Genomic DNA, 54,861 nt, shown 5'->3' with positions numbered 1-54,861 from the left:
CTGTCATTACCTAAGTGTGAAAAAAGTGAGGTATATGAATTTGCTGGGAATGCAGCTAAGCGGTGTAAAGAGGCCAAAAGGTTTTGTATATGCTTTTACTACTTATTGGGATAGAAAAATTAATGAAAACCAGCGCTTAAAAGTCTCTTATTCTTTAGACGATTATTCTTTAACTAATATTGGCTTGATGTATACAAGAACTTTTAATAAATTTAATGTTTATCTGGCTGCCAATAATTTGCTGGCTTTCCCTAATTTGGCCAAAGCTCACAGTGCTTCCCTGCAATTGGGGATGCAGCTTATTTTTAATGATTAATAATATTTAAATGAAAAGAATAATTTTTATAATCACTTTTTTTATTGGTTCTATTCCAATGCTTGCGCAAGATCTTGATCAATATAAATATGTTATAGTTCCTGAAGAGTTTGAGTTTTCTAAAGAAAAAAATCAATTTCAATTAAACGCACTCACTAAATTTCTCTTTGATAAATATGGATTTGAAACATTGATGAAAAGTGAAGAAAAACCAGCCGATCTTCAGGAGAATTATTGCCTGGGGCTCAATACCAAAGTAAAAGATAATTCGGGTTTATTTGTGACTAAACTGGTGATTCAGTTAGAAGACTGCAGAGGTAATATTGTTTTTGAAACCAAAGAGGGGCGAAGCAGGGAAAAAGATTATAAAGCAGCCCATCACGAAGCTTTGCGGAATGCTTTTAGTGATATTGAAGCATTAAATTACAGCTATAATCAGGGTGAAGTTGCAGCGACTGCACCTGCTAATGATAAGAAGCCGAAAGCTGCCGAAAAAGCTGAAGTAGCACAAAGCAAGCCTGAAACCAGAGCTCCCGAAGCTCCTGAAGACGCTCAAACACCTGCAACAGCTCCCGCCGAAGTAGTGGTTGAAAACCCTATGATAGATAATGATTCAGCAAAGGAATCGGAATTTGAAAAAGATAATATTTCTTATTTTCTTGAAAAATCAGATTCAGGGTATTCATTTTTTCAGGAAAATTCCCAGGAACCTTTTGCTGTTTTAGCCAAATCTGGTGAGAAAAATAGCTTTATCTACAAATCCCTCACCCGGCAAGGCGTAGCCTATTTTGACGAGGGAGGCAATTTGGTAGTCGAGTATTTAAATGCCGAAAATAAATCGGTTAAGCTTGTTTATAAAGCTTCAGCCAATCAATAATTATACTTGGTTTTCCAGCGTTTCTTAAGAAATTCTCTTTGAGCATTTTCCCGCGGATTGTTCCCGGGATCATAAAACTTTGTATTTTTTATTTCATCTGGCAAAAACTCTGCTTCTACAAAATTATTCTCGTGGTTGTGAGCATATTTGTAATCTTTTCCATAGCCAATATCTTTCATGAGTTTGGTTGGAGCATTCCTAATAGAAAGTGGCACCGATAAATTTCCTGTTTTTTTTACTGCGCTTTGTGCCTGGTTAATTGCCATATAGGCCGCGTTACTTTTTGGGGAAGTTGCCAAGTAGGTAACGCATTGGCTCAATACAATTCGGGCTTCAGGAAAACCAATGGTAATTACTGCCTGAAACGTGTTATTAGCTATAACCAGGGCGGTAGGATTGGCATTTCCGATATCTTCACTGGCTAAAATTAGTAATCTGCGGGCAATAAATTTTACATCTTCACCACCTTCAATCATCCGGGCGAGCCAGTAAACAGCCGCGTTGGGATCGCTCCCGCGAATAGATTTAATAAATGCCGAAATAATGTCGTAATGCTGTTCACCGGTTTTATCGTAAAGCACTGTGTTTTGCTGAACCCTATTAAAAACCATATCGTTGGTAATTTCCAGGTTTCCTTCAGAAGAAGTAACGAGAAGTTCAAAAATATTGAGAAGCTTTCGGGCATCACCGCCACTTAATCTAAGTAAAGCTTCGGTTTCCTTTAATTTTATATTTTTGGCCGCAATAATTTTATCTTCCCGCATCGCTCTTTCCAAAAGTGCTACCAGATCTTCTTTGGTAAAAGGTTTTAAAATATAAACCTGGCAACGGGAAAGTAGGGCAGAGATCACCTCAAAACTCGGATTTTCAGTAGTTGCACCAATTAAAGTAACCCAACCTTTTTCTACTGCGCCTAACAGAGAATCCTGTTGAGATTTGCTAAAACGATGAATCTCGTCAATAAATAGAATAGGATTTTTTGTGGTGAATAAACCATCGCTTTTTTTAGCTTTTTCTATCACTTCCCTAACATCTTTCACGCCACTGCTAATTGCGCTCAGTGTAAAGAAAGGCCTGTCTGAAGTAGTGGCTATAATATTGGCTAAAGTGGTTTTGCCAACGCCCGGCGGCCCCCAAAAAATCATGGAAGGAATAATGCCTTGTTGAATTTGCTGCCTCAGTGCTCCCTTTGGCCCAATAAGGTGCTGCTGACTTAAATAATCGTCTAAAGTTTGTGGCCGTAATCGTTCTGCTAATGGTTTACTCATCTGACAAAATTAGTAAATTGAATAACACTTTGTCATCTATTAACAAATGGATTCTTTTTTGTAATATTAAAAGAAACTAATTCTTTTGAAACAGTCCAGTCCTTTTGTTTTTACTACCGGTGTTTTGGGATATCCCATCCTGTTTGTGCTGCTTATATGGATAGTTTTCTGGTTTGAGATTCGCTTCGGAATTAGTTTTAACAGTTTTGGTGTACGGCCGGGAGAAGTTAAAGGTTTACGTGGAATTTTATTCTCACCATTTATCCATGGCGATATAAAGCACCTTTTCAATAATACCATCCCGCTTTTTGTGCTTTCCATGTCACTTTTCTATTTCTACAGAAAAATAAGCTGGCCGGTTTTAATTATTGGTTTGCTGCTTACCGGAATTCTTACCTGGAGCATTGGACGGCCTGCGAACCATATTGGCGCGAGTGGAATAATATATATGCTTGCCGCTTTTTTATTTTTTAAAGGTATTTTTTCTAAATACTATAGGTTAGTTGCTCTTTCTCTAATCGTAGTTTTTCTTTATGGCGGAATGCTATGGTATGTTACTCCTATAAATCCTGAAATTTCCTGGGAAGGTCATTTATCGGGATTAATCTCGGGTTTTGTGTTATCGGTTTTTTATCGGAAGAATACTATTAAAAGTCCTAAATACGAATGGGAAAAACCTGAATACAGCGAGAAGGAAGATCTATTTATGCAGCATTTTGATGAAAATGGGAATTTCATTGAACGGCGCTTTGAAACGAAGGAAGAGGAAGAGGCTTACCAACCTCCCGAAGTAAATTCGGGACAGGTTCCGAAAGGGGAGCAATATATTGCAAATGAAAATGATGATAGAGATAAAATTACTTATCGCTATTTTTATAAGAAATCCGAATCCAGGAAAGAGTAAGGGAAAACCTTTTTGAATAACTAAGGAGTTTGTCTTTGTCTTATCGCTTCATACAAAAATACACCACAGGCAACCGATACATTCAATGATTCTATTTTGCCAAACATTGGCAGTTTTGCCTTTTTATCTACGCTTTTTAATATAGAATTTGAAACTCCTTTAGCTTCATTTCCCATAATAATTCCTGAGGCCTGCTTAAAATCTACATCGTAAATTGTGTCTTCTGTTTTTTCGGTAGCAGCTACCAATTGCACACCTGAAGATTGTAAATAAAAAACAGCATCTTTAATGTGATTTACTTTTACAATAGGAAGGTTGAATACCCCACCAGCTGAAGTTTTAACGGTATCGGCATTTAAAGGCGCACCTCCTTTTTCAGGAATAATTATAGCATCAACTCCTGTGCATTCTGCGGTTCTAATAATTGCCCCAAAATTACGGACATCGGTAATTTGGTCTAGCAATAGAAAAAGGGGAGTGGTTTTTTCTGCAAGAATTTTTTCAATTGTTTCTTCGAGGTTCCCAAATTTAATTGGGGAGATAGTCGCTACCACACCCTGGTGATTTCCTTTGGAAAGCTTATAAAGTTTTTCTTCTGGAACAAATGAAATATTATAGCTGCCCTTTTGAAGAAGGTGATTCAATTCTTGAAATAAAGGTCCTGAGAGGCCTTTTTGAATATATACCTTATCAATGCTTTTTCCTCCCTGAATAGCTTCTATAACAGCCCTAATTCCAAAAATACGTGTAGTTTCTTCCATAGGGCAAAGGTATGCTTTGTTAGGAAATTTAAATAAAGTTAAAGCATAAAAAAAGCCACCCAATCTGGGTGGCTTAGTAGTCAATATTAAAAGAATGGGAAATTAATCCTCGTCTTCAGAATCGTCTTCTTCTTCAAGAACTGTGATTTCACCTTCAGCACCTTCGGTTAAATCACCGCGTGTAGCTGCAAATTGGTAGAAAATAACATCTCCAACTTCAAGATTAAGACCACTGTAATCAAAATCACTCATGCTTACAGATCCTTCGGCAGTGTCAAGATCAAGATCTTCAATTATCATATATTCAGCATCTTCTCCGTTTTTCACCCAAAGATTTACTTCATCTATAGGTGCAGAAGTAGTGCTAACACTATATTCTAATTCAACATCATCCAACTTATTGATTGGAGCTGCTTCTGGATTATCACCTCCAAGAGCTACGGCTTCTACTACACTGATGGTGGCAGGATCATCAGATACGTTACCATTGGAAAGACTGGCACGAACCCTTACTGAATAAGTAGAGTCTACGGCAAATGATCCAAGATCAGCAGCATTGAAAGTTGCCATGTCTCCAGAAATATCGGCGGTAGTCAACGTACTTCCATCCTCAATTATTTCTACTGATTCTACGGTAACACCTTCGTCGGTAAACAATTCAATACTTAAATCCTGATCATAATCAAAAATTGTAAGGCTTCGGGTTTGTAGGTAGGCATAACCACCTACATCCCTTGGATCTTCTCTATATCCGTTATCATCTGGTTCACAAGACGATAAACCAACTACTGCAATTAGGCAGAAGCTTATATATTTCAAAATGTTTTTCATTTTATATTTTTTAAAGTTATTGTTCAAAATTACCAATTACTCTTCATCCCAGAATAAAGGAGTTTGTTGATCATCTCCACCAATAGCATCTGAAGCAGCGCTCCAGTTTGCGTTGTTTAGGTTTTGCTCGTTAACTGGATAAGTATAGCGCAATGGCACTTCATTTCCAGTATCCTCTGGAAGGTTGAATGAAGGAGCATCAAATCTTCTCCATACATTCCATCCCTGGAAAGGATTATCATACATCGCTAACCAGAACTGAGTTGCAAATTGTTCCTCAGAACCATCGTAGGCTACATCACCACTTGCAAGGTAATCTTCAATTTCTCCTTCAGGAATATCCCAGTATTCCATAGAAGCAGTTATTGCAGCTTCGTAGTGCTCTTCAGCAGTACCCCCAACAGAAAAATCATTTTGAGCAGCATCTGCAAGAAGGAATCTAACCTCTGCATAATCCATTAAAATTCCAGGATGAGTAGGTTCTCTAAACGCATCACCTACGTGAGTATAATTCTGAAACGAATTACTTCCACCATAAGTACCACCTATGTATTCACCGCTTGATAAATTATCATCAAGGTAAGCCGAGCGTCTAGGATCTTCTAATTCATTAAGAATATCAACTGCAGTATTAGCTGAAACATAATCTGAACGGCCACTCTGAACTAAATCTTCCCAAAGGGGGTTAGTGTTTGGTGGGGCTGATTGGAATTCTAAAGTGGCATTATCTGCATTGCTAGCAAAAACTCCATCAGTATAAGCATCCTCTGCTGTAGTTTTCGCAAGCGAAGGATTTACATCTGAAATTTGCATAGCTAACCTTAATTGCACAGAATTTGCAAACTTTTCCCATTTAGCCATATCTCCTCCGTAAAGTATATCCGCACCAGCAAATCCCTGGCCGGCACTTAAATTTCCACTGGCGGCACCTATTCTTGAAATTAGATCTTCGTAAATAGTTGCTGCATCATCATAAGCGGGAGAAATGTTATCTGCTCCTCCTAAAGCTTCTGAATAAGGAATATCACCAAAGGTGTCTACCAATACTTGCCAGGTGTATACTTCTAATACTTCAATTTGTGCAATTCTGGCTGTTCTTTCACCTTCACTAAGCGTTTCATCTTCCTGTACTTTTGCTTTAGCATCTTCCAGGTTGAAAATTACCCATCTATATAATCTATTCCAGTGATTTTGTGGAATTCCACGATTAGTTAAATCGTAGTTAGGTTCATCTAAGTAAGTCGTAGAGGTCCAATACTGCGCTACAAATCTGAAGATGTTAAGGTTCACATTAGGACTTGCCATTTGTCTGCTTAAATCTTTTGTAGCACTAGTGAACAAGAAATCTGCGGCTACATCCGTCGGATTTTTTGGATCTTTGTTGAGATCTTCATATTGCTCATCAGTTTGGCAAGACCAAAGTGTTGCTAGAGCAATAAATGTTAATATATATTTTTTCATTTTAATATTTATTAAAAGTTAAGTTTAAGACTTGCACCTATTTCTCTAAATGTAGGGTATGCACCAGATTGGTATCCCTGAACGTTACCGGCACTAAGTCCTGATTCTGGATCTGAATATGGAATGTTCTTATGAATAATCCATAGGTTTCTACCAATTAATGAAACAGAAGCTCTTGTAAATGGCAATCTGTCTATCATTTCTTCTCCAAAAGCATAAGTTAGGTTAGCCTCTCTAAGTTTTACGAAAGAAGCATCATAAACGTGACCGGCATTCGCATCTCTTGCATAACCATAAGGGTTTGCATAAGTAGAGAAGTCTGCTCTTGTACTGTTTGGTTCTCCATTTTCATTAACTCCTGGTAGCACAATACCTCCACCATTAGCTAATGTATTTCTCATTGGATTACCTAAATCATTGGTTCCAACTGATTGATCATAAACACCTGTTGCTTGACCATACCAGGTATCAAGAGAGAAAATATCTCCCCCTTTTTGTACATCAATAAGGAAGCCTAAGCTAAGGTTTTTATATTGGAAAGTGTTTTGTACACCTCCGGTCCATTCTGGCAAAATATTACCAATGATCTCGTTAGAGTTTGGAGTTGTTAAGTAATAGCCATTAGATCCAACAACTTTATTGCCACTGTCATCATAGATATAGTCTGTACCTCTTATGGTACCATAAGGCTCTCCTGGGGTCGCGTTAATAGAAACTCCACCTTGTAATCCAGCTAACTGAAGGTTATCAATTCCCTGTGCAAGGTTTAATACCTCACTACGGTTTCTTGCCCAGTTAATATTCATGTTCCAGTTAAAGTCTTCAGTCCTAATAGGGTTTAAGCGTAAAGAAGCTTCAAAACCTTTATTCTCAACTGTCCCTGCATTAAAGAATACAGAAGTAAATCCAGATGCCATTGATACCGGTACCGGTGTAACTTGATCTTCAGTTTGAGAGTTGTAGTAAGAAAGATCAAAACCTATTCTTCTATCTAAGAAATTAGCTTCAAGTCCAACTTCGTAAGATTTAGTTCTTTCCGGTTTTAGGTTGGCATTGTTTAATGTAGCTTGATTTCCAGCAACACCTGCTCCAGCAAATGGTGTACTTAATACATACGTATTTAGAACACTATAAGGGGCTGCATCATTACCTACTTCTGCATAATTTGCTCTTATTTTTGCAAAGCTTAACCAGTCTGCCTCTACAACATTAGAAAGTAATACGCTAGTAGAGATAGATGGGTAGTAAAAAGTATTATTGTCTGCAGGAAGGGTAGAAGATCGGTCTCTTCTTATAGTACCTTCAACATAATAAGTGTCTAAATAACCTAAACTCGCTCTTGCGTAAATACCATCAATCATTCTTGTGGCATCATATTCATTTGGTGGGTTAATTGGATCCACACTATTGCTTAATGCAAAAAAGTCTGGAGCGTTAAGACCACCATTAGTGGAAGCTCTAATAGAACTGTTATCATTTCTTCTTAGGTTCCAACCTAAATTACCATCCAGGTTTAAATCATCAATGATATCAGTATTGAAATTTAAAATTAAGTCATAGTTATATTCTGCAGCTCTACCATTGTAACGGGAGTATCCAGAAACACCAACACTACCTACATTTCTTCTTTCTTCCTGTAGTTCATCAAAAGTATCAAATGAAAAACGTCCAACTACACTAAATACATCGTTGATTTCGTAGTTAAGGTTAAAGTTACCAAAATACCTGTTACGGGTATCTGTTTGGAAATTTTCGTAACGTGTCCAATATGGGTTATCAGAATATATTGGAGTTCTGTTAAGTGGACTGTTAGGGTTCCAGGTGATATTCTGTCCTGTTTCAAGGTAAGCATCTCTTTGTGCGTAAACATCTACGTTTGCCTGGTTCCACTGGCGAAAAGATTGCATTGGGTTTTCTGAATCGTAACCTGTACCATATCTACCTTTACCGTCTGTTTTGGTGTAAGTAATATTGGCACCTGCGCTAAATTTATCAGTAAATTCGTGTGTTCCACTAAATTTAATAGTGTTTCTTTTAATTCTACTGTTTGGTAGATTTCCCTGGTTGTTTAGGTTAGTAACACCTAATCTAAAGGTACTGGTTTCGCTTCCTCCATCTAAGGCTACAGAGTTTATAGCAGTATAACCTCTTTCCCAAATATCATTTGGAGTATTTTGAGCTGCCTGCCATGGGGTAGCTTGCTGATAAGTGCTTAATTGTGGGTAAATGGAATTCCATTGGTGAATTAATTGACCATCAAAAGGAGCACCAAACGAAGCATCTTCAGTAAATGGCGTAAATGGAATATTAGGATCAAAACCATCAGGAAGATCTAAATTTCCATAAGTGTTGAAAAATGGAGTGTCATAAAATGGGCCATATCCCGCACCATATTGGTCCTGGTAAACAGGAAGGGTATTATCATCTACTGAAGTAGTCATAAAAGTGGAATTGATAGAGATACCAATTCCTTGTTTTTTAGAACCTTTTTTAGTTTCAATAATAATTGCTCCGTTTGCAGCTCTTGCTCCGTAAAGTGCAGTTGCAGCAGCACCCTTTAAAACGTTGATAGACTCAATGTCGTTAGGGTTAATGTCTGATGCAGCGTTACCATAATCATAACCACCACGTCCAGCTTGCTGATCGGCAGTGTTAGGAGTGTCATTACTAATAGGAGTACCATCTATTACAAAAAGTGCCTGGTTGTTTCCTGTTAATGAAGCATTACCACGAATTACAATATTCGTAGATCCCCCCATAGTACCAGAACTTTTAATAGAAAGTCCAGCTACTTTACCAGATAGTGAGTTCATAAAGTTTTGGGTTGGTACATCAGAAACTTCAGCACCTTGAACCTCCTGAGTTGCATAACCAAGAGATTTCTTTTCACGTTGAATACCTAAAGCGGTAACAACAACTTCATCTAATTGGGCAGAATCTGTGCTTAATGTCACATCTATAGTGTCATTGTTTGCTACAGTATATTCTGCGGTTTCCATTCCAACGAAAGAATAAACCAAAACATCTCCTTGTGTGGCAGGAATGGAATAATTTCCGTCAAAATCGGTTTGGGTACCTGTATTGGTTCCCTTGATTAAAACGGTTACACCTGGAAGGGGTAGCCCGTCTTCATCGACTACCGTACCGGTAATCGTTCGTTCTTGTGCAAAAGTAATTTGCACAGCTAACACTAATAATAGTGTTAGAATACTACTAAACTTTGTTCTCATTTTTAAATTTGTTTGAATTAGCCAAGGCCAAAAGTGCTAATAAATGGTTAATAAAACAAACTTTTAATTTTAAATATCAGGTAGTTATTTAAATAAATGTTAATAATTGTATATAGATTGGTTAGAGTCAGGCGTTAAAGTGGTATTGGTGAAATGTTAAAATGTTAGAATATTATTGAATTTTGCTATTAAAATGTAGTTAAAGTCCAAAATATTCCTTTTTGAGTAAGATGAGCTTGTTTTTTAATCAGCTTATTTTTATTGATCTATACCTATTAATATATATGTTGTTAAAAGGTGTGTTCTGTCTTCCAGATTATCCTTCTGAAAATTAATTCATTATAGTTTGATTAATTTGTTTTTATTTCTACATTTGCAAACCCTAAAAAACAGGGGATTAAATTTATTAATAATTAGGTAAAAGAAATTATGCCAACAATTTCACAATTAGTACGAAAAGGAAGAGCCCAGATAACCAAGAAGAGTAAATCGGCTGCTTTAGATTCGTGTCCTCAAAGAAGAGGAGTGTGCACACGTGTGTATACTACTACACCTAAGAAACCAAACTCAGCTATGCGTAAAGTAGCAAGGGTGAGGTTGACAAACGGAAAAGAAGTTAACGCTTATATTCCAGGTGAGGGTCACAATCTACAAGAGCACTCGATAGTATTGGTTAGAGGTGGAAGGGTAAAAGATTTGCCAGGTGTTAGATATCACATTGTTCGCGGTGCATTAGATACTGCGGGTGTTGAAGGAAGAAGCCAGCGTAGATCTAAATACGGAGCAAAACGCCCTAAGAAGTAATTAAAAACTTTTAATGTAAAGAAATGAGAAGAAGACAGGCCAAAAAAAGACCGCTTTTACCAGATCCAAAATTTAACGATCAACTTGTTACACGTTTTGTGAACATGATGATGTGGGATGGTAAGAAATCGGTAGCCTTTAAAATTTTCTATGATTCTATCGCAATTATAGAAGAGAAGAAACAAGACGAAGAAAAAACCGGTTTGGAAATTTGGAAAGATGCTCTTTCTAATGTTATGCCTCACGTTGAAGTTAGAAGTAGGCGAGTTGGGGGTGCAACATTTCAAATCCCAATGCAAATAAGACCAGATAGAAAAGTAGCAACCGCTATGAAATGGTTAATTTCATTTGCGCGAAAGAGAAATGAGAAAACTATGGCGCAGAAATTAGCTTCTGAAGTTCTTGCTGCTGCTAAAGAAGAAGGTGCTGCAGTTAAGAAAAGAGTTGATACTCATAAAATGGCTGAAGCTAATAAAGCATTCTCTCACTTTAGATTCTAAAATAAAATGGCACAAAGAGATTTAAAATTTACTAGAAATATTGGAATTGCAGCTCATATTGATGCAGGTAAAACTACAACAACAGAGCGTATCCTTTATTATACAGGAATAAGCCACAAAATAGGAGAGGTGCATGATGGTGCCGCTACTATGGACTGGATGGAACAGGAGCAGGAAAGAGGTATTACAATTACTTCTGCTGCTACGCATTGTAAGTGGATGTATAGAGATCAGGAATTTACGGTAAATATTATCGATACTCCTGGTCACGTTGATTTTACCGTAGAGGTAGAGCGTTCTTTACGTGTTCTTGATGGTGTGGTTGCATTGTTCAGTGCTGTAGATGGTGTTGAGCCACAATCTGAAACCGTTTGGAGACAGGCTGATAAATATAAAGTACCACGTTTAGGATTTGTAAATAAAATGGACCGTCAGGGAGCTGACTTCTTTAATGTGTGTAAGCAGGTTAGAGAAATGCTAGGTGGAAACCCAGTACCATTACAAGTTCCAATCGGTGACGAAATAGACTTTAAAGGAGTTGTTGATCTTATTTCCAAAAAAGCAATTATTTGGAATGATGAGGATCACGGGATGACCTATGAGACTATAGATATTCCTGAAGAACTTATGGATGATGTGAATAAATACCGAACTGAGCTTGTAGAAGCTGTAGCTGAGTATGATGAAGCATTAATGGAAAAGTTCTTTGAAGATGAAGATTCAATTACTGAAGACGAAATTATTGCTGCGCTTAGAGCTGCAACCATAGATATGTCTATTATACCTATGATGTGTGGTTCTGCCTTTAAAAATAAAGGTGTTCAGGCAATGCTTGATGCAGTAATGAGGTATATGCCTTCTCCAGTAGATGTTGAAGCCATTGTAGGAACAAATCCTGAAACTAATGAAGATGAAAGCAGAAAGCCACACGTTGACTCTCCTTTCTCTGCATTAGCATTTAAAATTGCTACCGATCCTTTTGTTGGTCGTTTGGCATTCTTCCGTGTTTACTCGGGAGCTTTAGATGCAGGATCTTATGTATTGAACAATAGATCAGGTAAAAAAGAGCGTATTTCTCGTATTTACCAGATGCACTCTAATAAGCAGGAGCCTATTAATAGAATTGAAGCTGGTGATATTGGTGCAGCTGTTGGTTTTAAAGACATTAAAACCGGTGATACGCTAACTGATGAGAAACACCCAATCGTTCTTGAATCTATGACTTTCCCAGAGCCAGTAATTGGTATTGCGGTAGAGCCTAAGACGAAAGCCGATGTTGATAAAATGGGTATGGCTTTAGCTAAACTAGCTGAAGAAGATCCAACTTTCCAGGTTAAAACTGATGAAATTTCAGGACAAACTATTATCTCTGGAATGGGAGAGCTTCATATTGAAATTCTTGTAGATCGTTTAAAGAGAGAATTTAAAGTTGAAGTTAACGAAGGTCAGCCACAGGTTGAGTATAAAGAAACAGTAACTAAAACTGCAGAGCATAGAGAGGTTTATAAAAAGCAATCTGGTGGTCGTGGTAAATTTGCTGATATTGTTTTTGAAATGGGACCTGTAGACGAAGACTTTGAAGGAAAAGGACTTCAGTTTGTAGACCAAATTAAAGGTGGACGTATTCCTAAAGAATTTGTTCCTTCGGTAGAAAAAGGATTTAAAGAAGCTATGAAAAACGGGCCAATGGCTGGTTTCCAAATGGATACTTTAAAAGTGATCCTTAAGGATGGATCTTTCCACCCTGTAGATTCCGATCAACTTTCTTTCGAATTGGCTGCAAAAATGGGTTACAAAGCCGCTGCTAAAAAAGCCGGTGCTGTAGTTCTTGAGCCAATTATGAAAATAGAAGTAGTAACTCCAGAAGAAAACATGGGTGATATTGTTGGTGACTTGAACCGTAGAAGAGGTCAGGTAAGCAGCATGTCAGACAGGTCTGGTGCTAAGATTATTAAAGCAGAAGTGCCTTTAGCTGAAATGTTTGGATATGTAACAACATTAAGAACATTATCTTCTGGTAGAGCAACTTCAACTATGGAATTTTCTCACTATGCTGAAACTCCTTCTAATATTTCAGAAGAAGTTATTAAAGCGGCAAAGGGTACAAACGAATAATATTAGGAAAATGAGTCAGAAAATAAGAATAAAACTAAAATCCTACGATCATAACCTGGTAGATAAATCTGCAGAGAAGATCGTGAAGACTGTAAAAACTACAGGTGCGGTGGTAACAGGACCAATTCCTTTGCCTACTCACAAAAAACTTTTTACTGTTTTACGTTCTCCTCACGTAAACAAGAAAGCAAGAGAGCAATTTCAATTAAGCTCTTATAAAAGGCTTCTTGATATCTACAGTTCTTCTTCAAAAACCATTGATGCGTTAATGAAGTTGGAGCTGCCTAGTGGAGTTGAAGTAGAGATTAAGGTGTGATGAAACTTGGTTTTCCGGTTTTTCCGGCAAACCTTAGTTGAATACATCCCGAACTTGTTTCGGGATCTCTTGAGTAAAACTCAAGTTTACATGTCCCGAGCAGTTGGCGAGGGAAAAACGGAAGAAAGATACATTCAGGGCGAAAGTATTTTTCTGCCCTGAATTTTTTTAAATAAATAAGTAATAATCAATAATTAATTATGTCTGGGTTAATAGGAAAAAAAATAGGCATGACCAGTATTTTTGACGAGAACGGGAAAAACATTCCGTGTACCGTAATAGAAGCAGGTCCATGCGTAGTTACCCAAGTCAGAACCAAAGAGGTTGACGGGTATGAGGCACTTCAAGTTGGTTTCGATGACAAAAAGACTGCAAATAAAGCTGCTGAAGGGCACGCTAAAAAAGCAGGAAGCGTTGCAAAACGTAAAGTCGTTGAATTCCAGGGCTATGAAGCAGATTATAAATTAGGTGATGCTATCACGGTAGAGCACTTTAACGAGGGGGAATTTGTAGATATTGCAGGTACTTCTAAAGGTAAAGGCTTTCAGGGTGTTGTAAAAAGACACAACTTTGGTGGTGTGGGTCAGGCGACTCACGGTCAGCATAACCGATTAAGAGCTCCGGGTTCTATTGGTGCAGCGTCTTACCCTGCACGGGTTTTCAAAGGAATGAAAATGGCCGGTAGAATGGGTGGAGAGAGAGTAAAAGTAGAAAACCTGAGAGTTTTAAAAGTGGTGGCAGATAAAAACCTTTTAGTAGTAAAAGGATGTGTGCCAGGTCACAAAAACTCATACGTAATCATTAGCAAGTAATGGAAGTAGCAGTTTTAGATGTAAAAGGAAAAGAAACAGGCAGAAAAGCAAAGCTTTCTGACGCTGTTTTCGCTATAGAGCCAAACGATCACGCAGTTTATCTAGATGTTAAACAATATTTAGCTAATCAGCGCCAGGGAACCCACAAAGCTAAAGAAAGAGCTGAGATTGCTGGGAGTACCCGTAAGATCAAAAAACAAAAAGGTACCGGTACTGCACGTGCAGGTAGCATTAAGTCACCAATTTTTAAAGGCGGTGGACGTGTTTTTGGACCAAGACCAAGAAACTACGGTTTTAAATTGAACAAAAATTTAAAACGTTTGGCAAGGAAATCGGCTTTATCAATAAAAGCAAAAGGAGAATCAATTTTTGTAGTTGAAGACTTTTCTTTTGATGCGCCGAAGACAAAAAGTATGATAGATGTTTTGAAAGCCCTTGGTATTCAGGACAAAAAATCGCTTATAGTGTTGGGTGACTCAAATAAAAACGTATATTTGTCGTCACGTAATTTAAAAGGACTTGAGGTTGTAAATTCCTCAGAATTAAGTACTTACGGAATTCTTAATGCTAAGAATATCGTGTTGCTTGAGGGTTCTTTAGAAGGAATTGAGTCGAATTTAAGTAAATAAGCCTTATGAGTATCTTGATAAAACCAATTATTACAGAAAAAGCCACCGGAGATAGCGAGTTGAATAACCGTTTTTCTTTTGTGGTAGACAATAAGGCGAATAAGATTGAAATTAAGAATGCAGTAGAAGCTGCTTACGGAGTTTCAGTTGAAAAAGTTCGTACTATAAATGTTCGTCCAGATCGCAAAACCAGATATACAAAATCTGGTATGATCACTGGTAAAACCAAAGCTTTCAAAAAAGCATTGGTACAGGTGACGGAAGGTGAAACTATTGATTTATACAGTAATCTTTAAGATTAAAAAATGTCAGTTAGAAAATTAAAACCAATCACCCCTGGTCAGCGTTTTAGAGTAGTTAATGGTTTTGACGCCATTACTACTGATAAGCCGGAGAAGAGTTTAATAGCTCCGTTAAAAAAATCAGGTGGGAGAAACAGTCAGGGAAAAATGACTATCCGCTACAAAGGTGGAGGTCATAAAAGACGTTACAGAATTGTAGACTTTAAGCGCGACAAGCATGGAATTCCTGCTACTGTTGCGAGTATAGAATACGATCCAAACAGAACTGCCTTTATCGCGTTGTTGAATTACCAGGATGGTGAAAAACGATACGTTATTGCTCAAAATGGGTTACAGGTAGGTCAAAATATTGTATCAAGCACAGATTCGGCTGCTCCAGAAATTGGAAATGCAATGCCGTTATCTAGTATTCCGCTTGGTACTGTAGTTTCTTGTATAGAGTTAAGAGCCGGTCAGGGTGCTGTAATGGCAAGAAGTGCTGGAGCTTTTGCTCAATTATTAGCAAGAGAAGGAAAATACGCAACCGTAAAACTACCTTCAGGAGAAATTAGAAGAGTGTTGTCTACTTGTATGGCTACAATTGGAGCTGTATCAAATAGTGATCACCAACTTCAGGTTTCTGGTAAAGCTGGTAGAAAACGTTGGTTGGGTATTAGACCAAGAACAAGACCTGTAGCTATGAACCCTGTAGATCACCCAATGGGTGGTGGGGAAGGAAGAGCTTCCGGTGGTCACCCACGTTCTAGAAAAGGTTTACCTGCTAAAGGTTTCAAAACCCGTTCAAGAACAAAAGCGAGTAATAAATATATTGTAGAACGTAGAAAGAAATAATAAGATATGGCACGTTCATTAAAAAAAGGACCTTACGTTCACTATAAATTAGATAAGAAGGTTGCTCAAAATGTTGAATCTGGAAAAAAAGCCGTGATCAAAACCTGGTCTAGAGCTTCAATGATTACTCCAGATTTCGTAGGGCAAACTATCGCTGTTCATAACGGGAAACAATTTGTACCTGTATATGTGACAGAGAACATGGTAGGGCATAAATTAGGAGAATTTTCACCAACACGTTCTTTTAGAGGACATTCTGGTGCAAAAAATAAAGGTAAAAGATAATTGAAGCTATGGGAGTTCGTAAAAGAGAAAGAGCAGAGCAAATAAAAGAAGCCAAAAAACAGGTAGCTTTTGCAAAGTTGAATAACTGCCCTACTTCGCCTAGAAAAATGCGCTTAGTTGCGGATTTAGTAAGAGGAGAGAAAGTAGAAAAAGCGCTTCAAATATTAAAATTCAGTTCAAAAGAAGCTTCTGGACGTTTAGAGAAATTATTGCTTTCTGCAATAGCCAACTGGCAATCTAAAAACGAAGATGCAAGTATTGAAGATGCTGAATTGTTTGTAAAAGAAATCCGTGTAGATGGAGGAGCGATGCTTAAGAGGCTGCGTCCTGCACCACAGGGTCGCGCACATAGAATTAGAAAGAGATCCAACCACGTTACTTTGGTGCTTGGAGAAAACAATAATACACAAAGCTAAGTAGAGTATGGGACAAAAAACAAATCCAATCGGGAATCGCCTCGGTATCGTAAGAGGATGGGAATCCAACTGGTATGGAGGAAATGACTACGGCGACAAATTAGCCGAAGACGATAAGATTAGAAAGTACATCCATGCTCGTCTTTCTAAAGCGAGTGTATCCAGGGTAATTATTGAGCGTACGCTTAAGCTTGTAACCGTTACTATCACCACTGCCAGACCGGGTATTATTATTGGTAAAGGCGGCCAGGAGGTAGACAAGCTTAAAGAAGAACTTAAGAAAATTACCGACAAGGAAGTTCAAATTAACATCTTTGAGATTAAGAGGCCAGAACTTGATGCGCATTTAGTAGCATCTAGTGTTGCAAGACAAATTGAAAATCGTATTTCTTACCGTCGTGCAATTAAAATGGCTATCGCGGCTGCTATGAGAATGAATGCTGAAGGAATCAAAATTCAGATTTCCGGACGTTTAAATGGTGCTGAAATGGCACGTTCAGAAGCATACAAAGATGGTAGAATTCCTCTGTCTACTTTTAGGGCCGATATTGACTATGCTTTAGTTGAAGCTCACACTACTTATGGTAGGTTGGGTGTTAAGGTATGGATCATGAAAGGCGAAGTTTATGGTAAAAGAGATCTTTCTCCACTTGTTGGAATGTCCAAGAAACAAGGAGGAAAACCTGGAGCCGGGCGAGGTGGTAACAAATCACGTCGTAGAAAGTAATTTTTTAAAGTAAAGAAAAATGTTACAACCTAAAAGAACAAAATACCGTAAACAGCAGAAGGGCCGTATGAAAGGCAACGCCGGAAGAGGGCATAGACTCTCTAATGGTACCTTTGGAATTAAATCTATGGATTCTAGTTTCATTACTGCCCGTCAAATAGAAGCTGCACGTATTGCTGCTACCCGATATATGAAAAGGGAAGGTTCTATCTGGATTAAAATATTTCCAGACAAGCCTATCACTAAGAAACCTCTAGAGGTACGTATGGGTAAAGGTAAAGGTGCTGTAGAATATTGGGCTGCTGTTGTAAAACCAGGAAGAATTATGTTTGAAATTGGTGGAGTACCAATGGATGTTGCTAAAGAAGCTTTAAGGCTTGCGGCACAGAAACTTCCGGTAAGAACCAAATTTATTGTAGCTAGAGATTATCAAGCTTAATATTATAAAGTTATGAAACAATCAGAAGTAAAAGAACTGTCTGTGGCAGAATTACAAGAAGAGCTTGGGAAATCTAGAAAAGCATATTCAGATTTGAAAATGGCTCACGCAGTTTCGCCATTAGAGAACCCAATACAGCTTAGAGCTGTACGAAGAACTATAGCGAGACTTGCTACAGAGTTAACTAAAAGAGAACAACAATAAGTGTTATTCTGCTGAAAGATGGAAAAAAGAAATTTAAGAAAAGAGCGTATAGGCGTTGTTACAAGTAATAAAATGCAGAAATCTATAGTGGTTTCTGAAGTTAAGAAAGTAAAACACCCTATGTATGGAAAATTCGTTTTAAAAACGAAAAAATACGTAGCGCACGACGAAACAAACGACTGCAACGAAGGGGATACTGTAAGGATCATGGAAACAAGACCTTTAAGTAAATCTAAATGTTGGAGATTAGTAGAAATAATTGAAAGAGCGAAGTAATGGTACAACAAGAGTCTAGACTAAGAGTAGCAGACAATACCGGGGCAAAAGAAGTTTTGACCATACGTGTATTGGGCGGTACAAAGAAAAGATACGCTTCTGTTGGGGACAAAATAGTTGTCAGCGTTAAAGAAGCTACACCTAACGGAAATATCAAAAAAGGTGCAGTTTCAACAGCAGTTGTTGTTCGTACCAAGAAAGAAGTACGCAGAGCAGACGGGTCTTATATCCGTTTTGATGATAATGCCTGTGTATTATTAAATCCAACCGGAGAAATGCGCGGAACTCGTGTATTTGGACCGGTTGCGAGAGAACTTCGTGATAAGCAATTCATGAAAATTGTATCATTGGCACCAGAGGTGCTTTAATACATTAACAAGATGAGAAAGCTTAAAATAAAAACTGGAGATACTGTAAGAGTTATTGCTGGAGACCACAAAGGTCAGGAAGGTAAAGTTCAAAAAGTTCTCATAGAAAAGAATAAAGCCATCGTGGAAGGTGTTAACACTATCTCAAAACATGAGAAACCAAGTGCATCTAACCCACAAGGTGGTATTGTAAAGAAAGAAGCTCCTATTCATATTTCTAACCTTTCTTTGTTAGACAAAGATGGTAACACTACCAGAGTTGGATATAAAGAAGAGGATGGAAAGAAAGTAAGATTTTCCAAAAAATCTAATGAAGTAATTTAGTTATGGCATACGTACCAAGACTTAGAGCAGAATATGCAGAGCGAGTAAAGCCTGCATTAAAAGAAGAATTTAGCTATGCTAACGTAATGGAGATCCCAAAACTTGAAAAAATAGTTTTGAGCCGTGGCGTTGGTGCAGCTGTAGCAGATAAAAAGCTAATTGACCATGCTGTAGATGAACTTTCTACAATTACCGGTCAAAAAGCGGTGCAAACCATTTCTAAAAAGGATGTTGCTTCATTCAAACTTCGTAAAGGTATGCCTATTGGGGCAAAAGTTACTTTGCGAGGATACAGAATGTACGAATTCTTAGATCGTTTAATCACATCAGCACTTCCACGTGTTCGTGACTTTAACGGGATTAAGGCTAATGGTTTTGATGGTAGAGGAAACTATAATTTAGGAATTACTGAGCAAATCATCTTTCCGGAGATTGATATTGATAAAGTAAACCGAATTAATGGTATGGATATTACCTTCGTGACCACTGCCAAGACCGATAAGGAAGCAAAATCGTTGTTAACCGAACTAGGATTACCTTTTAAAAAGAATTAATTATGGCTAAAGAATCAATGAAAGCCCGTGAGGTGAAGAGACAAAAAATGGTAAAAAAGTATGCTGAAAAACGCGAGGCTTTAAAAGAAGCTGGCGATTGGGAAGCACTACAAAAATTACCAAAAAATTCTTCTCCTGTACGTTTGCATAACCGTTGTAAGCTAACTGGTAGGCCAAAAGGTTATATGAGACAGTTTGGTCTTTCTCGTGTAATGTTTAGAGAAATGGCTAATAAGGGATTAATTCCTGGGGTTAGAAAAGCTAGTTGGTAAAATTATAAATTGGTTGCAGGTTCTCCCGAGTGACGGGACGAAAACCACATCCGCAAATTAAGATAGATGAATACAGATCCTATTGCAGATTATTTGACAAGAGTTAGGAACGCTGTGGCTGCAAACCACAGGGTGGTAGAAATACCAGCTTCTAACCTTAAAAAGGAGATTACAAAAATATTATTCGATCAGGGATATATTCTTAGTTACAAGTTTGATGATGCTAGTGCCCAGGGAACAATTAAAATTGCCCTTAAGTACGACAAGATCACAAAAGAACCTGTAATTAAAGATATCCAGAGAATAAGTAAACCTGGTTTACGTAAGTATGCCGGCGCTAACGAATTGCCACGTATCTTAAACGGTCTTGGTATCGCTATAGTTTCTACTTCTCACGGTGTAATGACCGGGAAGCAGGCTAAAGCCGAGAAAGTTGGTGGTGAAGTATTGTGTTACGTTTACTAATACTTAAAAGACTAAAGAAATGTCAAGAATAGGTAAAAGCCCAATTACAATTCCAGAAGGTGTAAATGTAGACCTTAAAGATGGCGTTGTAACGGTAAAAGGAAAATTAGGAGAACTTAAGCAGGAAGTTAGCGACATTGATGTGAAAATTGAAGATGGCGTAATTACTTTTGAACGTTCTTCAGAGAAAAGTGATCAGAAAGCAAAACACGGTCTTTATCGTGCTTTGATAAACAATATGATTGAAGGAGTAACTAACGGATATACAAAATCTTTAGAATTGGTTGGAGTTGGATATAGAGCTTCTAACCAGGGACAAAAATTAGATTTAGCCGTTGGGTTTTCCCATAATATTGTAATAGATTTGGCACCGGAAGTTAAAGTAGAAGCAATTTCTGAGAAAGGGAAAAACCCAATCGTGAAATTAACTTCTTACGATAAACAACTTGTGGGCCAGGTAGCTGCTAAAATACGCTCCTTTAGAGCACCAGAGCCTTATAAAGGTAAAGGTATTAAGTATGTTGGAGAACAATTACGTAGAAAAGCAGGTAAATCAGCTTAATAAAGTTTAGATATGGCAGTTTCAAAACAAGATAGACGAAATAAGATAAGAAAGCGTGTTCGTAAGTCAATTACGGGTACCGCTAGCCGTCCAAGATTATCTGTATTTAGAAGTAATAAAGAAATTTATGCTCAAATTATAGATGACGTAGAAGGAAAAACACTAGCTGCAGCCTCTTCAAGAGATAAGGGCGTATCAGTAGAAGGTGATAAATCCAAACAAGCAGAATTGGTTGGTAAAGCCCTTGCTGAAAAAGCTTTGAAAGCCGGTGTAGAAACCATTTCTTTTGACAGAGGTGGTTACCTGTATCACGGAAGAGTTAAATCATTAGCAGAAGGTGCTCGAGAAGGAGGACTAAAATTCTAGAAAATTATGTATCAAGATTATAAAAACGTAGAACATGTAAAACCGGGCGGACTTGAATTAAAAGACCGTTTGGTAGGAGTACAACGTGTGACCAAAGTAACCAAAGGTGGTAGAGCTTTTGGATTTTCTGCTATTGTTGTAGTAGGAGATGAGAATGGTGTTGTAGGGCAAGGTTTAGGTAAATCTAAAGAAGTTGCCGATGCTATCTCTAAAGCTGTGGAAGATGCAAAGAAGAATTTAGTGCGTATTCCTTTACATAAAGGAAGCCTTCCTCATGAGCAAAAAGGTAAGTATGGTGGAGCAAGAGTTCTTTTGCTACCTGCTGCAACTGGTACCGGGATTATAGCCGGTGGTGCAATTCGTGCCGTACTGGAAGCTGTTGGTGTACACGACGTACTTTCTAAAAACCAGGGTTCTTCAAACCCACACAACGTGGTAAAAGCTACTTTTGATGCGCTACTTCAATTAAGAAGTGCGGATACTGTTGCTAAACAACGTGGTATTTCATTAGAAAAGGTTTTTAAAGGATAAATCAAGGAGAAAGATGGGAAAGATAAAAGTTACAAAAGTAAAGAGTGCAATTAACCGATCTAAAAACCAGAAACTGGTTTTAGAGTCTCTTGGTCTTAAGAAAATTGGCCAAACGGTAGAGCACAACGATACGCCAAACATCCTTGGTATGGTAAATAAAGTTAAACATTTAGTTTCCATTGAGGAAACAAAATAATAAATTCACATGGAATTAAATAACTTAAAACCTGCAAAAGGTTCAGTTAAGAGTAACAACAAGCGTGTTGGCCGTGGAGAAGGATCAGGTAAAGGTGGTACTGCCACCCGTGGTCACAAAGGGGCTAAATCTCGTTCTGGTTACTCCAAGAAGATTGGTTTTGAAGGAGGGCAGATGCCACTTCAACGTCGTGTTCCAAAATTTGGTTTCACTAACAGAAATCGTGTAGCATACCAGGGTGTTAACCTTGATACCTTACAGCGTTTGGTTGATGAAGGTAAAATTAAAGATACTGTAGATGTTGATACTTTGATCGAAAACGGTCTTGTGAGTAAAAACAAACCAGTAAAGATATTAGGTAGAGGTGAATTAAAGGCAAAGTTGAAAATATCTGTTCATAAATTTACAGCCACAGCTAAAGAAGCTATAGAAGCTGCTGGAGGTGAAGTTGTTACTTTATAATAGATAGCCAAATGAAATTCATCAATACTATTAAAAATATTTGGAAGATCGAGGAGCTAAAAAATAGAATTTTAGTAACCCTCGGTCTGTTATTAGTTTATCGTTTTGGAGCGCAAGTTGTGCTTCCCGGGATAGATGCTTCGCAGCTATCTAACCTGGCATCCCAAACAGATGGAGGTCTTTTAGGCCTCTTAAACGCATTTACAGGTGGAGCTTTTTCTAATGCTTCTGTATTTGCATTGGGAATTATGCCATATATCTCGGCTTCTATTGTAGTGCAGCTAATGGGTATTGCTATACCTTACCTGCAAAAACTGCAAAAAGAAGGTGAAAGTGGTAGACGTAAGATCAATCAGATCACCCGTTGGTTAACTATTGCAATTACATTAGTACAGGGACCCGGTTATATCTATAACCTTTTTGCTACACTTCCGCAGCAAGCCTTTTTATTAGGTGATACTGTTACGTTTGTAGCTTCTGCAGTAGTAATTCTTACTACAGGTACCATTTTCGCAATGTGGCTGGGTGAAAAGATAACCGACAAAGGTATTGGTAATGGTATTTCGCTATTAATTATGGTAGGTATTATTGCTACCTTACCACAAGCATTTATTCAGGAATTCGCTTCCAGGGTATTTGAATCTAACGGTGGCCTTATTATGATTCTTATTGAATTGGTAATTTGGTTTGCTATTATTCTTGCTTCGGTAATGTTGGTGATGGCAGTGCGCCAAATCCCGGTGCAATATGCCAGAAGAACCGCCTCTGGAGGTTACGAGAAAAACGTATTTGGATCAAGACAGTACATTCCACTTAAGCTTAATGCTTCAGGTGTAATGCCAATTATATTTGCGCAGGCAATTATGTTTATCCCAGCTGCTGTAGCAGGATTATCAGATTCTGATGCTGCACAAGGGGTTACCGCTGCCTTTAGCGATATATTTGGGTTTTGGTATAATGTAGTTTTTGCACTATTAATTATTGTGTTTACTTACTTCTATACCGCGATTACTGTACCTACCAATAAGATGGCTGATGATCTAAAACGAAGTGGAGGATTTATTCCGGGCATTCGTCCTGGTACTGAAACCGCTGAGTTTTTAGATAGAATTATGTCTCAAATTACCTTGCCAGGATCTATTTTCCTTGCGCTTATTGCTGTGTTCCCAGCGATTGTGGTGCAACTCTTAGGTGTGCAACAAGGATGGGCATTGTTTTTTGGAGGAACCTCGCTTTTAATTATGGTTGGAGTTGCAATAGATACTATGCAACAAGTAAACTCTTACTTGCTGAATAGACATTACGACGGATTAATGAAAACAGGTAAAAACAGAAAAGCAGTAGCTTAATTATGGCAAAACAACCGGCAATAGAACAAGACGGAACAATTATAGAAGCATTATCTAATGCAATGTTTCGTGTAGAATTGGAAAATGGTCACGTTGTGACAGCTCATATCTCTGGGAAGATGCGTATGCACTACATTAAATTGTTACCTGGAGATAAAGTAAAACTGGAAATGAGCCCTTACGATTTAAGTAAGGCTCGTATAACATACAGATACTAAAAGTAATTTGAGCTATTTATAAAATTTTCAGTACTTTTGCAACCTGAAAAAAATATGAATGCTGAAATCCTGATTTTGAGCCTATTTCAAAATCAGTGAATTGAAAAAAACTAAAGAGATGAAAGTTAGAGCATCAGTAAAAAAAAGAAGTGCCGACTGCAAAATTGTACGCAGAAAAGGGCGCCTTTACGTAATTAACAAAAAGAATCCTAGATTTAAACAAAGACAAGGCTAATTATGGCAAGAATTGCAGGGGTAGATATACCTAAACAAAAGCGAGGAGTTATAGCATTGACCTATATCTTCGGAATTGGTAGAAGCAGGGCTCAAAAGATCCTTAGCCAGGCCAAAGTAGATGAAAGCAAAAAAGTTTCAGATTGGGACGATGAAGAAATTGGTCGTATTCGTGAAGCTGTTGGTGAATTTACAATCGAAGGAGAATTACGTACAGAAGTTCAAATGAGTATTAAGCGTCTAATGGATATTGGATGCTATAGAGGTATTCGCCACAGAAGTGGTTTGCCACTTAGAGGTCAAAGAACCAAAAATAACTCAAGAACCAGAAAAGGTAGAAGAAAAACAGTTGCTAACAAGAAGAAAGCAACTAAATAGTAAGTAATATGGCAAAGAAGACAGTTCAAAAAAAGCGTAAAGTAACCGTGGAGTCCGTAGGGCAAGCACACGTTACGGCTTCTTTCAATAACATTATTGTTTCCCTAACCAATAAAAAGGGAGACGTTATTGCTTGGTCATCTGCAGGAAAAATGGGTTTTAGAGGTTCTAAAAAGAATACTCCTTATGCTGCCCAGTTAGCTGCAGAAGACGCGTCTAAAGTAGCTCACGAAGCTGGTTTGCGCAAAGTTAAAGTTTACGTTAAAGGGCCGGGGAATGGTAGAGAATCTGCTATTCGTTCGCTTCATAACAACGGGATTGAGGTAACAGAAATTATTGATGTTACTCCATTACCACACAATGGATGTCGTCCTCCTAAGAGACGTAGAGTTTAATAAATAGTATAATAATAAGAGAGGAGTTAAGATTATCGAAGGACAGAGACCTTAATTCATAATCCCTTTCTTCTAAAATTTAAATTAATGGCAAGATATACTGGTCCAAAGACTAAAATAGCCCGTAAATTCGGTGAAGCTATTTTTGGAGACGATAAATCTTTTGAAAAAAGAAATTATCCTCCGGGACAACACGGTAACAACCGTCGTCGCGGAAAGAAATCTGAATATGCTATCCAGTTAATGGAAAAGCAAAAAGCAAAATATACTTACGGTATCCTTGAGCGTCAGTTTAGCAATATGTTTAAGAAAGCTACTAGAGCACAGGGAATTACTGGTGAAGTTCTACTTCAACTTTGTGAATCACGTCTTGATAACGTAGTTTATAGAATGGGTATTGCCCCAACTAGAAGCGCAGCAAGACAATTTGTATCTCACAGGCACATTACGGTAAATGGCGAGTTGGTGAATATACCTTCTTACCAATTGAAACCTGGTGATGTAGTAAGTGTTCGTGAAAAATCAAAATCTTTACAGGCTATTCAGGATTCACTAGCTAACAATAGCAGTGTTTACGAATGGATTACCTGGAATAACGAAACAAAACAAGGAACTTTTGTTTCAGTACCCGGACGTATTCAGATTCCGGAAAACATAAATGAACAATTCATCGTCGAATTATATTCGAAATAATAATTCACAGAAGTCGTAATATGGCAATACTAAATTTTCAGAAGCCCGATAAAGTTATAATGATTGATTCAACCGATTTCGAAGGGAAATTTGAATTTCGCCCTTTGGAGCCCGGCTATGGATTAACCGTTGGTAACGCTTTAAGGAGAGTGCTTTTATCTTCGTTAGAAGGTTATGCAATCACTTCAATTCGTATAGAAGGCGTAGATCACGAATTCTCCGCTATTCCTGGAGTTGTCGAAGACGTAACAGAAATTATCCTGAATCTTAAACAAGTTAGGTTCAAAAGGCAAATTGATGAAATAGATAACGAAGCCGTTACCATTTCTGTATCTGGAGAAGAACAAATTACTGCCGGTCACTTTCAAAAATTCATTTCAGGCTTTCAGGTACTAAACCCAGATCAGGTTATTTGTACTGCAGATAAGAAAGTTAACCTGAATATGGAAATGACCATAGAGAAAGGTAGAGGTTATGTTCCGGCCGAAGAAAACAAAAAAGCCAACGCACCTCTTGGAACTATATTTACAGATTCTATTTATACACCAATAAAGAACGTAAAGTATAGCATTGAAAACTATCGTGTAGAACAAAAAACCGATTATGAAAAATTGGTTTTTGAAATCGTAAGCGATGGCTCTATACATCCAAAAGATGCACTTACTGAAGCTGCAAAAACACTTATCCACCACTTTATGCTATTCTCTGACGAGCGTATTACGCTTGAAGCTGATGAGATAGCACAAACTGAAACTTATGATGAAGAATCTCTTCACATGAGACAGTTGTTAAAAACTAAGTTGGTAGATATGGATCTTTCAGTAAGAGCTTTAAATTGCTTAAAAGCGGCTGAAGTTGATACTCTAGGAGACCTTGTTTCATACAACAAAAACGACTTGATGAAGTTTAGAAACTTCGGAAAGAAATCTTTGACAGAGCTTGAAGAACTGGTAAGTAACAAAGGACTTAACTTTGGTATGGACCTTTCAAAATACAAATTAGATAAGGACTAATATATAAGTAGTTTTCCATAAAAGCCGGCAACAGATCGCGCTTTGGGAAAATGAATTAAGAACAAAACAATGAGACACGGAAAGAAAACAAACCATTTAGGTAGAAAGACCGCTCACAGGAAGTCTATGCTAGCCAATATGGCCTGCTCTCTTATAGAGCACAAGAGAATCAATACCACCGTAGCTAAAGCAAAAGCTTTAAAAGTTTTTGTAGAGCCTTTGGTAACTAAGTCTAAAGAAGATACAACCCATAACCGTAGGTTAGTATTTAGTAAACTTCGCCAAAAGGAAGCTGTAGCCGAATTGTTTCGTGAGGTAGCTCCTAAAGTTGGTGACCGCCCGGGTGGATACACAAGGGTAATTAAATTAGGTAACCGTCTTGGAGATAATGCCGATATGGCCCTTATTGAGTTAGTTGATTACAACGAAACTTATAAACTTGGTAAAACAGAGAAGAAGAAATCTACACGTAGAGCGGGTAGAAAGAAATCTACTGAAGCTACTCCAAATGCTCCAAAGGCAGAAGGAAAAACAGAAGAGAAATCTTCAGAAAATAAAGAAGACAAAAAAGAGGAATAGAAATGAATCTTTTAAAGTTCTAATTTTTAAAAAGGATAAACTCTCAGGGTTTATCCTTTTTTTATATATTAAAGTGAAATAGTCATTTCCGCGAAGGCGGAAATCTAAAGATTAAAAAAATTTCCGTAGCTGCGGAAATCCCAGCAACACAACAAATAAAGCAAAATGAAATATCAAACCCGAAAAAAAGCGATTATCCTACTGGAAGACGGTACTATCTTTCACGGTAAGGCTGTTGGAGACAAAGATGGTAAAGCCGTAGGTGAAGTTTGTTTTAACACCGGTATGACCGGTTACCAGGAGATCTTTACAGATCCTTCCTATTATGGCCAACTTATGGTTACCACCAATGCCCACATTGGGAATTATGGAACTCTAGCTGAAGAAAGTGAATCTGATAAAGCTAAGATCTCCGGACTTATCTGTAAGAATTTTAGTTATACCCATTCCCGCCCGGCTGCAGACAAATCACTTCAGGAATTTTTAGATGATAGTAATCTTTTCGCAATTTCCGATGTAGATACACGAGCCCTTGTAACTTATATTCGGGAAAATGGTGCAATGAATGCAATTATTTCTACTGATGTTGATAATATTGAAGGCCTAAAAAAAGAACTTGCTGAAGTTCCTGATATGAATGGTTTGGAATTAGCTTCTAAAGTTTCAACTAAAGAACCTTATTATTTCGGGAATGAAAATGCAACTTATAAAATCGCTGCGCTTGATGTTGGCATAAAAAAGAATATTCTTCGCAATTTTGATCAACGTGATGTGTATGTAAAAGTGTTTCCATACAATGCTACTTACGAAGAAATGAGTGAATGGAATCCAGATGGTTATTTTCTTTCTAACGGTCCCGGAGATCCCGCCCCTTTAGATAGTGCTATTAATCTTACAAAAACGATTATAGAAAAAGATCATCCGTTGTTTGGTATTTGTTTGGGGCACCAGATAATCGCCATTGCAAATGGAATTAAAACCTATAAAATGCATCACGGTCACCGCGGGATAAACCACCCGGTTAAAAACCTTAAAACAGGAAAAGGAGAAATCACTTCTCAAAACCACGGTTTCTCGGTAGATAAAGCAGAAACTGAAGCAAATAATGAAGTGGAAATCACTCATATTTGCTTAAACGACGATACTGTTGGTGGAATCGCGATGAAAAATAAAAACTGTTTCTCGGTACAATACCACCCGGAAGCAAGTCCGGGGCCTCATGATGCCAGTTACCTTTTTGATGAATTTATGGATCGAATAAAGAGAGTGAAAGCTTAAATATTTTTTATAAAATTTGAATAAAAAGCCCAAAATTTAAAGATTTTGGGCTTTTCTTTTCTTAAAAGTGAATTTATTCTAAATTGCGATCTCATTCATCAAAAAATCATCAATGAAAAAATTATTACTACTCAGCTTTTTTCTCTTCTCATTTCTATTCATTAATGCACAAGATCAGGCTTCGGTTGAAGACGGACTTTTATCAGTAAACATCTTAACTCCCGGTTTAGAATACGAATTCGGACTTACAAATTCTACTACAATTGATTTAAGAGCTGGCTCAGGTATTGCTTTTGGTACCGGTTCAGCGGGAGATTTTTTTGGTATTTTCCCCGTCTTTTCTGCTCAGTATCGTTATTATTATAATTTTAAAAATAGAATTGAAAAGAATAAAAGAGTAAAAAATAATAGCGCCAATTATATAGCACTAAGTGGTAACCTCCAATCGGGAAAACCTATTATTGGGAATATTGAATATACTGCCGATTATTTTGGAGTTATAGGGCCGGTTTGGGGTTTGCAACGTTACTATGGCAGCGGTTTTAAATTAGACCTAAATTTAGGAGCTGGATATGGTTTTGATGAATTGGGTGATTCATATTTTTCACCAATCATAGGAATTAGGCTTGGATGGCTTCTTTCAAACTAATTTTCTTCAGAAGATGCGTTTATACAGTCAACTTCAACTTCTGTCATTGGGCTGGGTTTTCGTTTTTACTACAATCCTTTTGCTTCAGGAAATGACTAAAATTATTTTTCAAATAATTTCGGCATTTAAAAATCTTCTGAATTTTATAAAATGTTATTCTATTTCAGTTTTCGGTAAATTCATAAAAAATCTTACTATTTCCTGAGATTCTTTTAAACACTTTCTTTTAGAAAACCATTTCGTGTTTCCATAATGTTATAAATGCTTTAAAACTACCTGTTTCCCTCGATTTTTTAGGCTTCAATTTGTATCTTGCATTCAAATCAATTAACTAATTAAAAAAGATTATGAGTGTAATAATAAATATTCACGCCCGTCAGATTTTTGACTCAAGAGGAAATCCAACCGTAGAAGTAGATGTTTTAACCGAGAATGGAATTTTAGGAAGAGCAGCAGTGCCTTCTGGAGCTTCTACCGGAGAGCACGAAGCTGTAGAACTTCGTGATGGTGGCGATGATTATATGGGCAAAGGGGTAACCAAAGCCGTAGAAAATGTAAATGATGTAATTGCTGAAGAATTATTGGGTTATTCTGTTTTTGAACAAAACCTAATTGATAGGGCGATGATTGAAATAGACGGAACGCCAAATAAAGCGAAACTTGGTGCGAATGCAATTTTAGGTGTTTCGCTTGCTGTGGCCAAAGCTGCGGCTAACGAACTTGGTTTGCCGTTGTACCGTTACATTGGCGGTGTTAGTGCCAATACGCTTCCGGTACCAATGATGAATATTATTAATGGTGGTTCACATAGTGATGCTCCTATCGCTTTTCAGGAATTTATGATTATGCCTGTAAAAGCCGAAAGCTTTTCTCACGCTCTAAAAATGGGAACTGAGATCTTCCACCATCTTAAAAAAGTGCTACACGATCGTGGTTTAAGTACTGCTGTTGGTGATGAAGGTGGGTTTGCCCCAACTTTAGACGGGACAGAAGATGCTTTAGATACTATTCTTAAGGCCATAGAAAATGCGGGTTACAAAGGTGGCGACGAAGTGATGATCGCTCTGGATTGTGCCGCAGCAGAATTCTATGAAAATGGAAAATACGATTATAAGAAATTTGAAGGTGAAGGCGGAAAAATAAGATCTAGCGAGGAACAAGCTGAGTATCTTGCCGAACTTTCTTCTAAATATCCTATTATTTCTATTGAAGATGGAATGGATGAAAATGACTGGGATGGTTGGAAAGCCTTAACCGATAAGATTGGAGATAAAGTTCAGTTGGTTGGTGACGATCTTTTTGTTACTAACGTAGAAAGACTTTCAAGAGGAATTGAAGAAGGAATTGCAAATTCAATCCTTATTAAAGTAAACCAAATTGGTACCTTAACTGAAACTATTGCAGCAGTAAATATGGCGCACAACGCCGGCTTTACTTCAGTAATGTCACACCGTTCTGGAGAGACAGAAGATAATACTATTGCCGATCTTGCTGTAGCTTTAAATACCGGGCAGATAAAAACCGGTTCAGCTTCAAGAAGTGACCGTATGGCAAAATACAACCAGTTAATTAGAATTGAGGAGGAACTTGGCGAAGTAGCCTATTTCCCAAAGCGTAAAGCTTTTAAAATCTAATTACAGGATTCTAATAAAAATCAAATCCCTTTTGAAGAAATTTCAAAAGGGATTTTTTTTTGAGATAATTCAGCAAAAAACCTTTCAAAATCCCTTGTTTCAGTGAAAATCTTATCGCTGCTTAACGCAAAATTAACAGTAGATTTCTTAAATTAGCAACTCTCGAAAAAATAGTTGAATCAAGTATATAAAATTAAGATATGTCAAAAGTTGCGACGATTGAAATAGATGGGAAAAAATACGAATTTCCCGTTGTAGAAGGAACTGAAAACGAACTGGGAATAGATATTAAGAAACTGCGAGCTGAAGCAGGTGTTATTACCCTGGATCGTGGTTATAAAAATACAGGAAGTTGTGAGAGTGCCATTACTTTTCTTAACGGAGAAGAAGGTATTTTAAGATACCGCGGCTACTCTATAGAAGCCCTGGCAGAAAAAGCCGATTTTCTTGAAGTAGCCTACCTTCTTATTTTTGGGGAATTACCAACTAAAACCCAATTAGATAAGTTTTATGCCGATATCAAGGAGGAGTCTACGGTAGATGAAGAGATGAAGAAAATCCTTGATGGTTTTCCAAAATCGGCTCACCCAATGGGCGTTCTTTCATCTTTAACCAGTGCGCTTATTGCATTTAACCCTTCTTCAGTAAATGTAGATTCTGCAGAAGATATGTATAAGGCTATAGTAAAAATTCTTGGTAAATTCCCGGTTCTTGCAGCCTGGACACTTAGAAAGAAAAATAGTCTTCCGCTAAATTACGGTGACGACTCGCTTGGGTATGTGGAGAACCTCCATAAAATGATGTTCGAAAAACCTGGAAAGAGTTACAAAGTAGAAAAAGAGGTTATTGATGCTTTAGATAAATTATTAATTCTGCACGCAGATCATGAACAAAACTGTTCTACCTCTACGGTAAGAATGGTAGGTTCTTCTCACGCAGGTCTTTTTGCTTCAATTTCAGCAGGAATTTCTGCACTTTGGGGGCCACTTCACGGTGGTGCAAACCAGGCGGTGATAGAAATGCTGGAAAGAATTAAAGAAGATGGTGGTGATACTAAGAAATTTATGGCAAAAGCTAAAGACAAGGAAGATCCTTTCCGTCTAATGGGCTTTGGTCACCGTGTTTATAAAAACTTTGATCCACGAGCTAAGATTATCAAGAAATCTGCCGATGAAGTTCTTGCCCAACTGGGTGTAGACGATCCTGTTTTGGATATCGCCAAAGGTCTTGAAAAAGAAGCTTTAGAAGATCAATATTTTGTAGATAGAAAACTATATCCAAACGTAGATTTCTATTCAGGAATTATTTACCGTGCATTGGGAATTCCAGTAGAAATGTTTACCGTAATGTTCGCACTTGGTAGACTTCCGGGATGGATTGCGCAGTGGAGAGAAATGAGGTTAATGAAAGAACCAATTGGCCGTCCACGCCAAATTTACACCGGTGCAAACCTGCGTGAATTTAAAGAGGTTGAGAAAAGATAAGAATATCTTACATATATTAATAAATTCGGAAAAAGCTTCATCATCGTATGAAGCTTTTTCTATATTTGATGAAAATTTTACTTGTGAAATTGAATATCAATAATGAGACTTCCCGCCTTAAAGCGGTGGTTTTAGGCACAGCAGAAAGTAACGGTCCCGTTCCATCTCTTGAAGAGGCTTACGACCCAAAATCAGCCGAATTCATCAGGATGGGTTCCTATCCCAAAGAAGAGGATATGGTAGAGGAAATGGAAGCCGTTGCCAAAATACTGGAGAAATACAAAGTGCAGGTTTTTAGACCAAAAGTTATAAAAGATTATAACCAGATTTTTACCCGCGATATTGCTTTTGTAATAGAAGATAAATTTATAAAATCAAATATTTTACCAGATCGCGAACAGGAAATTGAAGCTATTAGTCACGTAATTAAGCAAATAGATCCTTCAAAAATAATTCAGTTGCCTGAGGAAGCGCATATAGAAGGTGGTGATGTTATGCCGTTGGGAGATTATATCCTGGTGGGCACCTACCGCGGTGCAGATTATAAAGATTATATCACGGCGCGTACCAACGTGCAGGCGGTAGAAGCTTTACAAGAGTTATTTCCGCATAAAAAAGTGGTTTCTTTCAACTTAAGAAAATCTAATACTGAACCTCGTGATAATGCTTTGCATTTAGATTGTTGCTTTCAGCCGGTGGGAAAAGGCAAGGCTATAATTCATAGAAACGGTTTTCTGGAAGAAGAAGAGTATAACTGGCTGGTAAATCTCTTTGGAAAAGAAAATGTTTTCGAAATCTCCCGGGATGAAATGTATTATATGAATTCTAATATATTTTCTATTGATGAAGATGTAGTGATTTCAGAAAAGAATTTTACAAGATTAAATGCCTGGTTAAGAGAGCAGGGCATTACTGTAGAAGAAGTGCCTTATGCCGAAATTTCTAAGCAGGAAGGACTTTTGCGTTGTTCAACTTTACCGTTAATAAGAGAATAGATTATGAGACAGATTACAGATACAATTTTAATGGTGCGCCCGGTTGCGTTTAGAATGAACGAGCAAACCGCGGTTAATAATTATTTTCAAAAAGATCTTACTGCCGATAATGTAAATGAACGAGCCCAGGCTGAATTTGATGAGTTTGCTTCAAAACTTAAAAAAGTGGGAGTGAATGTTATTGTGGTAGACGATAAGCAGGAAGATGATACTCCCGATTCTATTTTTCCAAATAATTGGGTTTCTTTTCACGAAAATGGACACATTGCTCTATATCCTATGTTTGCTGAAAACAGGAGAAAAGAGCGCCGAATGGAGTATTTTGCGAAATTGGAAGAAAACGGTTTTAAGATTACCCAATTAGTAGATTACACTTCGGCTGAAGAGCACGATTTATTCCTTGAAGGCACAGGCAGCCTTTTGTTAGATAGACAAAACCAAAAAGCCTATTGTGCTCTATCGCCCCGCGCCGATGAAGACCTTTTGATAGAATTCTGTGAAGATTTTGAATTCACCCCGGTTATTTTTAATGCAAACCAAAGTGTAGGCGGAAAAAGAAAAGCCATTTATCACACTAATGTGATGATGTGTTTAGCTGAAAATTTTGCAGTTATCTGTCTGGATACCATAGACGATAGCAAAGAGCGTAAAAATGTGCTTAAACATTTAAAAGAAGATGGTAAAGAAATAATTGCAATTACTGAAGCCCAAATGCACGAATTTGCCGGAAATATGTTACAGGTGCAGGGTGCTTTTGATAAAAAGTATTTGGTTATGAGCGCCAGAGCTCATAAAAGTCTAAACCAGGATCAACTAAGTAAAATTGAAAAGCATTGCGAAATTCTAAGCAGTGACCTCGATGTAATTGAAACCTGCGGAGGCGGCAGCGCCCGTTGTATGATGGCCGAGATTTTCTTGCCAAAAGCTTAGTTTTACATATTTTTCAGAAAAAATAATTAAAGATCTTCGTCAAGCTGAATTTATTTCAGCTTCTAACATGATGTAGAGTATAAACAACTTAGATCCTGAAACAAGTTCAGAATGACGATTTTGAAGTTCCTAACCTTTTTTTTCAAAGGGAGGTGGCCACAGGCCGGAGGGGTTTAATACTTCTTATACAACTCCCTTAAAAACAAGACCATAATCCCTGCGGTAAAAAAAGCAAAAGGAAGGGAACTTATAATTAAAAACTTCTGCATGGCGGTGAGTACATCGCTATTAGGTTTTATATTTCCCAGCAGAATTATTGCTTCTGAAAAAAGAAGGATCAGTACCGCCCAGATAAACCTGAATTTTTTCCTCGGGTGTTCCTTTCCTTTATCACTAAACATACTGAGAACATAGATAGCCGAATCTACAGAGGTTACCAGAAAACTAATCAGTAAAATTATTGTTACAATATTTGTGAAATTAGATAAAGGAAAGGCTTCGAAAAAACGAAATAAAGAAGTAAATACATTATCAAATTCACCGCTGTAAGAATCCATATTTTCAATAAGATCAAAAGAAGCAGAACCAAAGACACTAAACCAGAAAAAACTTCCCAGGGAGGGAATGAGCAAAACTCCTAAAATCATTTCCCTGATATTTCTACCTTTTGAAATTCTGGCAATAAAAATTCCGGTAAAAGGTGCCCAGGCTACCCAAAACGCCCAGTAATAATAAGTCCAGTCGGTTAAAAATTCTTTTCCGGGATTGTATTTTCCCAGTGCTAAACTAAGCGGAACAAAATCTATAATGTAGCTGTAAATTGATTCAAAAAACTGACTGAAAACATTTAATATATCTACCTGGAAAAACACGAAAAACATTAAAATAACAGTTACATAAATATTCCAGTTTGAAATTCGTTTTATCCCTTTTTTAATTCCGGCAAAAGCCGAAATAAAAGCTAATAGACAAACTAGAAAAACCAGCAGAATTGTTATCCATAAGGTTCCGGCGGGTGTTGAAGTAAGATGACTAATGCCACCTTCAATTTGAGTGGTTCCCAAACCTATTGCCGCTACCAGGCCAAAAACAGTGGTGAGAATAGTGAGCAGATTTACGCCTTGCGACAAATATTTTATCGTTTTAAGTTGGGGTAAGCTGCTGCCTAAAAGAATATCAGATTTTCTTACAAAAAGAGCGTAGGCGATGAGTAATGCGAAAATTCCATAGAACGCCCAGGCAGTAAAACCCCATTGATAGAATGTATATTCTAAAGCGATTACTTGAGAAGAAGAACTTGTTTCTATAGGCGAATTTAAAAACATAAACACCGGTTCCTGCACTGCTCTTAGTAGAATACCGGCGCCCATTCCGGCACTATATAACATGGCAATCCAGGAAAGTCGGTCAAATTCCGGCGGGGAATTTCCCAATCTTATTTTTCCAAACCTTGAAAAAGCGATAAAAATGAGGAAGAATACGCACAACAATCCCAGCCATAGATAAAATCTGCCGAAATACTCCCGAACCCAAAGGGAACCGGTTTCTATTAATTCATAGAAAAATTCAGTAAAGAAAAAGATAAAAAGCGCAAGAAAAAACAGAATCCCAGAAGCGATATAAAGCAGCGGATTTCTTAGAAAAGCTTGAAAAAGGTGCTTCAAAATTTATTGCTTTTCAGGTTATAATTAGTTCTTCAACAGGTAGTTTTTTCAAATTTAAACAATTCAGAAAGAATCAGGCTATTTGTTTTTTGGGTTCGCCTTTAGCAATTTTATTCAGCATTCCTTCAAAAATAAAATAGTGAAAGGGATACATTGCATACCAATATAACCGGCCCCAAATACCTTTGGGTCTAAACGTGGCGGTTTGGTGCAGCACATTTTCTTTATCGATACAAAACTCTAACCAGGCCTCGCCGGGAACTTTCATTTCGGCAAAAAGTAAGAGTCTTTTTTCCTCTTTATCGGCTAAAAGTACACGCCAAAAATCTAAAGAATCGCCTGAGGCAATTTTATTAGGGTGTGTTCTTCCGCGGCGTAAACCCACCCCGCCAAAAAGTTTGTCTATATAACCACGAAATTTCCATAACCAATTTCCGTAATACCAACCATTTAGTCCGCCAATAGCCCAAATGCGTTCCAGTACTTCTTCGGGATTTTCCACTTTGGCGGCTTGTTTATCCTGGAGACATCCATATTTTGGTACCTGTATGTATTTATTTAATTCTTTACGAAAACGGCCGCTGCTTAACGAGTCTTTCCAGCTGGAAATAACCTGGTTTTGTTCAATTTTATAGAAGGCCAGTTCAATAGCTTCGGTATAAGAAATGGGTTCAATGTTGAGTATTTCCTGTAAACGAGTGTCATTGGTAATTACTTTAACCCGCATACTATCTACCAGGTTTTGTGCAAGTTTGTACGAGGTTGAGGTTACAAAATAAAGCCAGTAGGAAGATAATTTTGGCGACATTATCGGAACACTTAAAATCCATAATTTAAGTTTTCTCACTTCGGCATATTTCAGCATCATTTCCTTGTAAGTGAGCACATCTGGACCGCCAACATCAAAAGATTCATTATAGCATTCTTCTTTTCCAATAACGCCGGTTAGAAATTTAATAATATCCCGAATAGAAATTGGCTGGCATTTAGTTTCTACCCAGCTTGGGGTGAGCATTATCGGCAATTTTTCGCATAAATCCCTTATAATTTCAAATGAAGAACTGCCCGAGCCTACAATAATCGCCGCCCTTAAAACAGTAAGGTTAAAATTTCCTTTATAAAGGATTTCTTCAACTTTTTTTCTTGATTTTAAATGTTTGGATAGTTCTTCTTCGTTTATAATTCCGCTTAAATAAATTACCTGTTTCACCGAGGTGCCGGCCATAATTTTATTAAAATTTTCTGCGGCCTGGGATTCCTGCGTGTCAAAATTATCTGTAGAACCACTCATAGAATGAATAAGATAATAGGCTACATCTATATTTTTTATTATAGCTGGTGCTTCTTCATCTTTTAAAAAATCGAGTTCTACGATCTCTACTTTTTCCAGTAATTCCTCGTTAGAGGTAAAGCGGTTTTTATTTCTAACCGCACAAATTACTTCGTGCCCTTTTTCAAGAAGTTCGGGGAGCATACGCATCCCAATATATCCGTTAGCACCTGTTAGAAGAATTCTCATAGAAAGATTTTAAGCTTAAAGTACCAATTAAATTAGTACTTTTCATTTTGATTAGTAAAACTTTATAAAATGAATAACGTCCTGAAAATAGTGCTTTTAGTAATTGGTGTTGGAATGATTGCTTATGGGTTATACCGGCTAATTACACCAGAATTTGCTCTCGATGCCGGACCTCTCCAAATTGAAGCTCACGGCGATAATACACAATCTTACGCTATGATAGGTTTTGGTATTTTGGCTCTTATAGGTGGCCTCGCTTTTGGGAAACGCTAAACAAACCTAAAGATCACCTATTTGGGTAAGTGCATTATCGGCTTTATAATCCAAAATCTTTTTAAAATATTTATGTATCGCAGGCGTATCGGCCTTTACCTTAATTTTAGAATGATCTTTATAGATAGAATATTCTTCAGCTTTGCCCTTATAAAGATGAAGTTTATAATAAGGAATAACCAGCGCGTAGGTTTCCAGTAAAGACCTAAACATCACGATAATTCCGTTGGGCCGCATTTCAACATTACAGGTATTGGCATTATTATCCAGAACCAATAAGTTATGAATATCAATACTGGTCTCGGTAATATGTAGTTTTGGAGACCCTGTGCCGTTTAATTTCATTCGCGCAAGCAGCGTAAAAGGCTTGCCAACTTCCTTATCAATTTTCTCTTTGGTTTTACTGCGGTTATAAGAGATATTTAATAACATAGCTTTTTGTTTAAAGATAAGTAAATTACTTCGGGACATGCTCATGAAGTAATAAGAAAAAATAATTTACAATTTCGAAACAAGTCTCGGTGCATTTAATCTCGATTATCGAGTAAATTATAGGCAAAAGCCTATTTTCTGTTATCTTTGCAGGGCTTAAAACAACAAATAAAAGTAAAAAATGAAACTCCAAAGTACCCTTTCTACCCACGTAAAAGATGCTGTTAAAAAGATCTATGATGTTGAAATTGATCACTTAGAATTTCAGCCTACGCGCAAGGATTTTGAAGGAGATATTACTTTGGTGACTTTCCCAATGCTGAAAACGCTCAAAACCAATCCTGTGAAATTGGGTGAAGAAATTGGAAATTATTTAACTGAAAATGTTGCTGAAGTTTCTGGATTTAATGTGGTGAAAGGCTTTTTGAACATTGTTTTAAGCGATGCTTATTTTCTAGATTTCTTCATTGAAATGAAAGATAGAAAAGATTTTGGGATACTTCCCGCCGCTGAAGATGCTAAAGGAATTATGGTTGAATATTCTTCGCCAAATACCAATAAACCTTTGCACTTAGGGCATATTAGGAATATACTTTTAGGATTTTCTGTTGCCGAAATTTTAAGTGCTGCCGGAAATAAAGCCTATAAGACCCAGATTATTAACGATCGTGGGATTCATATTTGTAAATCTATGCTGGCATGGGAGCGCTTCGGGAATGGAGAAACTCCCCAATCTGTGGGCATAAAAGGAGATAAACTGGTTGGGAATTACTACGTAAAGTTTGACCAGGAATACAAAAAGGAAATTTCCGAATTAATCGAAACCAAAGGAATTTCTGAAGAAGCCGCGAAAGCTGAAGCACCAATTTTGGTGGAAGCCAAGCAAATGTTGCTAAAATGGGAAGCCGGCGATCCAGAAGTGGTTGCACTTTGGGAAAAAATGAACCAATGGGTTTATGATGGCTTTGAAAAAACCTACGATGCTTTAGGCGTGGATTTCGACAAAAATTATTACGAAAGCGATACTTACCTGCTTGGGAAAGACGTGGTGAACCAGGGACTTGAAAAAGGTGTTTTTTATAAAAAAGAAGACGGTAGTGTTTGGATAGATCTTACCGATGAAGGCCTGGATGAAAAAATCGTTTTACGAAGCGATGGGACTGCTGTTTATATGACGCAGGATATTGGAACCGCTATTCAAAGGGTAAAGGATTTTGATATTAGTGGGATGGTTTATACCGTAGGAAACGAACAGGATTATCACTTTAAAGTTTTGTTTTTAATTCTGAAGAAACTCGGATTTGATTGGGCAGATTATCTATATCATTTAAGCTACGGAATGGTAGATTTACCTAGCGGAAAAATGAAAAGTAGGGAAGGAACCGTTGTAGATGCCGATGATCTTATTGCTGAAATGACCGAAACTGCCAGAAATATTTCTGAAGAATTAGGGAAATTAGACGGTTATACCGAAGTTGAAAAAGAAGAGCTCTACCGAATTATTGGTTTAGGGGCTTTGAAATATTATATTTTAAAAGTAGATCCTAAAAAACGAATTCTCTTTAATCCTGAAGAATCTGTAGATTTCCAGGGGAATACCGGTCCGTTTATTCAATATACTTACGCGAGAATTCAATCTATAATCAGGAAAGCCGATTTCGACTTTAAGAAACCGGTAGCCGATGGCTATGAATTTCACGAAAAAGAACGTTCGTTAATCAAGCAGCTTCAGTTATATCCTGAAACAATTCAGTTGGCGGCAGAAAATCATAGTCCGGCGTTGATTGCTAACTACACGTACGATCTGGTAAAAGAATTCAATTCATTTTATCAAAATGTAACTATCCTTGGTACTGAGGATATTACCGAAAAAATTTTAAGAGTGCAATTGGCCAATAGTGTTGGGAATGTTATAAAATCTTCTTTTGGCTTATTGGGAATCCAGGTGCCAGAAAGAATGTAGAAAGCCCCCCTTGTCCCCGAAAGGAGAATAAAAAGATAGATTAAATATTTAAAATGAGGTGAAATAAAAAGTTTTCACTTCAGGCTCAAATCATTAAATTTGCAATTCGTTGAAAAACGGAGAATAAAACCTCGGGATAAGTCCTGAAGGTTTAAATTGAAAAAAGTTTTCAAAATATCGGGGCGAGCCTCGGCAGAATTATACCCTTTATGGGAAATTAAACCATAGGAAAAATTATGTTTGATAGTTTAAGTGATAAGTTAGATAATGCCTTACACGTTTTAAAAGGCCACGGGCAAATTACCGAGGTAAACGTTGCCGAAACTTTAAAAGAAGTGAGACGTGCTTTGGTGGATGCCGATGTGAACTATAAAATTGCCAAAGACTTTACCAATACCGTAAAGGAAAAAGCGCTTGGTCAAGACGTTTTAACCGCTCTGAAACCAGGCCAGATGATGGTGAAATTGGTGAAGGATGAACTTACCCAGTTAATGGGTGGGGAAGCCGAAGGAATTAATCTTTCCGGAGATCCTTCTATTATTCTTATGTCTGGATTACAGGGTAGTGGTAAAACAACTTTCTCTGGAAAACTTGCTAATTTTCTAAAAACTAAAAAGACCAAAAAACCACTTTTGGTTGCTTGTGATGTTTATCGTCCTGCAGCGATCAACCAGTTACACGTAGTTGGTGAGCAGGTTGGCGTTGAGGTGTTTTCAGATGAAGGTAACCAGGATCCGGTTGCTATTTCTAAAGCTGCCATTGCACACGCTAAGCAAAATGGCCACAATGTGGTTATTATAGATACCGCGGGTCGTTTAGCTGTAGATGAGGCGATGATGACCGAGATATCCAATATCCACGAAGCAATCCAACCGCACGAGACTTTATTCGTGGTAGATTCTATGACGGGTCAGGATGCGGTGAATACAGCCAAAACTTTTAATGAAAGGTTGAATTTTGATGGGGTAATCCTTACAAAATTAGATGGTGATACTCGTGGTGGTGCGGCGATTTCCATTAAATCTGTAGTTAATAAGCCTATTAAATTTATTGGTACCGGTGAGAAAATGGACGCACTAGATGTGTTCTATCCAGACCGTATGGCCGATAGGATTCTTGGGATGGGAGATGTGGTGTCTCTTGTGGAACGTGCCCAGGAACAATATGATGAAGAGGAAGCAAGAAAACTTCAGAAGAAAATTGCCAAGAACCAGTTTGGTTTTGACGATTTCCTGAAACAATTACAGCAAATCAAGAAAATGGGGTCTATGAAAGACCTTATGGGAATGATTCCGGGAGCCGGAAAAATGCTGAAAGATGTAGATATTGATGATGATGCCTTTAAAGGAATTGAAGCAATAATTCACTCGATGACTCCCGAAGAAAGAAGCAATCCAAAAGTTATAAATTCCAGCCGAAAGAAACGAATTAGTAAAGGTTCGGGAACATCGGTACAGGAAGTTAACCAATTGTTGAAGCAATTCAACCAGATGGGTAAAATGATGAAGATGATGCAAGGTGGCGGCGGCCAGAAGATGATGCAAATGATGAAGGGAATGAAGTAAAAAGCCCCCTAACCCCCAAAGGGGGGAATTAATGAAAAACAAATCGCAACTCTCCTCCCCTTTGGGGAGGTCGGGAGGGGCTTATAGATTACTGATAATGATCATTTTAGACGGAAAAAAAACCAGCAACGATATTAAAGATGAGATTGCTGCTGAGGTTGAAAAGATTAAAAAAAGAGGTGAAAAAGTACCTCATTTAGCTGCAATTATCGTTGGGAACGACGGTGCCAGCTTAACCTATGTAAATGCAAAAGTAAAATCCTGTAAACGCGTAGGATTTCAATCTTCTCTATACAGATTACCAAATACGGTAAGCGAGTTGGAGTTACTTGACAAGATTGAAGAACTAAATCAGAATGATGATATAGACGGATTTATTGTTCAGCTTCCATTGCCTCCGCAAATTGATACGCAAAAAGTATTAAACGCCGTTGACCCCGATAAAGATGTAGATGGTTTTCATCCTACCAACTTTGGAAAAATGGCTTTGGATATGACGTCTTTTATTCCAGCTACTCCTTTTGGTATTTTAGAATTACTGGAGCGTTATGATATTCCTACCAAAGGAAAACATACCGTGGTTATTGGTAGAAGTTATATAGTGGGAAGACCTATGAGTATTTTAATGGGACGGAGTGGTTTCCCTGGAAACTCAACCGTAACTTTAACTCACGAATTCACCAAAAATATTACCCAAATAACTTCTCAGGCGGATATTATTATAATTGCCGTTGGAATTCCAGATTTTCTGAAGGCGGAAATGATTAAGGATGATGCAGTAATTATTGACGTTGGAATTACCAGGGTGCCAAATGATGAAGCGGAAAAAGGCTATGTAATTAAAGGTGATGTAGACTTTGATAATGTAAGTAAACGTGCCTCTTATATAACGCCTGTGCCTGGTGGAGTAGGACCAATGACGGTTTCAATGTTGCTTAAAAACACTTTGCTTGCTACAGAAAGACATAAGAAAAGAGCAAAAGAAAACAGTAAAGCCAGATCTGTTTAAGCAGGTTTTCAGTATAAAAAAAAGTCCTGTTAGATCTTACATTTAGTAGATTTAACAGGACTTTTTCATTGATTGGGATTCAGAAAAAAATAGAAACTAATCTTCTTCTAATTTCCAATCTAAATATTTATGAAGGTCAGTTTCAATAAATCTTAAGGTAATGGTCAGTAGCGCAAAATCATCTACATAACCAATTCCGGGCAGAAAATCGGGTACTATATCTAACGGATTAAGCACGTACAGGAGCACAAAAGCTATGGCGGCTATAGAAAACCACGGGATATCTTTGTAAACACCTTTTCGGTAATCTTTTAGCATCCCAAACATCACTTTTCCCAGCTCAGTATATTTTCTTAAAGCACCAGAATTATTAATTTTATCATCAATTTCTTTTTGATTTTTTACGGCAATATCAATATCGCCATCTTTAATTTGAGTAGCTCCTTTTTTTAGGTATTTCTCATCAATTTCTTCTTTCTTTTTACTAAACATATTCATAATTCTTCATTTTGTGGTTAGTAGTTATTTTTTAAAGTCGGTCGTGGGCATTTCCGTATTCCTTTTTATAAATTTTCAGAATTAATAAAAACAGGGAAATAAGCAAAGGCCCAAAAATTAATCCTATAAAACCAAACAGCTGTACTCCAACAATTACACCAAAAAGGGTGATTAGCGGATGCACAGCGGCGAGTCTATCCAGGATATAAAGTCTAATAATATTATCGGTAGAACCAACTACAACAAAGCCGTAGATTAGCATTGCAATGGCCTGCCAGTTATCGCCCTGGGCTATTAACAGTATTACTACCGGGAGAATACCAATTGCCGTACCTATAAAAGGAATCATAGATCCTATGGCGGTTATTACAAACCAAAAGAAAGGATCTGGTACACCAAAAATTAAGTATCCAATAAGTGCAATAATTCCCTGGAATATAGCCACCAGCGGAATACCCAATGCGTTAGATTTAACAAGTTGATCACTTTCTTGTGCAATTATCTCCAGGTTATCATTCCCAAGCGGGATATAAGAAATAAGAGAAGATTTCATAGACTCTCTTTTAACCAGCATATAGTAAAGCATAAAATACATAATACCAATAGCAATAAAGGCATTAAATGTGCCGCCTGCCAAACTTTGCAGGTTTCCAGACATCCAGTTTGTTACAGAAGAGGTATCTATAGACTCACTTAAACTATAACCTATATAGGTTTCAGCTTCGGTAAGTTGTTCTTTAACGGCCCTAATGACACGTTCAGAGTTTGCAACCGCTTTACTAATTTTAGAAGTAAGCATTACTACAATTAGTATAATAGGCACCAGGATACCTACAAAAGATCCCGCCATTAAGAGCGCTGCTGCTACCGGAGGTTTCCAACCCCTGGCCAGTAATTTTTTCATCCAATTGCGCAAAAGAACGTATAAAGTAATTGCCCCTAAAACCCCCGAGAGGTATGGGATAATTTCTTTAAAAATTAAAACCGTTAAAAAGATAATGAGCATTAGTACGAAAATTTGCCGTACCAGTGCCGGTTTTAATCTATCCATATTTTTGTGCTTGGTTGGTTATTTTGCAAATAGTTGTTCTTTATTTTTAAAGGCTTTGAATTCCAGTGCATTTCCGCTGGGATCTTTAAAAAACATTGTGGCTTGTTCCCCTACCTGGCCCTCAAAACGGATGTAAGGCTCAATTTCAAAATCAATATTTTTTGATCGTAATAAATTAGCAAATTCCTGAAATACTTCCCATTCCAGAACTACTCCAAAATGCGGTACAGGCACATCTTTACCATCTACAGGATTGCTATGTGCTTTTTCGGTTTCGTTAGCCGGTTTATAATGAATTACCAATTGGTGCCCGAAAAAATTAAAATCTACCCAATGATCACTGCTGCGGCCTTCGCCACAACCCAGGGTTTCTTTATAAAATTTCCTGGCTTTTTCTAAATTTGATACCGGGATTGCTAAATGAAACGGTTGTACCTTCATAAATCTTAATAGAATTACATTATTATACGCTATTAAAATTAACAAGTAATCTTAACATGCGGGCAAGCCACAGCGCTAATAATGTGTTAAGATTTAATCTTTACGAGGTCTTTTGCCAGATCGCAGTTTTGTTTTAGATTTTAAAGCAGAAGCTTTAAGACGGGAAGCTTCTTCTGTCTTGCTGGATTCGTCTACCATGTGGTTGATGGTATTAAGTTCTTCCTGGGTAAGGTCACGCCATTGCCCCACCGGGACGTCCAGGCTAACATTCATAATTCTAATGCGTTTAAGCGCGGTAACTTCATAACCTAAAAACTCACACATTCTACGAATTTGTCGGTTTAGTCCCTGGGTAAGTATAATTCTGAAATCATTCTTTCCTAATTTCTCTACTTCGCATTTTTTAGTGGTGGTTCCCAAAATAGGTACTCCATTGCCCATTCTTCTAATAAAATCTGGAGTAATGGGTTTATTGACTGAAACTATATATTCCTTCTCGTGGTTGTTCCTGGCGCGTAGAATCTTATTAACAATATCCCCATCGTTGGTAAGAAAAATAAGTCCTTCACTGGGTTTATCCAGTCTGCCAATAGGAAAAATTCTTTTCGGATAATTTATATAATCAATAATATTGTCTTTTTCCACACGGGTATCGGTGGTGCAAACAATGCCTACCGGTTTATTGAAGGCGATATAAACATTTGGTTCTTTTTTTTCTGCATCAGAAACCGTTTTCCCGTCTACTTTTACCACATCATCGGGACCAATTTTGGTGCCCATTTCGGGTACAGCTCCATTAATGGTCACCCGGCCCTGATCTATGAGTTTATCAGCCGCGCGGCGTGAGCAGTAACCTATTTCACTTAAGTATTTATTTATTCGGGTAAGCTTCTGTTCAGACATAAAAAAGATTGTGCTGCAAAGATACAAGAATTCGCCGCGAAACTAATTTTTTAAAAAATAATCAAGGTACAGGCAACCTTTTGTAACTTTCCTGCGTCTATGTAAATAGAAGGCCTTTTAATTAGAAAAATCGGGTGAAAGTAATTCAACTCTTTAAAAACGAAACTCAATTAATAAAGCGTGCGGCTAAAAAAGACCGTAAGGCGCAGCGCGAATTATATGAGTTGCATTCGGGAAAAATGCTTAGCGTTTGCCGGCAGTATATAAAGGATATGCACCACGCCGAAGAAGTTATGCTTAACGGATTTCTAAAAGTTTTCACCCACCTTAAAGATTTTGAATCCAAAGGAAGTTTTGAAGGCTGGATAAGAAAAATTATGGTGAGGGAATCAATTTCTTTTTTAAGATCACAAAAGAAAATTGTTTTTAGTAACGAAGAAATCGCAGACACTGGTTTTTCTGAAGAAATGAATACAGAGCTAAACGTGGCACATATTCAAAACCTCATAGACAATTTGCCGGAAGGCTACAGGATGGTTTTTGTTATGTATGCGGTAGAAGGATATAAGCACGCCGAGATTGCGAAAATGCTGAAGATAACCGAAGGGACTTCAAAATCGCAATTATCTAAAGCGAGAAAAATGTTGCAGGAGCAGTTAAATACACAAAACACATCGGATTATGGAATTAAATAAATTCGAAGAAAACACCAGGGAAATATTAGGAAAAAGGGAAATTAAGCCTTCTGCCCAAAGCTGGGAAAAGTTGGAGGCTAAATTAGATGCTGAAGCACACAAAACCTCTCCAACCCCCTGGAAATATATTGCCGCTGCAGTGGCAGTGCTATTAATTGCAGGAACTTTTATGTGGAATAACAATTTTTACGAAAGTCCGCAGGTTGTTGAAGAACCGGTAAACGAGATCATAAAAAAACCTGAAGTAAAACAAGAATTTACGCAAGAAAATAAGACACAAATAGCTTCTGAAGAAATTAAAAAGGAGGAAGAAATTTCAACTGAAAATAATACGAAAAATGATATTGTAGTAGTACCTGAAATTTCAGTAGAAGAAGAGAATGCTGAAACGCCAATTTTCGAAGAAAATAGATATAAAGAAGCTGTTGTTTTAGAGCCAATAAGCTTGGAACCTCCAATTTTAGAAGAAAAATTAATTCAATCTAAACTTGAAGAAGTGATTGCGGCCACTAGCAAAAATGATAAAATCTCTGAAGATGAAGTAGACGCGTTATTAGCCCAGGCGGCTTCAGAAATAAGTAGGGAAAGAGACAGGTCGCAATTTTACAATTCAAATAACGAGATTAGTGCCAATGCACTTTTGGCCGAAGTAGAAGACGAGATTTACCAATCTTTTAAAGCAAAAGTTTTTGAAGTTTTAAAAGAAGGATATCTCAAGGCTAAAACTGCGGTTGCCAATAGAAACTATTAATCATCAAAATCCCACCAACGGGTCATTCATCAAACATCAAAATCAATTATTATGAAAACACTTACTTTTTACGTCGCGCTTTTAGTATTTAGTTTTGCGCATCAGCAGGTTTCTGCCCAAGAAGTTGCTTCTGCAGAGACAGAAATATCTTCAGATGAGAAAGCCAGAGAATTTTTTGAAAAGCAAAAAGCTGAAATTATTGAAAAGGAGAAAACAAAACTAAAATACCAGATTGAGCGTATAAACGGCCAACTGGAAAGAAGTGAAATCACTAAAGAAGAAGCCGAAAAACAAAAGAAAGAATACGCTGAAAAGCACGCAAAAAATATTGAAAATAAAATAGCCATTTTGGAGAATGAAATGGAACTGAGGGATAGAAATGATTCTTCTGGAAATTATATTGCAATTGGCGGTAAGGGAAAAGTCTTGGATATTAATATTAATACAAAGAAGAAATACGATAAACGTACCACCAGTGATTTGGTAGTCGCTGCCGGTTTTAATAATGCCCTGGAAGAAGGCCAATCTCTCAACGATTCAGATTTTAAATTGGGAGGTAGCCGATTTTTTGAACTTGGTTGGGCGTGGAAAACACGGGTTTTTAAAGAAACAAACTGGTTGCGCATTCGTTACGGACTTTCTTTTCAATTTAATGGATTAAAACCTACCGATAATCGCATTTTTGTAGAAGATGGAGACGAAACTTACCTGCAGGAATTCGCATTAGATCTTGATAAATCTAAATTTAGAATGGACAACCTGGTAGTTCCGGTTCATTTTGAAATTGGTCCTTCTACAAAAACCGAAACCGAAGATCGGTTACATTTTTCTACCTATAAAATGCTGAAAATTGGATTTGGTGGTTATGCCGGTTTTAATATTGGGGAACGCCAAAAACTAAAGTATAAGGATGATGGCGATAAGGTGAAGGAGAAGCTTAAAAACAATTATAATACTAACGATTTGGTTTACGGATTGAGTGCTTACCTGGGCTGGGGTGGCGCCACGCTCTACGGGAAATACGATCTAAATCCAATTTTTCAGGACCCAAACTGGGAATTACACAACTTTTCTTTAGGACTTCGGTTTGATGTTGATTAGCCAATTTTAAATTGTAATTTTGTTTTGAATTTACAGACCCCATAGGTTTCCAAAACCTGTGGGGTCTAACCGCTTAAACAACATCAATTTGATCTCAAAATCCACTATAGACAATGTGTTTGAAACCGCCCGGGTAGAGGAGGTTATTGGTGATTTTGTTCAGCTAAAAAAGTCAGGATCTAATTTTAAGGGTTTAAGTCCGTTTAGTGATGAGCGAACGCCAAGTTTTATGGTTTCTCCCGTAAAACAGATCTGGAAGGATTTCTCAAGCGGAAAGGGTGGAAACGTCGTTGCTTTCCTTATGGAGCACGAACATTTCACCTATCCTGAAGCCATAAAATACCTCGCTAAAAAATACGGAATTGAGATCGAGGAAACCCAGCAAAGCAACGAGCAAAAACAGCAAGCCGATGAGCGGGAAAGCATGTATTTGGTTTCAGAATTTGCTAATAAACATTTTCAGAAAAACCTGCATAAAACCGATTTAGGGAAAGCTATTGGATTAAGCTATTTCAAGGAGCGTGGTTTCACTTTAGAAACCGTCAAAAAGTTTGAACTTGGCTATTCTTTAGACGAATGGGACGATTTTACTAAAGAAGCGCTCGCTGAGGCCTACAAATTGGAATACCTGGAAAAAACCGGACTTACCATTGTAAAAGGCGAAAAGCAGTTTGATCGATTTAAAGGAAGAGTGATGTTCCCTATTCATTCTATGTCTGGCAGGGTGTTAGGATTTGGAGGTAGAATTCTTACCAATGAAAAAAAGGCGGCAAAATACCTGAATTCACCCGAGAGTGATATTTACCATAAGAGTAAGGTTTTATACGGGATAAATTTTGCGAAACAAGCCATCGCCAAAGAAGATAATTGTTTTTTGGTTGAAGGTTATACCGATGTAATTCAGTTTCATCAAAGTGGGATTGAAAATGTAGTTTCTTCTTCAGGAACTGCATTAACTCCTGAACAAATTCGCTTAATTAACAGACTTACCAAAAATATTACTGTACTTTTTGATGGTGATGCCGCTGGAATAAGAGCTTCGCTCCGCGGAATAGACCTAATCCTGGAGCAGGGAATGAATGTGCGGGTTTGTACTTTCCCTGAAGGTGAGGATCCCGATAGTTTTGCAAAGAATAATTCAGATGAAGCTTTAGCTGAATATCTTCAAGAGAACGCACAGGATTTTATTAGTTATAAAGCTTCCTTACTAATGGAAGAAGCGAAGAAAGATCCGGTCAAGAAAGCAGAATTAATTCGGGATATAGTAAATAGTATTTCGAAGATTCCAGATACTATTCAGCAGGAAGTTTATTTACAGGAATGTTCCCGAATTATGGATATTTCTGAAAATGTATTGTTTTCCAGCCTTGCACAGCTCAATGCGAAAAGTGGAAGAACTTCTCCTCAACAACAGCAGAAAAAGAAATCTTTTGATGTAGTTAAAGAAGAACCGCAACCAAAGGCAGCTAAAGTAGACGAGCAATACGAGCTTGAGAAAAAAATTATTAGTCTGCTGCTTCAGTATGGAACTGTGGAGGAAGATTTTGAAGATCTGGTGCTTAAAGAAAAAGAAGACGGGGAGCTGGGTTTAGAAAAGGAAATACAAAGAACAAGAGTTTTTGAGAAAATATTTTTAGACCTGCAGGAAGATGAAATTGCTTTTACCAATCCTAAATTCAGGGATATTTATACTGAATTAATGGCTCGGCTAAATAGTGAAGAAAAATTTGAAGTTAAGAATTTTATTAATGATATAGATCCGGAGCAGGCTTCTGAGATCACTTCAATTTTAATGGAGGAAGAGCAATATAAATTGCATGAATGGGATCGGCAAAACATTTTTGTGAAAGCAAAAACCGAAACTATTTCAAGGCACGTTAGTGAAACCATCCTCTCGCTGCGCAGATTTTTAATAAATCAAAAAATAAACGAACTTTCAGAAAAGGTAAAAACTCCAGCTGAAGAGCAGGACACCCAACATGTTCTTGAAGACGTAAAAGATTATCTTAGTTTGAAGAAGGTTCTCTCAGAGAAGCTTAATCGCGTTATGTAGTATTTATTTGTAATAATCTTGATCTGGTAATAAGATCGGCAATATTGTCTACCTGTAATTTTTTAAGTAGCCTGGTTTTATAAGTACTTACCGTTTTTTCATTAATAGAAAGTGCCTCGGCAATGTCTTTATTTCGTTTTCCGGAAGCGATAAGGTTTAAAACTTCAGATTCGCGTGTAGAAAGTTTCTTAAATTTTGCGATTAAATTTCTTCCGGGAGACATCCCTGCGTTTAGTTTATCGGTAATTTTTTTGTTGAGATAAATTCCGCCTCTGGCTACCTGGTAAATGGCTTTTTCCAGTTCTTCTGGTTTTGCAAGTTTAGAAATATAACCTGCCGCTCCCGCTTTTATAGCGCTTAACGCATAAACTTCTTCAGGATGACCGGTACAAACGAGAATTTTTACTTTTGAATAATCGGTTTTAATGGTGCGAAGCGCGTTAATCCCGTTTATTTCGGGAAGGTCAATTTCTATAATTAAAACATCTGGTTGGCTTTCGCTTAAAAATCCGTACAGCTCCATCCCGCTATGTACGCTGCCTACTAACTCAAGCGCCGGGTTTTTTCTAAGGATACACCTGATACCCTCATGCACCACAGGGTGGTGATCTGCAATTAATACTGTACTCATAATAAAAGGTTGGTTAAAAAACACGCCGGGGTAGGACAAGCGCGTATATACTATTAAAAATAACCGATTTTCCCTCTACTTCCGTTTTTTGAGTACAATAATCGATAAAAAGATTACTTTTTAAGATTAACGGGAATATTGCACACCGGGATAGGTTTCATTTTGTGTAAATTAGCCCCATGCCTACTTTTATAAATTTTAAAAACTTCCTGTTTTCTTCCTTCAAAATCTTCAGCGGTTTTTCCGTTTTCGGCTTCTTTCATCGCCCATTCCAATTCGGGATAAGATGCGCCAATTTGATCTTCGTCGGTACGGCTGTCCCCAAAAAGTCCGTCTGTTGGTGCAGCATTTACAATTTCAGGAGTAACTCCTAAAAACTTAGCGATTTCAGTAACTTCAGTTTTCATAAGGTCGGCAATAGGGCTTAAGTCTACGCCGCCGTCTCCGTATTTTGTAAAAAATCCCACGCCAAAATCTTCTACTTTATTTCCGGTTCCTGCTACCAGGTAGCTATGTAGGCCGGCAAAATAATATAAAGTAGACATTCTTAATCTTGCCCGGGTATTTGCTAATGTGAGATCTAAAGTATCTGAAGCTTCAACCTGTGGAGCCGCTTTTTTAAATTCATCAAAAACCGGAGTTAGATCAACTTCCAGGTTGGTAACATTAGCATAATGTTGCTTTAACCAGTCTATATGCTTTTGGGCCCTGGTCACCTGGTCTGTATGTTGGTGAATAGGCATTTCTACACAAAGTGTACGCAAACCAGTTTTGGCGCAAAGTGCTGAGGTTACTGCCGAGTCAATTCCACCGCTTATTCCAAGCACAAAACCGTTCATTCCGGCATTTGTAGCGTATTCCTTTAACCAGTTAACTATGTGATCTACCACTTTTTCAGTTTGCATAATTTTGGGTGATTAAGTTTGTAAATAATACCTTTGCACACAAATCTACTATTTAAACATAATTATTAAAAGGGCAGGGCGTTAAAGCCTTCATAAAGAATGCCTATGTATAAGAAAATAATTTTCTTGCTTTGTACAATTGTTTTTGTTTCCTGTAATGAGGATGCTAAAATTGAAAAAGAGATTGCAAAAGTGCCGGTAGATTTTGAAGTGGTTCGTTTTGACAGGCAATTTGCCGAAGCCACGCCGCAAAAACTTATGGATTTAAAACAGGAATATCCGTTCTTATTCCCACAGCAGTTTTCAGATAGCGTTTGGATTTATAAACTTACCGATACCATTCAGCAGGAAATAGATGCCGAAGTAGCTAAGGCTTTTCCTTCTTTTGAAAATCAAAAGGCCGAAATTCACAGTCTTTTTCAGCATATAAAATATTATTTCCCCGAGTTTGAGGCGCCAAAAGTATTTACGCTAACCTCTGAAGTGGATTATAAAAACAAGGTGATTCTTCAGGATGATTATTTATTTATTTCACTGGATACTTATTTAGGGGAAGAGCATCATTTTTATATTGGGATCCAGGATTTTTTAAAAAAGAATTTTAGAAAAGACCAGATAATCCCGGATGTTGCCAATGCGTATGCCGAAAAATATGTAGAAAGGCCGCGTTCCAGAACTTTTCTTGCCCATATGGTATATTATGGCAAGTTATTGTATTTAAAAGATAAGTTTATTCCTGAAGTAACTGATGCTGAAAAAATAGGATATACTGAAGAAGAGCTCAATTGGGCCCAAAAGAATGAAGCGCAAATGTGGCGGTATTTTGTAGAAAATGAATTGTTTTTTGATACCGATACCGAACTTTATTCGCGGTTTCTATATCCTGCACCTTTTTCAAAATTCTACCTGCAACTTGATGCCGAATCTCCCGACAGACTTGGCCAGTATATTGGCTGGCAGATTGTGCGTAGTTATATGAAAAAAACCGATGCATCTTTAGAAGAAATGATAAAAACCGATGCCGAAACGATATTTAATAAAGCGAATTTTAAACCAAGAAAGTAATGTCAGAATTTAAAAAATCAGAAATAAACATAGAAGTAGTTACCGATGAAAATCGTGTGCCGGAAGGAATTACCTGGAGTGCCGAAGATGGCAACGTTTATAAAGAAGAAGCCAAAGCTTTAATGCTTTCGGTTTGGGACAGCAAATCGCAGGAAACACTGCGTATAGATCTTTGGACCAAAGATATGCCGGTAGACGAAATGAAGAAATTCTTTCATCAAACCCTGGTTTCTATGAGTGATACTTTTAACCGTGCCACCCAGGATGAAAAAATGACTGCTACAATGAAAGATTTTTGCGATTATTTTGCTGAAAAGCTTGAAATCACTCAAAAGTAAACTACCTTGAAGCAAGTTTATGAAGTATATAGAAATAATACTTCCGTGACGGTGCATTAAATCTGGATTACCGAGTGGAAAAACTCATTTTTGTATATAACGCGTATTCCGGTACCCGCCACGTGGTGCTGGATGCGCTGCATAAATTAATTAGGCCTAATACTTATGCCTGCAGTATTTGCAAAGTTACCCACGGCATTTTATCGGAAAATTCAAGGTGGAAAAATTATAGGCTGGCTTCAGAAGTAAAAATGGAGTTTTTGCATATAGACGAATTTCAGAAGCGATATGCTTCAAAATTCGGGTATAAATACACGTTTCCTATAGTTTTGTGGGAAGATGAAGGCGAAATGGGAATATTTATTTCTACTGAAGAGTTAGAAAGAATTCAAAATGAGGAAGACCTAATTAATTTGGTTGAAGAAAAACTTTAATTGATTATTTGGGAGAATTAGAAGAATTTAACTCGGTATTTATTGCTTCAATATAATCTAAAATCTCATCCTGTCCCAATTTTGAGGTAGCAGAGCTTACAAAGAATTCAGGCATCTCTTCCCATACTTCCAGCATTTTATCCTGGTAATTATTAATGTTTCTTTCCAGGGCTTTGGGCTTCATTTTATCGGCTTTGGTAAAAATTATACAGAAGGGAACGTTGTGTTCGCCAAGCCACTGCATAAATTCCATATCTATAGGTTGAGGTTCGTGCCTGCTGTCTATAAGTACAAAAGCACATATCATTTGCGCTCGATCCTCAAAATATTTGGTGATGAATTTCTGAAAAGTCCTTTTAGTAGATTTTGAAACCTTTGCATAACCATAACCAGGTAAATCTACAAGGTGCCAGTTCTTATTGATCAAAAAATGATTAATAAGTTGTGTTTTCCCGGGTTTTGCCGAGGTTTTAGCAAGTGCTTTCCTGCCGGTAAGCATATTTATCAAAGAAGATTTACCAACGTTACTGCGGCCAATAAAAGCGTATTCGGGCAGTTTGCTATCAGGGCATTGATTTACCCGCGTATTGCTCACCACAAATTCAGCCGACTTAATTTTCATCTTAAAATGTTTAAAAGTAATATTTGAAAGAGACCTAAAAAGAAGCTTTAAATCTTTAAACTTTCTTATTTAAAATTCCGTTTTTTCAGCCAGGCGTGAAGCAATTCATTAAAAACAATTGGGTGTTCCATCATTGCAGCGTGGCCGCATTTATCTACCCAGTACAGATCGGCATCGGGAAGTAAACGCTGAAAGTCTTCAGCAACTTCGGGCGGAGTAACATTATCGTCTTTTCCCCAAATTATACAGGTTGGGGTTTTCATTTTTGGTAAATCTTTGGCCATATTGTGTCTTATGGCGCTTTTTGCAATAGCAAGGGTTTTTACCAATTTGTTACGATCGCTTACCGTTTCGTAAACCTCGTCTACCACTTCTTTTGTTGCAACTTCAGGATCGTAAAAAACATCCTGTGCTTTTTTCTTTATAAATTCGTAATCACCACGGCGCGGATAGCTCTCACCCATAGAATTTTCATAAAGTCCCGAGCTCCCGGTAATTACCAGCCCTTTAACTATCTCAGGATATAATTTAGTAGCCAGTAGAGCAATATGCCCGCCAAGAGAGTTTCCCAACAGGATTACTTTATCGTAACCTTTATAATCTACAAATTCTTTTAAATATTTAGCAAAAGTCTGTACGCTGGTTTTAAGTAGCGACATGGAATAGAGGGGTAGTTCTGGAATTACCACTTTATAACCATGCTTCGGAAAATACT

68 protein-coding genes (2 of these 68 only partly in view) are annotated in these 54,861 nt (G+C 37.5%); 52 read left to right on the top strand and 16 right to left on the bottom strand.

The genetic code is table 11. The features are described from left to right. Nucleotides 1-316, top strand: partial view of a DUF5723 family protein gene (locus AO058_RS01845; protein ID WP_075324962.1) — the end only. Its footprint begins 1,091 nt before the window's first position; 316 of the gene's 1,407 nt are visible here — the last part of the coding sequence; its start codon lies off the left edge, out of view; the stop codon is at nucleotides 314-316. 10 nt (nucleotides 317-326) lie between these two features. Then, nucleotides 327-1,193, top strand: coding sequence for an SPOR domain-containing protein (locus AO058_RS01840; RefSeq protein ID WP_075324961.1), 867 nt, complete (start codon nucleotides 327-329; stop codon nucleotides 1,191-1,193). Here AO058_RS01840 and AO058_RS01835 read toward each other — a convergent pair. Next, nucleotides 1,187-2,461 carry a replication-associated recombination protein A gene (locus tag AO058_RS01835; protein WP_075324960.1) on the bottom strand — a complete coding sequence of 425 codons (1,275 nt, stop codon included), beginning with the start codon at nucleotides 2,459-2,461 and terminating at the stop codon, nucleotides 1,187-1,189. The genes AO058_RS01840 and AO058_RS01835 overlap by 7 nt on opposite strands. A gap of 85 nt (nucleotides 2,462-2,546) precedes the next feature. On the opposite strand from AO058_RS01835, the gene AO058_RS01830 reads away from it, so the two are divergent. Continuing rightward, on the top strand, nucleotides 2,547-3,365 hold the full coding sequence (locus AO058_RS01830; RefSeq protein WP_075324959.1) for a rhomboid family intramembrane serine protease: 819 nt from the start codon (nucleotides 2,547-2,549) through the stop codon (nucleotides 3,363-3,365). Between the two features lie 20 nt (nucleotides 3,366-3,385). On the opposite strand, the gene rlmB is transcribed toward AO058_RS01830, so the two are convergent. The 4 genes from rlmB to AO058_RS01810 form a co-directional block, all read right to left on the bottom strand. Next, a complete protein-coding gene (gene rlmB, locus AO058_RS01825) occupies nucleotides 3,386-4,126 on the bottom strand; it encodes a 23S rRNA (guanosine(2251)-2'-O)-methyltransferase RlmB (protein WP_075327854.1) in 741 nt (246 codons plus the stop codon). Nucleotides 4,127-4,228: 102 nt separating this feature from the next. Further along, the gene (locus AO058_RS01820) at nucleotides 4,229-4,957 is read right to left on the bottom strand and encodes a hypothetical protein (RefSeq protein WP_075324958.1); all 729 of its coding nucleotides are present in this window, start codon (nucleotides 4,955-4,957) and stop codon (nucleotides 4,229-4,231) included. Between the two features lie 36 nt (nucleotides 4,958-4,993). Continuing rightward, entirely contained in the window at nucleotides 4,994-6,418 is a 1,425-nt protein-coding gene (locus AO058_RS01815) for a SusD/RagB family nutrient-binding outer membrane lipoprotein (protein ID WP_075324957.1), read from the bottom strand. A gap of 11 nt (nucleotides 6,419-6,429) precedes the next feature. Next, a complete protein-coding gene (locus tag AO058_RS01810; RefSeq protein ID WP_075324956.1) occupies nucleotides 6,430-9,648 on the bottom strand; it encodes a SusC/RagA family TonB-linked outer membrane protein in 3,219 nt (1,072 codons plus the stop codon). A 429-nt stretch (nucleotides 9,649-10,077) separates the two neighbouring features. On the opposite strand from AO058_RS01810, the gene rpsL reads away from it, so the two are divergent. The 38 genes from rpsL to ctlX all read left to right on the top strand — a co-directional run bounded on the left by rpsL (nucleotide 10,078) and on the right by ctlX (nucleotide 34,233). Next, the gene (rpsL, locus tag AO058_RS01805) at nucleotides 10,078-10,452 is read left to right on the top strand and encodes a 30S ribosomal protein S12 (protein ID WP_037319203.1); all 375 of its coding nucleotides are present in this window, start codon (nucleotides 10,078-10,080) and stop codon (nucleotides 10,450-10,452) included. Between the two features lie 23 nt (nucleotides 10,453-10,475). Continuing rightward, nucleotides 10,476-10,952 (top strand): 30S ribosomal protein S7, encoded by a 477-nt coding sequence (gene rpsG, locus AO058_RS01800; protein WP_070053719.1) that lies wholly within the window; start codon nucleotides 10,476-10,478, stop codon nucleotides 10,950-10,952. 6 nt (nucleotides 10,953-10,958) lie between these two features. Further along, nucleotides 10,959-13,067, top strand: coding sequence for an elongation factor G (gene fusA, locus AO058_RS01795; protein WP_075324955.1), 2,109 nt, complete (start codon nucleotides 10,959-10,961; stop codon nucleotides 13,065-13,067). Nucleotides 13,068-13,077: 10 nt separating this feature from the next. After that, a complete protein-coding gene (gene rpsJ / locus AO058_RS01790; protein ID WP_037319211.1) occupies nucleotides 13,078-13,383 on the top strand; it encodes a 30S ribosomal protein S10 in 306 nt (101 codons plus the stop codon). 200 nt (nucleotides 13,384-13,583) lie between these two features. Further along, nucleotides 13,584-14,195: a 50S ribosomal protein L3 gene (gene rplC / locus AO058_RS01785; protein ID WP_075324954.1), complete on the top strand. Its 612-nt coding sequence runs from the start codon at nucleotides 13,584-13,586 to the stop codon at nucleotides 14,193-14,195. Then, nucleotides 14,195-14,824 (top strand): 50S ribosomal protein L4, encoded by a 630-nt coding sequence (rplD, locus tag AO058_RS01780; RefSeq protein ID WP_075324953.1) that lies wholly within the window; start codon nucleotides 14,195-14,197, stop codon nucleotides 14,822-14,824. The genes rplC and rplD overlap by 1 nt, the downstream gene beginning before the upstream one ends. Nucleotides 14,825-14,829: 5 nt before the next feature. Beyond that, nucleotides 14,830-15,120 (top strand): 50S ribosomal protein L23, encoded by a 291-nt coding sequence (gene rplW / locus AO058_RS01775; protein ID WP_075324952.1) that lies wholly within the window; start codon nucleotides 14,830-14,832, stop codon nucleotides 15,118-15,120. A 9-nt stretch (nucleotides 15,121-15,129) separates the two neighbouring features. Further along, the gene (rplB, locus tag AO058_RS01770; RefSeq protein WP_075324951.1) at nucleotides 15,130-15,957 is read left to right on the top strand and encodes a 50S ribosomal protein L2; all 828 of its coding nucleotides are present in this window, start codon (nucleotides 15,130-15,132) and stop codon (nucleotides 15,955-15,957) included. 6 nt (nucleotides 15,958-15,963) lie between these two features. Further along, complete coding sequence (gene rpsS / locus AO058_RS01765) at nucleotides 15,964-16,242, top strand: 30S ribosomal protein S19 (protein WP_057482232.1); 279 nt, start codon at nucleotides 15,964-15,966, stop codon at nucleotides 16,240-16,242. Nucleotides 16,243-16,250: 8 nt separating this feature from the next. Beyond that, on the top strand, nucleotides 16,251-16,658 hold the full coding sequence (gene rplV, locus AO058_RS01760; protein ID WP_075324950.1) for a 50S ribosomal protein L22: 408 nt from the start codon (nucleotides 16,251-16,253) through the stop codon (nucleotides 16,656-16,658). Between the two features lie 7 nt (nucleotides 16,659-16,665). Then, nucleotides 16,666-17,385: a 30S ribosomal protein S3 gene (gene rpsC, locus AO058_RS01755; RefSeq protein ID WP_075324949.1), complete on the top strand. Its 720-nt coding sequence runs from the start codon at nucleotides 16,666-16,668 to the stop codon at nucleotides 17,383-17,385. 19 nt (nucleotides 17,386-17,404) lie between these two features. Beyond that, a complete protein-coding gene (rplP, locus tag AO058_RS01750; protein ID WP_057482229.1) occupies nucleotides 17,405-17,824 on the top strand; it encodes a 50S ribosomal protein L16 in 420 nt (139 codons plus the stop codon). A gap of 12 nt (nucleotides 17,825-17,836) precedes the next feature. Beyond that, nucleotides 17,837-18,028 carry a 50S ribosomal protein L29 gene (gene rpmC / locus AO058_RS01745; RefSeq protein ID WP_037319233.1) on the top strand — a complete coding sequence of 64 codons (192 nt, stop codon included), beginning with the start codon at nucleotides 17,837-17,839 and terminating at the stop codon, nucleotides 18,026-18,028. A gap of 18 nt (nucleotides 18,029-18,046) precedes the next feature. After that, nucleotides 18,047-18,304 (top strand): 30S ribosomal protein S17, encoded by a 258-nt coding sequence (gene rpsQ / locus AO058_RS01740; protein WP_037319236.1) that lies wholly within the window; start codon nucleotides 18,047-18,049, stop codon nucleotides 18,302-18,304. Then, nucleotides 18,304-18,672 carry a 50S ribosomal protein L14 gene (gene rplN, locus AO058_RS01735; protein WP_075324948.1) on the top strand — a complete coding sequence of 123 codons (369 nt, stop codon included), beginning with the start codon at nucleotides 18,304-18,306 and terminating at the stop codon, nucleotides 18,670-18,672. The genes rpsQ and rplN overlap by 1 nt, the downstream gene beginning before the upstream one ends. Nucleotides 18,673-18,684: 12 nt before the next feature. Then, the gene (gene rplX / locus AO058_RS01730) at nucleotides 18,685-18,996 is read left to right on the top strand and encodes a 50S ribosomal protein L24 (RefSeq protein WP_075324947.1); all 312 of its coding nucleotides are present in this window, start codon (nucleotides 18,685-18,687) and stop codon (nucleotides 18,994-18,996) included. 2 nt (nucleotides 18,997-18,998) lie between these two features. Continuing rightward, complete coding sequence (rplE, locus tag AO058_RS01725) at nucleotides 18,999-19,550, top strand: 50S ribosomal protein L5 (protein WP_075324946.1); 552 nt, start codon at nucleotides 18,999-19,001, stop codon at nucleotides 19,548-19,550. A gap of 2 nt (nucleotides 19,551-19,552) precedes the next feature. Continuing rightward, nucleotides 19,553-19,822 (top strand): 30S ribosomal protein S14, encoded by a 270-nt coding sequence (rpsN, locus tag AO058_RS01720; RefSeq protein WP_057482226.1) that lies wholly within the window; start codon nucleotides 19,553-19,555, stop codon nucleotides 19,820-19,822. Nucleotides 19,823-19,888: 66 nt separating this feature from the next. Then, complete coding sequence (gene rpsH / locus AO058_RS01715) at nucleotides 19,889-20,287, top strand: 30S ribosomal protein S8 (protein WP_075324945.1); 399 nt, start codon at nucleotides 19,889-19,891, stop codon at nucleotides 20,285-20,287. 19 nt (nucleotides 20,288-20,306) lie between these two features. Beyond that, nucleotides 20,307-20,849 (top strand): 50S ribosomal protein L6, encoded by a 543-nt coding sequence (gene rplF, locus AO058_RS01710; protein WP_075324944.1) that lies wholly within the window; start codon nucleotides 20,307-20,309, stop codon nucleotides 20,847-20,849. Nucleotides 20,850-20,861: 12 nt separating this feature from the next. Continuing rightward, a complete protein-coding gene (rplR, locus tag AO058_RS01705) occupies nucleotides 20,862-21,215 on the top strand; it encodes a 50S ribosomal protein L18 (RefSeq protein WP_075324943.1) in 354 nt (117 codons plus the stop codon). A 6-nt stretch (nucleotides 21,216-21,221) separates the two neighbouring features. Further along, the gene (gene rpsE, locus AO058_RS01700) at nucleotides 21,222-21,746 is read left to right on the top strand and encodes a 30S ribosomal protein S5 (protein WP_075324942.1); all 525 of its coding nucleotides are present in this window, start codon (nucleotides 21,222-21,224) and stop codon (nucleotides 21,744-21,746) included. 13 nt (nucleotides 21,747-21,759) lie between these two features. Further along, nucleotides 21,760-21,942 (top strand): 50S ribosomal protein L30, encoded by a 183-nt coding sequence (gene rpmD / locus AO058_RS01695; RefSeq protein WP_075324941.1) that lies wholly within the window; start codon nucleotides 21,760-21,762, stop codon nucleotides 21,940-21,942. Nucleotides 21,943-21,951: 9 nt separating this feature from the next. Continuing rightward, on the top strand, nucleotides 21,952-22,404 hold the full coding sequence (gene rplO / locus AO058_RS01690; RefSeq protein ID WP_075324940.1) for a 50S ribosomal protein L15: 453 nt from the start codon (nucleotides 21,952-21,954) through the stop codon (nucleotides 22,402-22,404). An 11-nt stretch (nucleotides 22,405-22,415) separates the two neighbouring features. Then, nucleotides 22,416-23,753, top strand: coding sequence for a preprotein translocase subunit SecY (secY, locus tag AO058_RS01685; RefSeq protein ID WP_075324939.1), 1,338 nt, complete (start codon nucleotides 22,416-22,418; stop codon nucleotides 23,751-23,753). A gap of 2 nt (nucleotides 23,754-23,755) precedes the next feature. Then, nucleotides 23,756-23,971: a translation initiation factor IF-1 gene (infA, locus tag AO058_RS01680; protein WP_013073244.1), complete on the top strand. Its 216-nt coding sequence runs from the start codon at nucleotides 23,756-23,758 to the stop codon at nucleotides 23,969-23,971. 118 nt (nucleotides 23,972-24,089) lie between these two features. Then, nucleotides 24,090-24,206, top strand: coding sequence for a type B 50S ribosomal protein L36 (ykgO, locus tag AO058_RS01675; RefSeq protein WP_013305171.1), 117 nt, complete (start codon nucleotides 24,090-24,092; stop codon nucleotides 24,204-24,206). 2 nt (nucleotides 24,207-24,208) lie between these two features. Next, nucleotides 24,209-24,583, top strand: coding sequence for a 30S ribosomal protein S13 (gene rpsM / locus AO058_RS01670; RefSeq protein WP_075324938.1), 375 nt, complete (start codon nucleotides 24,209-24,211; stop codon nucleotides 24,581-24,583). A gap of 8 nt (nucleotides 24,584-24,591) precedes the next feature. After that, nucleotides 24,592-24,978: a 30S ribosomal protein S11 gene (gene rpsK / locus AO058_RS01665; RefSeq protein WP_037319270.1), complete on the top strand. Its 387-nt coding sequence runs from the start codon at nucleotides 24,592-24,594 to the stop codon at nucleotides 24,976-24,978. Nucleotides 24,979-25,065: 87 nt separating this feature from the next. Then, entirely contained in the window at nucleotides 25,066-25,671 is a 606-nt protein-coding gene (rpsD, locus tag AO058_RS01660) for a 30S ribosomal protein S4 (RefSeq protein WP_075324937.1), read from the top strand. Between the two features lie 20 nt (nucleotides 25,672-25,691). Then, nucleotides 25,692-26,684, top strand: a complete 993-nt coding sequence (locus AO058_RS01655) for a DNA-directed RNA polymerase subunit alpha (protein ID WP_075324936.1) — start codon at nucleotides 25,692-25,694, stop codon at nucleotides 26,682-26,684. Between the two features lie 69 nt (nucleotides 26,685-26,753). Beyond that, complete coding sequence (gene rplQ / locus AO058_RS01650; protein ID WP_075324935.1) at nucleotides 26,754-27,263, top strand: 50S ribosomal protein L17; 510 nt, start codon at nucleotides 26,754-26,756, stop codon at nucleotides 27,261-27,263. Between the two features lie 165 nt (nucleotides 27,264-27,428). After that, entirely contained in the window at nucleotides 27,429-28,541 is a 1,113-nt protein-coding gene (carA, locus tag AO058_RS01645; RefSeq protein ID WP_075324934.1) for a glutamine-hydrolyzing carbamoyl-phosphate synthase small subunit, read from the top strand. Nucleotides 28,542-28,653: 112 nt separating this feature from the next. After that, on the top strand, nucleotides 28,654-29,190 hold the full coding sequence (locus AO058_RS01640) for a hypothetical protein (protein WP_075324933.1): 537 nt from the start codon (nucleotides 28,654-28,656) through the stop codon (nucleotides 29,188-29,190). A gap of 347 nt (nucleotides 29,191-29,537) precedes the next feature. After that, nucleotides 29,538-30,824: a phosphopyruvate hydratase gene (gene eno, locus AO058_RS01635; protein WP_075324932.1), complete on the top strand. Its 1,287-nt coding sequence runs from the start codon at nucleotides 29,538-29,540 to the stop codon at nucleotides 30,822-30,824. A 200-nt stretch (nucleotides 30,825-31,024) separates the two neighbouring features. Next, nucleotides 31,025-32,308 (top strand): citrate synthase, encoded by a 1,284-nt coding sequence (locus tag AO058_RS01630; protein WP_075324931.1) that lies wholly within the window; start codon nucleotides 31,025-31,027, stop codon nucleotides 32,306-32,308. A 68-nt stretch (nucleotides 32,309-32,376) separates the two neighbouring features. Further along, nucleotides 32,377-33,303 carry a dimethylarginine dimethylaminohydrolase family protein gene (locus AO058_RS01625; RefSeq protein ID WP_232228879.1) on the top strand — a complete coding sequence of 309 codons (927 nt, stop codon included), beginning with the start codon at nucleotides 32,377-32,379 and terminating at the stop codon, nucleotides 33,301-33,303. A gap of 3 nt (nucleotides 33,304-33,306) precedes the next feature. Further along, nucleotides 33,307-34,233: a citrulline utilization hydrolase CtlX gene (ctlX, locus tag AO058_RS01620; RefSeq protein WP_075324929.1), complete on the top strand. Its 927-nt coding sequence runs from the start codon at nucleotides 33,307-33,309 to the stop codon at nucleotides 34,231-34,233. 173 nt (nucleotides 34,234-34,406) lie between these two features. Here the strand turns inward: ctlX and AO058_RS01615 are convergent, their stop codons facing one another. Then, nucleotides 34,407-35,897 (bottom strand): BCCT family transporter, encoded by a 1,491-nt coding sequence (locus AO058_RS01615; RefSeq protein ID WP_083634116.1) that lies wholly within the window; start codon nucleotides 35,895-35,897, stop codon nucleotides 34,407-34,409. A gap of 73 nt (nucleotides 35,898-35,970) precedes the next feature. Continuing rightward, nucleotides 35,971-37,416 carry an SDR family oxidoreductase gene (locus tag AO058_RS01610; RefSeq protein WP_075324928.1) on the bottom strand — a complete coding sequence of 482 codons (1,446 nt, stop codon included), beginning with the start codon at nucleotides 37,414-37,416 and terminating at the stop codon, nucleotides 35,971-35,973. A 69-nt stretch (nucleotides 37,417-37,485) separates the two neighbouring features. On the opposite strand from AO058_RS01610, the gene AO058_RS01605 reads away from it, so the two are divergent. Then, nucleotides 37,486-37,689: a hypothetical protein gene (locus AO058_RS01605; protein WP_075324927.1), complete on the top strand. Its 204-nt coding sequence runs from the start codon at nucleotides 37,486-37,488 to the stop codon at nucleotides 37,687-37,689. Between the two features lie 6 nt (nucleotides 37,690-37,695). Here AO058_RS01605 and AO058_RS01600 read toward each other — a convergent pair whose 3' ends face one another. Then, nucleotides 37,696-38,121, bottom strand: a complete 426-nt coding sequence (locus tag AO058_RS01600; protein ID WP_075327852.1) for a hypothetical protein — start codon at nucleotides 38,119-38,121, stop codon at nucleotides 37,696-37,698. A gap of 181 nt (nucleotides 38,122-38,302) precedes the next feature. Here AO058_RS01600 and argS point away from each other — a divergent pair, with 181 nt between their 5' ends. The 3 genes from argS (at nucleotide 38,303) to AO058_RS01585 (ending at nucleotide 42,658) form a co-directional block, all read left to right on the top strand. Next, entirely contained in the window at nucleotides 38,303-40,084 is a 1,782-nt protein-coding gene (gene argS, locus AO058_RS01595; RefSeq protein WP_075324926.1) for an arginine--tRNA ligase, read from the top strand. Between the two features lie 236 nt (nucleotides 40,085-40,320). Then, nucleotides 40,321-41,649: a signal recognition particle protein gene (gene ffh / locus AO058_RS01590; protein WP_075324925.1), complete on the top strand. Its 1,329-nt coding sequence runs from the start codon at nucleotides 40,321-40,323 to the stop codon at nucleotides 41,647-41,649. A gap of 97 nt (nucleotides 41,650-41,746) precedes the next feature. Continuing rightward, a complete protein-coding gene (locus AO058_RS01585; protein WP_075324924.1) occupies nucleotides 41,747-42,658 on the top strand; it encodes a bifunctional 5,10-methylenetetrahydrofolate dehydrogenase/5,10-methenyltetrahydrofolate cyclohydrolase in 912 nt (303 codons plus the stop codon). 96 nt (nucleotides 42,659-42,754) lie between these two features. On the opposite strand, the gene AO058_RS01580 is transcribed toward AO058_RS01585, so the two are convergent. The 4 genes from AO058_RS01580 to rluF all read right to left on the bottom strand — a co-directional run bounded on the left by AO058_RS01580 (nucleotide 42,755) and on the right by rluF (nucleotide 45,551). After that, nucleotides 42,755-43,156: a YkvA family protein gene (locus AO058_RS01580; protein WP_317040656.1), complete on the bottom strand. Its 402-nt coding sequence runs from the start codon at nucleotides 43,154-43,156 to the stop codon at nucleotides 42,755-42,757. A 31-nt stretch (nucleotides 43,157-43,187) separates the two neighbouring features. Further along, on the bottom strand, nucleotides 43,188-44,207 hold the full coding sequence (locus tag AO058_RS01575; protein WP_075324923.1) for an AI-2E family transporter: 1,020 nt from the start codon (nucleotides 44,205-44,207) through the stop codon (nucleotides 43,188-43,190). Nucleotides 44,208-44,225: 18 nt separating this feature from the next. Then, the gene (locus tag AO058_RS01570) at nucleotides 44,226-44,648 is read right to left on the bottom strand and encodes a VOC family protein (RefSeq protein ID WP_075324922.1); all 423 of its coding nucleotides are present in this window, start codon (nucleotides 44,646-44,648) and stop codon (nucleotides 44,226-44,228) included. A gap of 93 nt (nucleotides 44,649-44,741) precedes the next feature. Continuing rightward, complete coding sequence (gene rluF, locus AO058_RS01565) at nucleotides 44,742-45,551, bottom strand: 23S rRNA pseudouridine(2604) synthase RluF (protein WP_075324921.1); 810 nt, start codon at nucleotides 45,549-45,551, stop codon at nucleotides 44,742-44,744. 134 nt (nucleotides 45,552-45,685) lie between these two features. Between rluF and AO058_RS01560 the strand changes: the two genes are divergently transcribed. The 4 genes from AO058_RS01560 (at nucleotide 45,686) to dnaG (ending at nucleotide 50,151) form a co-directional block, all read left to right on the top strand. After that, complete coding sequence (locus AO058_RS01560; protein ID WP_075324920.1) at nucleotides 45,686-46,246, top strand: RNA polymerase sigma factor; 561 nt, start codon at nucleotides 45,686-45,688, stop codon at nucleotides 46,244-46,246. Continuing rightward, nucleotides 46,233-46,997: a hypothetical protein gene (locus AO058_RS01555; RefSeq protein ID WP_075324919.1), complete on the top strand. Its 765-nt coding sequence runs from the start codon at nucleotides 46,233-46,235 to the stop codon at nucleotides 46,995-46,997. The genes AO058_RS01560 and AO058_RS01555 overlap by 14 nt, the downstream gene beginning before the upstream one ends. A gap of 51 nt (nucleotides 46,998-47,048) precedes the next feature. Continuing rightward, on the top strand, nucleotides 47,049-48,098 hold the full coding sequence (locus tag AO058_RS01550; RefSeq protein WP_075324918.1) for a YbaB/EbfC family nucleoid-associated protein: 1,050 nt from the start codon (nucleotides 47,049-47,051) through the stop codon (nucleotides 48,096-48,098). A gap of 88 nt (nucleotides 48,099-48,186) precedes the next feature. Beyond that, nucleotides 48,187-50,151, top strand: coding sequence for a DNA primase (dnaG, locus tag AO058_RS01545; RefSeq protein ID WP_075327850.1), 1,965 nt, complete (start codon nucleotides 48,187-48,189; stop codon nucleotides 50,149-50,151). Here dnaG and AO058_RS01540 read toward each other — a convergent pair. Then, a complete protein-coding gene (locus AO058_RS01540) occupies nucleotides 50,144-50,782 on the bottom strand; it encodes a response regulator (protein ID WP_075324917.1) in 639 nt (212 codons plus the stop codon). The two genes, dnaG and AO058_RS01540, sit on opposite strands and share 8 nt — an antisense overlap. 113 nt (nucleotides 50,783-50,895) lie before the next feature. Next, nucleotides 50,896-51,687: an NAD(+) synthase gene (gene nadE / locus AO058_RS01535; RefSeq protein WP_075324916.1), complete on the bottom strand. Its 792-nt coding sequence runs from the start codon at nucleotides 51,685-51,687 to the stop codon at nucleotides 50,896-50,898. 105 nt (nucleotides 51,688-51,792) lie between these two features. On the opposite strand from nadE, the gene gldB reads away from it, so the two are divergent. From gldB to AO058_RS01520, 3 genes are all read left to right on the top strand, one after another. Continuing rightward, nucleotides 51,793-52,752 carry a gliding motility lipoprotein GldB gene (gene gldB / locus AO058_RS01530; RefSeq protein WP_075327849.1) on the top strand — a complete coding sequence of 320 codons (960 nt, stop codon included), beginning with the start codon at nucleotides 51,793-51,795 and terminating at the stop codon, nucleotides 52,750-52,752. Next, nucleotides 52,752-53,090: a gliding motility protein GldC gene (gene gldC, locus AO058_RS01525; RefSeq protein WP_075324915.1), complete on the top strand. Its 339-nt coding sequence runs from the start codon at nucleotides 52,752-52,754 to the stop codon at nucleotides 53,088-53,090. Before gldB ends, gldC begins: the two co-directional genes overlap by 1 nt. A 74-nt stretch (nucleotides 53,091-53,164) precedes the next feature. Next, a complete protein-coding gene (locus tag AO058_RS01520; protein ID WP_075324914.1) occupies nucleotides 53,165-53,524 on the top strand; it encodes a GTPase in 360 nt (119 codons plus the stop codon). Nucleotides 53,525-53,528: 4 nt separating this feature from the next. On the opposite strand, the gene yihA is transcribed toward AO058_RS01520, so the two are convergent. Both yihA and AO058_RS01510 read right to left on the bottom strand, forming a co-directional pair. Beyond that, on the bottom strand, nucleotides 53,529-54,146 hold the full coding sequence (gene yihA / locus AO058_RS01515) for a ribosome biogenesis GTP-binding protein YihA/YsxC (protein ID WP_075324913.1): 618 nt from the start codon (nucleotides 54,144-54,146) through the stop codon (nucleotides 53,529-53,531). A 65-nt stretch (nucleotides 54,147-54,211) separates the two neighbouring features. Next, nucleotides 54,212-54,861: the 3' portion of an alpha/beta fold hydrolase gene (locus AO058_RS01510; protein ID WP_075324912.1), read on the bottom strand. Its footprint extends 118 nt past the window's final position; only the last 650 of its 768 coding nucleotides appear in the window; its start codon lies off the right edge, out of view; it ends in the stop codon at nucleotides 54,212-54,214.

Source organism: Salegentibacter sp. T436 (assembly GCF_001932675.1).
Taxonomy (GTDB): domain Bacteria; phylum Bacteroidota; class Bacteroidia; order Flavobacteriales; family Flavobacteriaceae; genus Salegentibacter; species Salegentibacter agarivorans.
The sequence above is the reverse complement of the archived record's forward strand: the minus strand, read 5'-3'. Positions and strand labels throughout refer to the sequence as shown.

What these genes read in the sequence shown, in the direction of transcription:
- AO058_RS01840 (WP_075324961.1), top strand. Translation starts at nt 327, where the DNA reads ATGAAAAGAATAATTTTTATAATCACTTTTTTTATTGGTTCTATTCCA.
- AO058_RS01835 (WP_075324960.1), bottom strand. Translation starts at nt 2,461, where the DNA reads ATGAGTAAACCATTAGCAGAACGATTACGGCCACAAACTTTAGACGAT.
- rlmB (WP_075327854.1), bottom strand. Translation starts at nt 4,126, where the DNA reads ATGGAAGAAACTACACGTATTTTTGGAATTAGGGCTGTTATAGAAGCT.
- AO058_RS01820 (WP_075324958.1), bottom strand. Translation starts at nt 4,957, where the DNA reads ATGAAAAACATTTTGAAATATATAAGCTTCTGCCTAATTGCAGTAGTT.
- AO058_RS01815 (WP_075324957.1), bottom strand. Translation starts at nt 6,418, where the DNA reads ATGAAAAAATATATATTAACATTTATTGCTCTAGCAACACTTTGGTCT.
- AO058_RS01810 (WP_075324956.1), bottom strand. Translation starts at nt 9,648, where the DNA reads ATGAGAACAAAGTTTAGTAGTATTCTAACACTATTATTAGTGTTAGCT.
- rpsL (WP_037319203.1), top strand. Translation starts at nt 10,078, where the DNA reads ATGCCAACAATTTCACAATTAGTACGAAAAGGAAGAGCCCAGATAACC.
- rpsG (WP_070053719.1), top strand. Translation starts at nt 10,476, where the DNA reads ATGAGAAGAAGACAGGCCAAAAAAAGACCGCTTTTACCAGATCCAAAA.
- fusA (WP_075324955.1), top strand. Translation starts at nt 10,959, where the DNA reads ATGGCACAAAGAGATTTAAAATTTACTAGAAATATTGGAATTGCAGCT.
- rpsJ (WP_037319211.1), top strand. Translation starts at nt 13,078, where the DNA reads ATGAGTCAGAAAATAAGAATAAAACTAAAATCCTACGATCATAACCTG.
- rplC (WP_075324954.1), top strand. Translation starts at nt 13,584, where the DNA reads ATGTCTGGGTTAATAGGAAAAAAAATAGGCATGACCAGTATTTTTGAC.
- rplD (WP_075324953.1), top strand. Translation starts at nt 14,195, where the DNA reads ATGGAAGTAGCAGTTTTAGATGTAAAAGGAAAAGAAACAGGCAGAAAA.
- rplW (WP_075324952.1), top strand. Translation starts at nt 14,830, where the DNA reads ATGAGTATCTTGATAAAACCAATTATTACAGAAAAAGCCACCGGAGAT.
- rplB (WP_075324951.1), top strand. Translation starts at nt 15,130, where the DNA reads ATGTCAGTTAGAAAATTAAAACCAATCACCCCTGGTCAGCGTTTTAGA.
- rpsS (WP_057482232.1), top strand. Translation starts at nt 15,964, where the DNA reads ATGGCACGTTCATTAAAAAAAGGACCTTACGTTCACTATAAATTAGAT.
- rplV (WP_075324950.1), top strand. Translation starts at nt 16,251, where the DNA reads ATGGGAGTTCGTAAAAGAGAAAGAGCAGAGCAAATAAAAGAAGCCAAA.
- rpsC (WP_075324949.1), top strand. Translation starts at nt 16,666, where the DNA reads ATGGGACAAAAAACAAATCCAATCGGGAATCGCCTCGGTATCGTAAGA.
- rplP (WP_057482229.1), top strand. Translation starts at nt 17,405, where the DNA reads ATGTTACAACCTAAAAGAACAAAATACCGTAAACAGCAGAAGGGCCGT.
- rpmC (WP_037319233.1), top strand. Translation starts at nt 17,837, where the DNA reads ATGAAACAATCAGAAGTAAAAGAACTGTCTGTGGCAGAATTACAAGAA.
- rpsQ (WP_037319236.1), top strand. Translation starts at nt 18,047, where the DNA reads ATGGAAAAAAGAAATTTAAGAAAAGAGCGTATAGGCGTTGTTACAAGT.
- rplN (WP_075324948.1), top strand. Translation starts at nt 18,304, where the DNA reads ATGGTACAACAAGAGTCTAGACTAAGAGTAGCAGACAATACCGGGGCA.
- rplX (WP_075324947.1), top strand. Translation starts at nt 18,685, where the DNA reads ATGAGAAAGCTTAAAATAAAAACTGGAGATACTGTAAGAGTTATTGCT.
- rplE (WP_075324946.1), top strand. Translation starts at nt 18,999, where the DNA reads ATGGCATACGTACCAAGACTTAGAGCAGAATATGCAGAGCGAGTAAAG.
- rpsN (WP_057482226.1), top strand. Translation starts at nt 19,553, where the DNA reads ATGGCTAAAGAATCAATGAAAGCCCGTGAGGTGAAGAGACAAAAAATG.
- rpsH (WP_075324945.1), top strand. Translation starts at nt 19,889, where the DNA reads ATGAATACAGATCCTATTGCAGATTATTTGACAAGAGTTAGGAACGCT.
- rplF (WP_075324944.1), top strand. Translation starts at nt 20,307, where the DNA reads ATGTCAAGAATAGGTAAAAGCCCAATTACAATTCCAGAAGGTGTAAAT.
- rplR (WP_075324943.1), top strand. Translation starts at nt 20,862, where the DNA reads ATGGCAGTTTCAAAACAAGATAGACGAAATAAGATAAGAAAGCGTGTT.
- rpsE (WP_075324942.1), top strand. Translation starts at nt 21,222, where the DNA reads ATGTATCAAGATTATAAAAACGTAGAACATGTAAAACCGGGCGGACTT.
- rpmD (WP_075324941.1), top strand. Translation starts at nt 21,760, where the DNA reads ATGGGAAAGATAAAAGTTACAAAAGTAAAGAGTGCAATTAACCGATCT.
- rplO (WP_075324940.1), top strand. Translation starts at nt 21,952, where the DNA reads ATGGAATTAAATAACTTAAAACCTGCAAAAGGTTCAGTTAAGAGTAAC.
- secY (WP_075324939.1), top strand. Translation starts at nt 22,416, where the DNA reads ATGAAATTCATCAATACTATTAAAAATATTTGGAAGATCGAGGAGCTA.
- infA (WP_013073244.1), top strand. Translation starts at nt 23,756, where the DNA reads ATGGCAAAACAACCGGCAATAGAACAAGACGGAACAATTATAGAAGCA.
- ykgO (WP_013305171.1), top strand. Translation starts at nt 24,090, where the DNA reads ATGAAAGTTAGAGCATCAGTAAAAAAAAGAAGTGCCGACTGCAAAATT.
- rpsM (WP_075324938.1), top strand. Translation starts at nt 24,209, where the DNA reads ATGGCAAGAATTGCAGGGGTAGATATACCTAAACAAAAGCGAGGAGTT.
- rpsK (WP_037319270.1), top strand. Translation starts at nt 24,592, where the DNA reads ATGGCAAAGAAGACAGTTCAAAAAAAGCGTAAAGTAACCGTGGAGTCC.
- rpsD (WP_075324937.1), top strand. Translation starts at nt 25,066, where the DNA reads ATGGCAAGATATACTGGTCCAAAGACTAAAATAGCCCGTAAATTCGGT.
- AO058_RS01655 (WP_075324936.1), top strand. Translation starts at nt 25,692, where the DNA reads ATGGCAATACTAAATTTTCAGAAGCCCGATAAAGTTATAATGATTGAT.
- rplQ (WP_075324935.1), top strand. Translation starts at nt 26,754, where the DNA reads ATGAGACACGGAAAGAAAACAAACCATTTAGGTAGAAAGACCGCTCAC.
- carA (WP_075324934.1), top strand. Translation starts at nt 27,429, where the DNA reads ATGAAATATCAAACCCGAAAAAAAGCGATTATCCTACTGGAAGACGGT.
- AO058_RS01640 (WP_075324933.1), top strand. Translation starts at nt 28,654, where the DNA reads ATGAAAAAATTATTACTACTCAGCTTTTTTCTCTTCTCATTTCTATTC.
- eno (WP_075324932.1), top strand. Translation starts at nt 29,538, where the DNA reads ATGAGTGTAATAATAAATATTCACGCCCGTCAGATTTTTGACTCAAGA.
- AO058_RS01630 (WP_075324931.1), top strand. Translation starts at nt 31,025, where the DNA reads ATGTCAAAAGTTGCGACGATTGAAATAGATGGGAAAAAATACGAATTT.
- AO058_RS01625 (WP_232228879.1), top strand. Translation starts at nt 32,377, where the DNA reads ATGAAAATTTTACTTGTGAAATTGAATATCAATAATGAGACTTCCCGC.
- ctlX (WP_075324929.1), top strand. Translation starts at nt 33,307, where the DNA reads ATGAGACAGATTACAGATACAATTTTAATGGTGCGCCCGGTTGCGTTT.
- AO058_RS01610 (WP_075324928.1), bottom strand. Translation starts at nt 37,416, where the DNA reads ATGAGAATTCTTCTAACAGGTGCTAACGGATATATTGGGATGCGTATG.
- AO058_RS01605 (WP_075324927.1), top strand. Translation starts at nt 37,486, where the DNA reads ATGAATAACGTCCTGAAAATAGTGCTTTTAGTAATTGGTGTTGGAATG.
- AO058_RS01600 (WP_075327852.1), bottom strand. Translation starts at nt 38,121, where the DNA reads ATGTTATTAAATATCTCTTATAACCGCAGTAAAACCAAAGAGAAAATT.
- argS (WP_075324926.1), top strand. Translation starts at nt 38,303, where the DNA reads ATGAAACTCCAAAGTACCCTTTCTACCCACGTAAAAGATGCTGTTAAA.
- ffh (WP_075324925.1), top strand. Translation starts at nt 40,321, where the DNA reads ATGTTTGATAGTTTAAGTGATAAGTTAGATAATGCCTTACACGTTTTA.
- AO058_RS01585 (WP_075324924.1), top strand. Translation starts at nt 41,747, where the DNA reads ATGATCATTTTAGACGGAAAAAAAACCAGCAACGATATTAAAGATGAG.
- AO058_RS01580 (WP_317040656.1), bottom strand. Translation starts at nt 43,156, where the DNA reads ATGAATATGTTTAGTAAAAAGAAAGAAGAAATTGATGAGAAATACCTA.
- AO058_RS01575 (WP_075324923.1), bottom strand. Translation starts at nt 44,207, where the DNA reads ATGGATAGATTAAAACCGGCACTGGTACGGCAAATTTTCGTACTAATG.
- AO058_RS01570 (WP_075324922.1), bottom strand. Translation starts at nt 44,648, where the DNA reads ATGAAGGTACAACCGTTTCATTTAGCAATCCCGGTATCAAATTTAGAA.
- rluF (WP_075324921.1), bottom strand. Translation starts at nt 45,551, where the DNA reads ATGTCTGAACAGAAGCTTACCCGAATAAATAAATACTTAAGTGAAATA.
- AO058_RS01555 (WP_075324919.1), top strand. Translation starts at nt 46,233, where the DNA reads ATGGAATTAAATAAATTCGAAGAAAACACCAGGGAAATATTAGGAAAA.
- AO058_RS01550 (WP_075324918.1), top strand. Translation starts at nt 47,049, where the DNA reads ATGAAAACACTTACTTTTTACGTCGCGCTTTTAGTATTTAGTTTTGCG.
- AO058_RS01540 (WP_075324917.1), bottom strand. Translation starts at nt 50,782, where the DNA reads ATGAGTACAGTATTAATTGCAGATCACCACCCTGTGGTGCATGAGGGT.
- nadE (WP_075324916.1), bottom strand. Translation starts at nt 51,687, where the DNA reads ATGCAAACTGAAAAAGTGGTAGATCACATAGTTAACTGGTTAAAGGAA.
- gldB (WP_075327849.1), top strand. Translation starts at nt 51,793, where the DNA reads ATGTATAAGAAAATAATTTTCTTGCTTTGTACAATTGTTTTTGTTTCC.
- gldC (WP_075324915.1), top strand. Translation starts at nt 52,752, where the DNA reads ATGTCAGAATTTAAAAAATCAGAAATAAACATAGAAGTAGTTACCGAT.
- yihA (WP_075324913.1), bottom strand. Translation starts at nt 54,146, where the DNA reads ATGAAAATTAAGTCGGCTGAATTTGTGGTGAGCAATACGCGGGTAAAT.